The sequence below is a fragment of the Rhodococcus sp. 14C212 genome (assembly GCF_011058195.1).
In the GTDB taxonomy this organism is placed as follows: domain Bacteria; phylum Actinomycetota; class Actinomycetes; order Mycobacteriales; family Mycobacteriaceae; genus Rhodococcus; species Rhodococcus aetherivorans.
In genome coordinates this window covers 57,672-98,675 of the sequence record NZ_JAALEH010000014.1, presented here as the reverse complement: position 1 = coordinate 98,675, position 41,004 = coordinate 57,672, and the positions used below count along the sequence as shown (strand labels likewise).

Annotated in this window: 35 protein-coding genes, 2 pseudogenes and 1 other annotated feature (1 of these 38 cut by a window edge); of the genes and pseudogenes, 7 read left to right on the top strand and 30 right to left on the bottom strand. The window is 65.9% G+C overall.

Annotated elements, in window-relative coordinates:
* Nucleotides 1-373 precede the first annotated feature (373 nt).
* The 4 genes from G6038_RS09590 to G6038_RS09575 all read right to left on the bottom strand — a co-directional run bounded on the left by G6038_RS09590 (nt 374) and on the right by G6038_RS09575 (nt 4,545).
* Nucleotides 374-715 (bottom strand): hypothetical protein, encoded by a 342-nt coding sequence (locus G6038_RS09590; RefSeq protein ID WP_165037443.1) that lies wholly within the window; start codon nt 713-715, stop codon nt 374-376.
* 2,059 nt (nt 716-2,774) lie between these two features.
* Nucleotides 2,775-3,110: a hypothetical protein gene (locus tag G6038_RS09585; RefSeq protein ID WP_165037442.1), complete on the bottom strand. Its 336-nt coding sequence runs from the start codon at nt 3,108-3,110 to the stop codon at nt 2,775-2,777.
* 392 nt (nt 3,111-3,502) lie between these two features.
* A complete protein-coding gene (locus G6038_RS09580; protein WP_165037441.1) occupies nt 3,503-4,078 on the bottom strand; it encodes a hemerythrin domain-containing protein in 576 nt (191 codons plus the stop codon).
* A gap of 209 nt (nt 4,079-4,287) precedes the next feature.
* Nucleotides 4,288-4,545, bottom strand: a complete 258-nt coding sequence (locus G6038_RS09575) for a Rho termination factor N-terminal domain-containing protein (RefSeq protein WP_165037440.1) — start codon at nt 4,543-4,545, stop codon at nt 4,288-4,290.
* Between the two features lie 205 nt (nt 4,546-4,750).
* Here G6038_RS09575 and G6038_RS09570 point away from each other — a divergent pair, with 205 nt between their 5' ends.
* Entirely contained in the window at nt 4,751-5,050 is a 300-nt protein-coding gene (locus G6038_RS09570) for a hypothetical protein (protein WP_240918375.1), read from the top strand.
* A gap of 227 nt (nt 5,051-5,277) precedes the next feature.
* Here the strand turns inward: G6038_RS09570 and G6038_RS09565 are convergent, their stop codons facing one another.
* Nucleotides 5,278-5,802, bottom strand: a complete 525-nt coding sequence (locus G6038_RS09565) for a GAF and ANTAR domain-containing protein (protein WP_165037439.1) — start codon at nt 5,800-5,802, stop codon at nt 5,278-5,280.
* Nucleotides 5,803-5,955: 153 nt separating this feature from the next.
* Here G6038_RS09565 and G6038_RS09560 point away from each other — a divergent pair, with 153 nt between their 5' ends.
* The gene (locus tag G6038_RS09560; protein WP_165037450.1) at nt 5,956-6,624 is read left to right on the top strand and encodes a GAF and ANTAR domain-containing protein; all 669 of its coding nucleotides are present in this window, start codon (nt 5,956-5,958) and stop codon (nt 6,622-6,624) included.
* A 190-nt stretch (nt 6,625-6,814) separates the two neighbouring features.
* On the opposite strand, the gene G6038_RS09555 is transcribed toward G6038_RS09560, so the two are convergent.
* The 7 genes from G6038_RS09555 to G6038_RS09525 form a co-directional block, all read right to left on the bottom strand.
* On the bottom strand, nt 6,815-7,051 hold the full coding sequence (locus G6038_RS09555) for a hypothetical protein (RefSeq protein ID WP_165037438.1): 237 nt from the start codon (nt 7,049-7,051) through the stop codon (nt 6,815-6,817).
* Nucleotides 7,052-7,632: 581 nt separating this feature from the next.
* Entirely contained in the window at nt 7,633-7,899 is a 267-nt protein-coding gene (gene tatA, locus G6038_RS09550; protein WP_165037437.1) for a Sec-independent protein translocase subunit TatA, read from the bottom strand.
* Nucleotides 7,900-7,943: 44 nt separating this feature from the next.
* On the bottom strand, nt 7,944-9,017 hold the full coding sequence (gene galE, locus G6038_RS09545) for a UDP-glucose 4-epimerase GalE (protein ID WP_165037436.1): 1,074 nt from the start codon (nt 9,015-9,017) through the stop codon (nt 7,944-7,946).
* 194 nt (nt 9,018-9,211) lie between these two features.
* Complete coding sequence (locus tag G6038_RS09540) at nt 9,212-11,488, bottom strand: alpha-galactosidase (protein WP_165037435.1); 2,277 nt, start codon at nt 11,486-11,488, stop codon at nt 9,212-9,214.
* Nucleotides 11,489-11,575: 87 nt separating this feature from the next.
* Nucleotides 11,576-12,511 carry a carbohydrate ABC transporter permease gene (locus G6038_RS09535; RefSeq protein WP_165037434.1) on the bottom strand — a complete coding sequence of 312 codons (936 nt, stop codon included), beginning with the start codon at nt 12,509-12,511 and terminating at the stop codon, nt 11,576-11,578.
* The gene (locus G6038_RS09530; protein WP_165037433.1) at nt 12,511-13,431 is read right to left on the bottom strand and encodes a sugar ABC transporter permease; all 921 of its coding nucleotides are present in this window, start codon (nt 13,429-13,431) and stop codon (nt 12,511-12,513) included. The genes G6038_RS09535 and G6038_RS09530 overlap by 1 nt, the downstream gene beginning before the upstream one ends.
* A gap of 79 nt (nt 13,432-13,510) precedes the next feature.
* Nucleotides 13,511-14,476 carry an extracellular solute-binding protein gene (locus G6038_RS09525; RefSeq protein WP_346772782.1) on the bottom strand — a complete coding sequence of 322 codons (966 nt, stop codon included), beginning with the start codon at nt 14,474-14,476 and terminating at the stop codon, nt 13,511-13,513.
* Between G6038_RS09525 and G6038_RS09520 the strand changes: the two are divergent.
* A pseudogene (locus G6038_RS09520) lies at nt 14,467-14,835 on the top strand (aldo/keto reductase); the annotation flags it as partial. The gene G6038_RS09525 and the pseudogene G6038_RS09520 sit on opposite strands and share 10 nt — an antisense overlap.
* 205 nt (nt 14,836-15,040) lie before the next feature.
* A protein-coding gene (locus G6038_RS09515; RefSeq protein ID WP_165037432.1) for an IS3 family transposase occupies nt 15,041-16,266 on the top strand; the annotation gives its coding sequence in 2 pieces (ribosomal slippage) (nt 15,041-15,323 and nt 15,323-16,266; 1,227 coding nt in all).
* Nucleotides 15,310-15,444: a sequence feature (AL1L pseudoknot), on the top strand. Its footprint overlaps the gene before it by 135 nt.
* Here the strand turns inward: G6038_RS09515 and G6038_RS09510 are convergent.
* The 5 genes from G6038_RS09510 to G6038_RS09490 all read right to left on the bottom strand — a co-directional run bounded on the left by G6038_RS09510 (nt 16,239) and on the right by G6038_RS09490 (nt 20,813).
* Nucleotides 16,239-16,607: a hypothetical protein gene (locus G6038_RS09510; protein ID WP_165037449.1), complete on the bottom strand. Its 369-nt coding sequence runs from the start codon at nt 16,605-16,607 to the stop codon at nt 16,239-16,241. The genes G6038_RS09515 and G6038_RS09510 overlap by 28 nt on opposite strands.
* Nucleotides 16,608-17,378: 771 nt before the next feature.
* Nucleotides 17,379-18,533, bottom strand: a complete 1,155-nt coding sequence (locus G6038_RS09505; protein WP_165037431.1) for a metallophosphoesterase — start codon at nt 18,531-18,533, stop codon at nt 17,379-17,381.
* 393 nt (nt 18,534-18,926) lie between these two features.
* Nucleotides 18,927-19,244, bottom strand: coding sequence for a hypothetical protein (locus G6038_RS09500; RefSeq protein WP_165037430.1), 318 nt, complete (start codon nt 19,242-19,244; stop codon nt 18,927-18,929).
* A 199-nt stretch (nt 19,245-19,443) separates the two neighbouring features.
* Complete coding sequence (locus G6038_RS09495) at nt 19,444-20,484, bottom strand: NAD(P)-dependent alcohol dehydrogenase (protein WP_165037429.1); 1,041 nt, start codon at nt 20,482-20,484, stop codon at nt 19,444-19,446.
* Nucleotides 20,485-20,537: 53 nt separating this feature from the next.
* Nucleotides 20,538-20,813, bottom strand: coding sequence for a hypothetical protein (locus G6038_RS09490; RefSeq protein ID WP_240918374.1), 276 nt, complete (start codon nt 20,811-20,813; stop codon nt 20,538-20,540).
* Between the two features lie 436 nt (nt 20,814-21,249).
* Between G6038_RS09490 and G6038_RS09485 the strand changes: the two genes are divergently transcribed.
* Nucleotides 21,250-22,161 (top strand): helix-turn-helix domain-containing protein, encoded by a 912-nt coding sequence (locus G6038_RS09485; protein ID WP_165037428.1) that lies wholly within the window; start codon nt 21,250-21,252, stop codon nt 22,159-22,161.
* On the opposite strand, the gene G6038_RS09480 is transcribed toward G6038_RS09485, so the two are convergent.
* The gene (locus G6038_RS09480) at nt 22,158-23,222 is read right to left on the bottom strand and encodes an IS630 family transposase (protein WP_165037427.1); all 1,065 of its coding nucleotides are present in this window, start codon (nt 23,220-23,222) and stop codon (nt 22,158-22,160) included. The genes G6038_RS09485 and G6038_RS09480 overlap by 4 nt on opposite strands.
* Nucleotides 23,223-23,323: 101 nt before the next feature.
* Here G6038_RS09480 and G6038_RS30930 point away from each other — a divergent pair.
* Nucleotides 23,324-23,731, top strand: a pseudogene (locus G6038_RS30930) (helix-turn-helix domain-containing protein); the annotation flags it as partial.
* A 489-nt stretch (nt 23,732-24,220) separates the two neighbouring features.
* Here the strand turns inward: G6038_RS30930 and G6038_RS09470 are convergent.
* The 6 genes from G6038_RS09470 to G6038_RS09445 form a co-directional block, all read right to left on the bottom strand.
* Nucleotides 24,221-25,210, bottom strand: a complete 990-nt coding sequence (locus tag G6038_RS09470) for a PDR/VanB family oxidoreductase (RefSeq protein ID WP_346772781.1) — start codon at nt 25,208-25,210, stop codon at nt 24,221-24,223.
* A gap of 69 nt (nt 25,211-25,279) precedes the next feature.
* A complete protein-coding gene (locus G6038_RS09465; RefSeq protein ID WP_165037426.1) occupies nt 25,280-26,404 on the bottom strand; it encodes an aromatic ring-hydroxylating dioxygenase subunit alpha in 1,125 nt (374 codons plus the stop codon).
* A gap of 136 nt (nt 26,405-26,540) precedes the next feature.
* On the bottom strand, nt 26,541-27,680 hold the full coding sequence (locus G6038_RS09460; RefSeq protein ID WP_165037425.1) for an ABC transporter ATP-binding protein: 1,140 nt from the start codon (nt 27,678-27,680) through the stop codon (nt 26,541-26,543).
* Nucleotides 27,670-28,473, bottom strand: coding sequence for an ABC transporter permease (locus tag G6038_RS09455; protein WP_165037424.1), 804 nt, complete (start codon nt 28,471-28,473; stop codon nt 27,670-27,672). The genes G6038_RS09460 and G6038_RS09455 overlap by 11 nt, the downstream gene beginning before the upstream one ends.
* A gap of 4 nt (nt 28,474-28,477) precedes the next feature.
* Entirely contained in the window at nt 28,478-29,419 is a 942-nt protein-coding gene (locus G6038_RS09450) for an ABC transporter permease (RefSeq protein ID WP_165037423.1), read from the bottom strand.
* Nucleotides 29,420-29,423: 4 nt separating this feature from the next.
* The gene (locus G6038_RS09445) at nt 29,424-30,458 is read right to left on the bottom strand and encodes an ABC transporter substrate-binding protein (RefSeq protein ID WP_165037422.1); all 1,035 of its coding nucleotides are present in this window, start codon (nt 30,456-30,458) and stop codon (nt 29,424-29,426) included.
* Nucleotides 30,459-31,053: 595 nt separating this feature from the next.
* On the opposite strand from G6038_RS09445, the gene G6038_RS09440 reads away from it, so the two are divergent.
* Complete coding sequence (locus G6038_RS09440) at nt 31,054-32,154, top strand: alcohol dehydrogenase catalytic domain-containing protein (RefSeq protein WP_165037421.1); 1,101 nt, start codon at nt 31,054-31,056, stop codon at nt 32,152-32,154.
* 86 nt (nt 32,155-32,240) lie between these two features.
* On the opposite strand, the gene G6038_RS09435 is transcribed toward G6038_RS09440, so the two are convergent.
* From G6038_RS09435 to G6038_RS09410, 6 genes are all read right to left on the bottom strand, one after another.
* On the bottom strand, nt 32,241-35,087 hold the full coding sequence (locus G6038_RS09435; RefSeq protein WP_346772780.1) for an FAD-binding and (Fe-S)-binding domain-containing protein: 2,847 nt from the start codon (nt 35,085-35,087) through the stop codon (nt 32,241-32,243).
* A gap of 34 nt (nt 35,088-35,121) precedes the next feature.
* The gene (locus G6038_RS09430) at nt 35,122-36,570 is read right to left on the bottom strand and encodes an aldehyde dehydrogenase family protein (RefSeq protein WP_165037419.1); all 1,449 of its coding nucleotides are present in this window, start codon (nt 36,568-36,570) and stop codon (nt 35,122-35,124) included.
* Between the two features lie 44 nt (nt 36,571-36,614).
* The gene (locus G6038_RS09425) at nt 36,615-38,051 is read right to left on the bottom strand and encodes an aminobutyraldehyde dehydrogenase (protein WP_165037418.1); all 1,437 of its coding nucleotides are present in this window, start codon (nt 38,049-38,051) and stop codon (nt 36,615-36,617) included.
* Nucleotides 38,052-38,211: 160 nt separating this feature from the next.
* Nucleotides 38,212-39,099 carry an MBL fold metallo-hydrolase gene (locus G6038_RS09420; protein ID WP_165037417.1) on the bottom strand — a complete coding sequence of 296 codons (888 nt, stop codon included), beginning with the start codon at nt 39,097-39,099 and terminating at the stop codon, nt 38,212-38,214.
* 32 nt (nt 39,100-39,131) lie between these two features.
* A complete protein-coding gene (locus G6038_RS09415; protein ID WP_165037416.1) occupies nt 39,132-40,349 on the bottom strand; it encodes an acetyl-CoA C-acetyltransferase in 1,218 nt (405 codons plus the stop codon).
* Between the two features lie 88 nt (nt 40,350-40,437).
* Nucleotides 40,438-41,004, bottom strand: the 3' end of a protein-coding gene (locus G6038_RS09410) for an MFS transporter (protein ID WP_165037415.1). The gene runs 807 nt beyond the window's last position; only the last 567 of its 1,374 coding nucleotides appear in the window; the start codon falls outside the window, past its right edge — the gene reads right to left on this strand; the stop codon is at nt 40,438-40,440.

Sequence of the window (41,004 nt, the reverse complement as noted above, 5' to 3'; positions counted from 1 at the left end):
GTCCAACACAGACGAAATCCCCGGTGCTCCCACCCCGGCTGGCGCGTCAGACCGACCCGACACCCCTGAGAAGCACGGAGCCACCCCGCCAGAGTGCGCCCTGACCTACGAACTCCGCCGGGCTCGCCTCCTGCCGCCCCCAGCCTTCGACCCAGCCGGTCCGCGCCGGCACCACCTCCCCCAACTGAAGCGCCGGCAGCTGTCCCGCGGCGCCGGCAGCGGCCTCGCGGCACCGACGGCCGCACCACCGGCGGCCGCCGGTCTCGGTGACGCCCGTGCCCGGCGTCAGCGCCTGCACGGTGTCGGCCGCGGTGGGAAGGTGTCGTGGTGGGATTTGTTCCCGGTGCCCCGCCACGACCGTCACCGCACCGGGTCACTGCGTCAACCGGCGGTCGAAGTCGGCCGCCCGCTGTGTCTGCTGCGCCCTCCGCTCGCCTGCGTCGACGACCGCCGTTCCGGCCGGCAGGCTCGCGGACAGCGCGCCGAGCCTGACGACCGACGAGCTGCGCAGCGCCTCGTCGACGGCCGGCCGGCCGGTCAGCGACTGCCAGCGCACCGCGATCATTCCCGAATCGTGGCCGTTCGGATCGAGCCAGTTGTACACGCCGGGGTCGTGGCCCGAGATCACGAACGTGTACGTGCCGTCCGCGTTCGGCTTCGCCTGGGTGGCGTTGAGACTGCTGGTCCGGTCCCGGTACGGATACGCGACCCCCACGGATCGGAGAGCTGGACGCCGCCAACCCGGCACATGCTGCTCCGGCACCGACCGGTGACTCCTGGGTGATACGGGCACGCGAGTGGTCTCGACGAAGCCCCGCCGCACCGGGGACCGGTGTGCCCGGCCCGCCGGCGCGGGAAGATTCATCGATGCGCGTCGCTCTCCCCCGCGTACCGACCATCGGTGCCGCGGTACTGGCCCGCTCGGCTCGGTCCGCATCCCGCCACGCGTCGGCGCGGGATCCCCGGTGTGCTCGGAGTTGCTCCACACCCCGCCGCTGCCCAGGGATGGGTGAGCGCTGCGTCCAGGTGGTGCGGGTTCAGAAACGGCAGCCCGCGCCACCGCCGCGCGCCCCCTCCGCGGGTACTACCCGAATTCTGTTGGTGGCGTTGATTTTCGACGGCAATAGACGGGGTTCGGGTCGGGGTCGTCGAGAGGGAAGGGGAGTCCGATGTCTGCCGGATTCGATCTGGGCGTCGCGGTCGACGCGTTCCTCGAGCGGCTGAGCGTCACGTTCGGTCTCGGTGTCGGGTTGAGCTGAGCGCGCTCGCCCCCTCCGGGGCCCGGTGCCCCGGTCGCGGTGTCGGCTGCGCCGGGTCCGGGTCCGTCGAGTGTTCCGCACGCCGGCGGGGGCGGCGGGGCGGGACACCTCAGGTGCCGGTCCGGGCGGTCCCCGGGCCGCGACGACACCTCGGGTGCGCGAGAGCGCCGTGGGAAGGCAGGTGACCGGCCCCCGTACTCACCTGGCCGGTACCGGGTGAGGAGAAGCCAGGCTTCTCCGAAGGTCGGTCACACCCCGAATTCCACCCGTCCCACGCCGCCCCGTGCCGCCCCCATCGGCCCGATCACTTGCGCACACCGGCCCCGTCGGGACGCGGTCGACGACCGCTCCCCCATCCCGAAACGCCCAGTCCCGGGTGCGCACCGAGATGCCCCGGGCACGGCAGCCGACGCGTGGCCCTTGTTGCGCACCGCCTCGGCCTCGAACAGCGCGGTGAACGCCTCGGCGAGGGTGTTGTCGTGCAGTGGCCGCGGCTGCCGACCGAGGCAACAGCTCCGGCATCGGCGAGGCGCTGGGTGTAGGGCTCGATACTGCGCACCGCGGTACCACCGGCGGTGCGCCCGGGACAGGTCGTGGGGGATGGCCCGATTCGCACCTCTGCGCGCCTCGGCCGGTTTTATCCTGGTGGGCGAGGCCGTCGCCTATCCTCCTGGACGGCGACCGAGACCCCGCCGGCGTGCGTACCTGACCCCGCGAACTCCGGTGGGGTCGTCTACGTTCGGAGGCCGGACCGGCACGGCCGCCGGCCCCTGTCCATCTCCTACTCCTCCGAGACGGACACCCCCTCCAAGACGGACACCCCTGGTGCGGCGGGGGCACCCACCCTCGAGGGCCGCTCTCGCCCCTTCTGATGTCCCGCCCAGGGAAGGTCGGCGTCGTTCTACAGGCCGGCGGAGCAGACCGTCGGACACGCCGTGCTGCACGGCCCGGTCGATCGCGGCGAGGTCGTGGTCGCGGAGCCGGTGGTAGGTGGCGTCGTGGTGGATCGTCCAGTCGGGTCGGCCGGGTGCGTGCCGGAGGTCTTCACGCAGCAGGGCGGTGGTGTCCGACACCTCGCGCAGTGCCTGCGTCAGCTCCCGGGGGGAGAGTGAGCAGTTCGAGTCCCTCGTCGAAGTCGAGCGGGTCGTCGGGCATGGCGTCCTCGATTCCGACCGGCGACGGTCGGGGTGCGCGGTCATCAGGGCGCCCCCGTCTTCGGACATCTCCCGGATCGACTCGGTGTGCACCGCCTGCGTCGGCGGGATCCGCACCTCGCACCCTACGTCGAGAAGGTCGCTGCGCCGGTCCCCTCCGGCCGGGCGCGCCCCCGGTCGCGGTCGACGACGGGTTCGGTCCGCACGGCCGGGCCGGCGCCGGGCGGCTACCGCCTGGGGCGCATCGGGATCCCGCGGAAGGCGGGCAGGGCATCCGCCTCGGCGGCGGTGTTTCGGAGCCCGGCAGAGACCACCGCCGGGAGCAGCGGCCCTGCGGGGCGGCCCGTGGGGGCGCCTTCGGTCAGCCGGCGAACAGGATTTGGGTGATCTCCGCGTCGCGGCCGTAGAGGTGTGCGGCCTGTACTGTGGCCGCCGCCCGCACCTGGATCTCGGACACCCGGGCCGCGGTGGTCACCGACACCCAGCCCAACGTCGTGGTCGGATCCCGGAGGGAGCACACCCGCACCGACCAGTCCACCGTGCCCGCCTCGCGCCGGCGCGCCGACCCGGTCGACGCCGCCTCGCGCTCGGTGCACGGCAAGGCCGGATCCGCGTGGCCGGCCAGGGCCTGGACCAGATTTTCCAGCGCGGCGGTGGTCCACCGGTGTGCGTGTGTCAGACGCTGGTGCGCGGTCATGACCCGGCCTGTCCTTCCCGGCCGCCACGCTTGCGCGAGAATGTGCCCAGCGCGACGAGAACATAGTCTTTCCCGCTGCCTCGGACCGTCGAGCCCGACTCGCCGGTACCTGCAGCACCTTCACTATAGGCCGGGAGGTCATGACTTTCGCCCCCGAAAGATACTTTGTCTCACCCTGTTTCGCCGCCGGTGCCGGGAGCCCACCGATGGTCGGTCTTCATGGCCGCAGTCGCGTGGCGACGCGCACTCCGACAGGGGGCAGCGCGGTCGGTGAACAGCGCCTCGATACCGGCGTTGAACTCGGTAGTGATACGGGGGTCGGTCGCAGCAGCACCAGGGCCGCCGCGACCCGGTGGTGGATCCGGTCGCGGGACCGGGTGACGGCGCCGAGGTCAGCGTTCGGTACCCCGCCGGGACACCGCATCCCGCAGCCGGTCCAGCAGTCCGGTGACCGGGCCGAGGATCTTGTCACCGGGAGGCTCGTCCGGCGCCGACGGATGAGGCCGGGTGGGGGCGATCTTCTTCACCGCCTCCACCTTGCGGCCGAGGTCGATCAGTTCTTCCGGGCTGAAGACGGTGCGCAGGTGCGGGAAGATCTCGCCCTCCTCCTCCGCGACATGAGCGCGGACCTCGCGCATCAACAACGCCAACTCGGTGTCGAACTCCGGATCCCCCGGGACCAGACGTTCGAGACGTTTCATCGTCTCCTCCGCCTCGGCGTGCTCGTGCTTGGCGCGCTCCGCCTCCGGCTCGCTGACCTTCTTCTTCACCGCCGGATACACCTCGGCCTCCTCGGCCACCGAATGCCGGATCAGCTCGATCGTCACCTGATCGACCAAGTCCTTCCTGCGGGCGCGGGCGGTCTCGCCGCCGGAATCGTCGAGGCCCTCCAGTTCGGCGAACATCCGCTCGACCTCACGGTGATCGTGGGTGAGTACCTCGATCACGTCACGTTGCTGCTCGGCCATGATCGTTCTCCCTTCTCGTCACGGGCAGGCACAGGCGTGCCCGTGGGGGGAGTACCCGCCGGCTCGGCGCACGCACCGCCGTGCCGGCAATGGATGTCGCCGTTGCCGAGCGCCCTACCCACCCGGGGTGCTCCGGTGAGGGCAGCCGGACGCGACCGCTCCGGTGAGGGCGTGCGCGCGTCTCCGGCGGTGGCGGCTCGACCGGAGCGTCAATGGTTGCGCAGGGCGTCGATCAGCTCCCCCTTGCGCTTCGACGAGTAGCCGGACAAACCGACTTCTTTGGCCTTCTTCTTCAGCTCGTCGACGGTCCAGTCCTCGTACGCCGGCGACTTTCCGCCCTTACGGCCGGTCCCGGACCGACCCCGCTCGGCGGCCGCGTTCGCGATCCGCGCCGCCTTCTGCTTCGACGCGCCGCCCTCGCGTACCTCCTCGTACACCTTCTCGTCCTTGATCGACGACCGCGGCATGACCTGCCTCCTCGACTCGGATGATCCGTACATCCGCGAATACCCGGACCGCTGCGCTCCACACCCCGACGGGACTTCGCGCCGCGCCGCCGCCGGTCACCGTCCGAACGGTCGCCGCCCGATACCGTCGGATCCGGAATCTCCCCGAGGGAAGGGGAGTCGTGGTGCGGCACCTGTGTGACGGTGGGGTGCGGTGTAGGGGCCGGTGCTGCTGCTTCCGGGGTCCCGGCTCGCCCGGTTCGTCACCCGGATGCTCGGCTTCCGCAACGAGCAGCACTCGCACGGGACCGACTATCGGCCCGAATTCTTCGCGGGGAGCTTCGAGAACCGGCAGAGTGAATGGTGGCAACGGGTGTTTCAGGCCATCCTGTTGATGGGTGCTCGGCACTGGATCTTCAAGGTCGAGGCCGAGGACATGGAACGCATCGAACGCAAGATCGACCGCATCCAGGACCGCCTCGGGTTACCCACCGCACCACCGGGCAGCGACGACGGTTCCCCGTGACGGACCCGCCCGCACCCGGCCCTTGAGGCGCCGGGGTCTGTTCGAGGATTCCCGGGCTTGCCGGGGCGGTCTTCGGTCCGGTGATTTCGTTTTTCGTTTTCTCCCGTTCTTGTCGCTGAAGGGTTCGACGGCACGGGGTGGACGCCCCTTCGGTCGGGGGCGGGTCGTCCTCGTCCGGTTCGCGGGGGGCCGGGTTCCGCCCTTCCGGACGCCGGCACGGAGCCGAGTCAGCGGCGGGGGTGGTCGAGTTCGGTGACGATCCGCCGGGCGATGACGGCGAGTTTGACGTTGTCGCGTTGGGAGATCTCGACCAGGGCCTCGAAGGCGGAGTCCCCGGAAAGCCCGCGCCGGGCCCTCAGGACACCCTTGGCCTGTTCGATGACCCCGCGGGTGGTCAGGGCCGTGGTCAAAGTGTCGACCTCGTGGCGGGCCCGGTCGAGGTCGCGGGACAGGCCGACGAGGGTTTCGCCGAAGCCGGTGTGAATCTTCAGCAGCACCGCGTCGAGGTCGCTGAACCCGTGGTCGTGGTAGCTGTAGAGATGGAGGGCACCGACGTGCTCGCCGCCGAGACGGAGCGGCGCGGACAGATAGCTGCGCACCCCGATCCCGCGGACGGCGGCGGAGAAGGCGGGCCGGCGCTCGGGCAGGTCGTCGACCCGCACCCGCACGACCCGGCCGGTGCCGGCGGCCGCGAGGCACGGGCCTTGCCCGGTCCGGTACTGGTCGGCATCGATCTCCACGACCCCGGGCATCGGCGGGAGCGTAGGGTTCGCGGTGAGGCGCAGGGCGCCTCCGGTGGTTTCTTCGCGTGACCCGAATGCGACACAGCGTGGCGAGGTACCGACCCAGGGGCGCGAAGAACGGTGGGATCGGTGACCGATTTCGACCACGACACCCTCGGCACGATGATGGCCGAGCTGGCCCGGTCCTGGACCGCCCCGACGGATCTGGACGGCACCCTCGAGCGGGTGACCCGGGCGGCGGTCGAGCTGATTCCGGGCGCGGACAGCGCCGACATCCTGACCCTCGCCGGGCACGGGAGGTACGAGTCGCACGCATCGACCTCGGCGTTACCGGCGGAACTGGACGCGCTGCAGGTCCGGTTCGGGCAGGGGCCGTGTGTCGAGGCGGCCGTGGACGGGTTCGTCACCCGCAGCGACGACCTCACCGGCGAGAAGCGGTGGCCGCGGTTCACCCGGGCGGCGGTGCAGGCCGGGGTGCACAGCATCGTCTCGTTCCGGCTCTACACCCGCACCGACACCGCCGGCGCGCTGAACGTGCTGGCCAGAACCGCCCATGCGTTCGGGGACGAGGCCGTCACCATCGGGGAGGTCCTGGCCGCGCACGCGGCGATCGCGATCACCGCCGGCCGCCGCGAGAGGCAGCTGCGGTCGGCACTGGCCAGTCGCGATCTGATCGGGCAGGCCAAGGGCATGCTGATGGAACGCTTCTCGGTCGGGGCGGACCGGGCCTTCGAGATGCTGGTGACGCTGTCGCAGCACACGAACACGCCGGTGGCCACGCTCGCGGAGCAGATCGTCGCCCGCGGCTCCGACCCCAGGACAGGACGGTGACCGCCGCGTCCGGTCCGGTGCAGCCCTCCCCGCTCGACCCATCCGGGGGCGACGGCACCTGCTGCAGCCGGTGACCGGTGCCTGCCTGACGAACCGGCCGGCCGTACCCCGCGGGGGCACCGATCGCGCCGCCTGCCCCGGCGGTCTCTCGGGGGCAGGCGGCGTTCGGTCCACCGGCGGCCGAACTCCGCTAGGAGGCCGTGCCCAGACGGGTGGCGAGCAGCGCCTTGCCCTGCTCGGCGCCCTTACGGCTCTCGGCCTGAGCCTTGCGGAACAGCTCGACCAGTTCCTGGTCGTCCTCCCGCTCGGCGTCGTCGATGTAGGTGTCCAGCCGCAGGGCATTGCTCAGGCAGGCCTCGACGAACCAGAGCAGGTTGTAGTCCTTGTCCTTGGTGCCGGTCACCGTGCCGGTCTCGTCGCTGGTCATCGCACAACTCCTTTCCTCGGATGCCGACCGCGTACCCGAGGTCGACGGGGGAAAACCCGGAGCGGGAAGAATCGGGTACGGGTACGGGTACGGGCGCGGGAGTAGTACCTGCTACCCGGCCCGACCTTCGGGCAGGCGAGGGCTCCCGTTCGTCCTGGTCGGAGGAGGGACGAAACGGGGTCTGGTCGTCCCCCACGAAGAACGGAAAGCAACCGGTGATCGCGCACTCTCGCTGACGCCGACCTTCGGGGCGAGGAATCCTCACATCACCTCGTACGGCAGCACGCCGAAGCACGAAGGCCCCCGATAGTGCGGGACTTTTCTCTGAATGAGGTCGGGAGCTCGAGTGTTCGCGTGTCCCCAACTTCGCCGCGTCCGCCACCGACGCGTGTCATCGACACTCCGGTCCGCTGCTGGCACCTGCGGTATTGCATTCCCTGATCGGAGCTCCTGTAGGGGAGCATCCGCACATCACCGCCGCATTCCAGCTGAAAGTCCCCACGCGGTGAGCGCCCACCTGCCCAGCGCCACTGTCCGGGCGGTACTGGCGCATCACGGTGACCGATGATGTGACAGAGCCGTCAGACTCTTGCTTCTGCGGCGGTGGGCGACGGATCACCGATGCCTGAGAGTGGCCGATCGATTCCCGGGACAGTGCGCCGAGCCGATGGCGTCGTTTCCGAGGTAGGTGCGGTCGCGGGTTCGTTGGTCATTTCCTTGACTTCGCTCTGGAAGATCCGCATGGAGCGACCCAGTCCGCGGGCGGCGTCGGGGAGTTTCTTCGAACCGAACAGAACGACGACAACGAGGGCGACGATCGCCCAATGCCAGGGACTCATTGCTCCCATGGTGGTGAACTCCTCATGGTAGATGGGATGTATTTCGGGGGTGCTCAGGAGGTCCGAGCAGTTCGGCTTTCCCGCGCCGAGTGGTCGGTGTTGTGGAGCGGTGCCCCACCCGTCGTGCTGGAATTGTCGACAGTCGAGCGTCGTGTGCCATGGGCTCGTTCGCCCAGCGACTGTAGATATGTCCAGGCATCGGCAACGATCTCGTCGAGATCGGCATGTTCAGGGGTCCAGCCGAGTTCGGTTTGCGCCCGCTGACCGGAAGCAATGAGGACAGCAGGGTCGCCCGCACGGCGCGCGGCGTTTCGTGCCGGAATCGACTCGCCGGTCACGCGTTCACAGGCCGAGATCACCTCACGCACGCTGAATCCCGTCCCGGTGCCGAGGTTGTAGATCTGGTGTTGTCCGGGTTGCACTGATGTCAGGGCGAGCAGGTGCGCGTCGGCGAGGTCACGAATATGGATGTAGTCGCGTACGGCGGTACCGTCCGGGGTCGGCCAGTCGGTGCCGTACACCGCAATTTCGTCGCGGTGACCGGCAGCGACCTGCAGCACCAGCGGAATCAGATGTGTTTCCACGACTCGGTTTTCCCCGAGTCCGGCATAGGCACCGGCAACGTTGAAGTAGCGCAGGCTGCAGGCAGCCAGTCCATAGGCCGCTGCATACGAGGTTATCGCGTGATCTATGGCGAGTTTCGTTGCTCCGTATGGGTTGGTGGGACGGGTTCGTGCGTCTTCGGTGATGGGGGTGAGTTCCGGGGTCCCGTACGTGGCTGCGGTGGAGGAGAAGACCAGCTTGGTGGTGCCAGCGGATCGCATCGCTTCGAGGAGATCCAGGGTCTTGACGACGTTGGTTCGCCAGTACGTATGGGGGGACTCGACGGATTCGCCGACGAGTGAGCGGGCCGCGAAGTGCAGCACCCCATCGAATGTTCCGTCTGCGAGCACGCGACCCGCCGCGCGTGCGACGTCGTCTTCGATGAACTTTGCACCCGCGGGGACCGCGTCAGCGTTACCGGTCGACAGGTCGTCGACGATGACGACCTGATGGCCGCTTTCGAGCAGTCTCTTCGCGCAGACGCTGCCGACGTACCCGGCCCCGCCGGTGACGAGTAGTTTCATGTGCATTGCTCCTTCGCGTGCTGGGCGGGACGATCTGCCTTGGGGTTTGTCGCCGGTCATCCGGGATTTTGGCTACCGCGCGAAGGTAGATTCGTCGCGCAGTCAATGTGCCTGTCCGACAGCAGTTGATGGCTGTGCGGCGTCGGCCCACGTCCATGGAACGTGAGCACGATGCCAGTGGCGTTCTGCCCTTGCTAGTTTTCTTCCGTCACCCGGAGCACGACGACGTCGTCGGGGAACGAGGCGGGTGTCTGCAGACCGACGACGGCGAGGACCTGGCCCGTCATGGAGACGCCGGGAACTTCGCTCCCTGCGGACAGTCCGTCGGCTCGTTCGCCGCCGGGCGGTGTGGTGACGGTCGGCAGATTCCGCGTCGGCAGGTTGAACCACGCGGGCGGTTTCAGGCCCTCGTCCGGTGCATCGGCGAAGACGGGACGCACCCGATAGCGCCGGTCAGGGTCGAGCCCGGGCAGCGTGAACCTGCCCCGCGGTGACACCCCGGAGCGCCCCACGTACGCGAGGAAGAACAGCGCCTCCGCCCGGTCCGCCGCGACCGCACCGTAGACGAGCAGGGTCGGGTCGATCTCGTCGGCCCTCACCATCGTTCCCGTGTGCAGGAGTTCACGGTGCCGCTTGTACAGGTCGATCCACACCGCGAGCTGTGCGTTCTCGTCGTCGGTGGCGGTCGCGAGATCCCACTCGATCCCGAGGTGCCCGTACAGCGCCGTCCCCGCCCGGAACGACAGGCGGTGGTACCGGCCCGTCGTATGGGAGATTCCGGACGCGATGTGCGAGCCCAGCAGTTCGGGGGGAAGCAGCTGCATCGTCCACCGGTTCATCTGCTGACGCTCGAGCGGATCGATGCAGTCCGAGACCCAGACGCGGTCGGTGCGCTCGAGGATGCCGAGGTCCACCCGCGCTCCGCCCGACGAGCAGGACTCGATCTCCAGTCCGGGGAAGCGGCGCTTCAGTTCGTCCATCAGCCGGTAGGTCGCGAGGGTCTGGTCGTGGACGCCGGCGCGGCCGTGCGGTGCGGTGCCGGCATCGATCAGGTCGCGGTTGTGGTCCCACTTGATGTAGGCGATGTCGTACTCGGCGAGGATCGCGGACATCCGCTCGAGGATGTGGTCGTACGCCTCGGGGATCCCCAGATTGAGCACCTGCTGGTTCCGTGACGGCACGGGCGTGCGCCCGCCGGTCGCCATGACCCACTCGGGATGCTCCCGCGCGAGGTCGGAATCGAGGTTGATCATCTCCGGTTCGAACCACAGGCCGAACTCCATGCCGAGGGAACGCACGTGATCGACGAGCGGATGCAGACCGTCCGGCCACACCGTCTCGTCGACGTACCAGTCCCCCAGGCCCGCCAGATCGTTGCGCCGGTACCTGAACCAGCCGTCGTCGAGCACATAACGCTCGACGCCGAGCTTCGCCGCGCGATCCGCCAGGTCCGTCAACCGGGCCAGGTCGTGGTCGAAGTAGACGGCCTCCCACACGTTGATCGTGACCGGGCGCGCGCGCCGTGGGTGCGTGGGACGGGACCGGAGGTAGTCGTGGAAGCGATGTGCCTGGTCGTCGAGGCCGACGCCGTAGGCGCCGTAGACCCAGGGCGTTTCGTAGCTCTCGTCGTCCGCGAGCCGTACCTCGCCCGGCAGAAGTAGTTCTCCGCCACCGACAACCTGGAAACCGGTGAAGAGACGTTCGGCGTAGTGCCGGTGGTTGCCGCTGAACGCGACGTGGGTGCCCCACACCTCGCCGCGCCCGAACCCGAATCCGGGCACGCCGACGGAGAGCACCGTCGCGGCGTCCGGGCCGGTGCGTCCCTTCCGCCCTTCGCGTTCGTGGATGCCGACGGTGAGTTCACGGCGCTGCGGGATCCGTTCCTTCCCCCACCGGCCCGCGAAGTCGAGGATCTCGCGGGCCTGCGGCGGGACCGGGAACGCGAGCTGGAGGTCGTCGAGGACGTAGAAGGAATCGCCCTCGTTCGTGACCTCGGCGCGCGCCCTCAGGAGGCCACGCGGCAGCAGTTCGATGTCGAGGACCAGACCGAGATCGGCGACCGTGTCGCGGGCCGTCACCCGCACGGCGCTCGCGCCGCGCGAGATCAGTTCTGGGGCCGCTCCCGGTTCGTACGTGGTGCCGTCGACCGCGAGTGCCGACGTGGTGAACTGCGGCGACCAGTCTGCGCCGTCCCGGTGCCCTGCGATCCCGGGTTTCCCCACCCACCCGGTGTGGTGTTCGGGGAGTATCGACAGCCGCACCGGGAGGTCGACCACATTGCCCGCCGGGGGCTCGATGTTCGCCTGCGCCAAGGCCTGTACGTCGGCGAGGGTGAGGTCGCCGAGCGCCGCACCCCAGTGCACGATCGCCGGCAACCGTCCCCCGGTGAGGTCGAGCACGACGGACACGCCGCCGGCGGTGAGATGGACGTACCCGTGCGAGGCACCGTCGGGGGACGTGGACTGCACCATGGGAAAATCTCCGATTCGTAAAGTGTGAGAAGACGACGTACTACACCGCAGGGATGGATTGGTGTGCGCGTGACTCGAGCGGGGCGGTCACTTGTTTGCTCCCATCGTCAGGCCGGACACGAAATGCCGCTGCAGCGCAACGAAGACGAGCACCGTCGGCAATGCGACGAGCACCGATCCGGCGGCGAGCAGGTTGGTGTCGGTGAAGAAGCTGCCCTGCAGATTCTGCAGTGCGGTGGTGACCGGCAGCTTGTCGCCGCTCACCATCAGCGCCAGCGCCCAGAAAAAGTCGTTGTAGATCCAGGTGATCATGAGCGTCGCGAGCGCGGCCAATGCCGGGCGGCACAGCGGCAGCACCACCTGCCAGTACTGGCGGAACAGCCCGGCGCCGTCCACCGTCGCCGCCTCGAGCAGTTCGGGGGGAACCGTCTTCATGTAGTTGCTCAGCACGAACACGCAGAACCCGGTCTGGAACGCGACGTGCACCAGGATCAGTCCCCAGTAGCTGTCGTAGAGCGAGCCCGACGAACTCATCCAGTACGGCAACGGAACCGCGTTGTACAGACGGAACAACGGGGTCAGCAGCGTCTGCTGCGGCAGCAGATTGCCCGCGATGAACACCGCCAGCATGATCACGTTGAACTTCCACGGGAACCGGGCCAGGATGAACGCCGCCATCGACCCGATGAACAGGATCAGCAGCACCGCCGGGATGGTGATGAGCATCGAGTTGAGGAAGTAGTGCGGGATCCCGCCGACCTCCCACGACTCGGAGTAATTGCTGAGCGTGAAACCGCCGACCGACAGGTAGCCGTGGGTGAGGACGTAGTCGTAGTCGCGGAACGAGTTGTAGAGCGCCCACAGCAGCGGGAATACCCACAACATGGCGAGCGCGGTGAGAAAGAGGTACATCGCCGCGTGCGCGGTACTGAGCCGGCGCCGGTCGGCCACCGCGGCTTTGTTGCGGGGCCCGGTCGGTTGGACGGGCACACTGTGGTCGGTGGGGTGTGTGGTCATGGTCATCAGTCGTCGCTCCGCAACACGATCCAGAGATAGAAGGCTATGAACACCAGCGAGATCACGAGCATGATCGTCGCCAGGGCCGAACCGAAACCCACCCGGCCCGCTTCGCCCACCACATTCGCGGTGACGAGGGCGGAAATGAGTTCGAGTCCGTTGCGGCCCTTGTTGATCACCCACACGAGGTCGAAGGCACGCAGGGCCTCGATGACGGTGATGACGATGATCAGCAGGTTGGTGGGTTTCATCAGGGGGAACACGATGCGGAAGAACGTGCGGATCGGACCCGCGCCGTCCATGAGGGCCGCTTCGCGCACCGACGGGTCGATGGCCTTGAGACCGGCCAAGTACAGCAGCATGATGTAGCCGGTGTGCCGCCAGCTCGCGGCGACCATGACGGCCCAGATGTTGACGTCGGGGTTGCCGAGCCAGTCGACGTCGGTGCCGAGGATGGTGTTGAGCACGCCGCCGTCGGTGGAGTAGATCAGCTGCCACACGAACCCGACCAGCGCCATCGACAGCACCACGGGGATGTAGAAGATGCTCTGATACAGTCGGCTGCCCTTCAGGCCCCGGTCGAGCAAGACCGCGAGGAAGATGCCGAGGATCGTCGGGACGACGAAGAGGAACGCCAGCCAGAGGACGTTGTTGTGGAGGGCCTGCTGGAACGGTGGGTACGCCTGGACGGCGTCGATGTAGTTCTGCGGGCCGATCCACTCGATGGTGGACGTGCCGCCGATGCCGTCCCAGCGTGCGAACGACAGGATCACCGTGAACACGGTCGGGATCCAGACGAACCCGAGCACGATCGCGGCCGGGATGCCGAGCATCAGTGCGATGGTCCATCGGTCGCGGGTACTGCGGCGCACCTTCGGTGCATGGGGTCCGCGTTCGGTGCCGTTTCGGGGAAGAGTGCTGGTCATGTCGTCACCTGGCCTGGCGGGAGGTCGGTGCCATCCGGGCAGGGCGGGAAGGTCACCGGTGAAGATGTGGGTGCGAGTGTCATTGCCCGAACACCGCCGTCTTCTGTCGCTCGATGCTGCGGACCAGGCCGTCGACGTCGTTCGGGTTGCCCAGGAACTGCTGCATCGCCGGGATCATCACGACGGACGCGAAGTCGGGGCGGGTGTCCCGGTCGAGGAACTGGGTGATGGACCCCGCACCCCGAACGAGGGCCGCCGACTTCTGCACGAGCGGAGAGAAACCTGACAGATCGGCGTCACGATGCGCGGGGATCGCCTGCGGATCCTGTGCTGCATAGGCGACCGCGGGCGCGGCTTCGGTGAGGAAGGACAGGAACTGCTCGGCGCCGGCGCGGTTGCGGGGGTCCTTGCGCATCATGAACCCGTCCATCGGCGCCTCCACCGCCGAAGTTCCGACAGCGGAATCGAGTTCGGGGAACGCGAAGAAGTCCAGATCCTCCCGGTCGGGTCCCGCGGGGAAGCTCTGCGCGACGAACATGCCGGCCACCAGCATGCCGACCTCCTTGTTGAGGAGTGCCTGCTGCGCCTCGGACATCTTGCGGCCCAACGGTTGCGGCTGGTGGAACGGCAGGATCTCACGCCAGGTGTCGAACACCGACCGGACACGGTTGTCGGTCCAGCTCACCTCTCCCGCGAGGAGGGAACGGTGGAAGTCGACACCGTTGAGGCGCAGGTCGAGGTAGTCGAACGTGCCGAACGGCGGCCAGCCGTCGCGGACACCGGACCCGATCGGGGTGAGTCCGTCGGCCTGCATGCGCTTGGACAGGGTCACCCATTCGTCGAACGTCTTCGGTGGCGCGTAGCCGCGCTGCTGCCAGAGGCTGGGACGGTAGAACACGGCCCACGGGTAGTAGAAGAACGGGATCAGGTACTGCTTGCCGTCGGTTCCGGTGGACGCCTCGCGGAAACTGTCGCTGAAGCCGCTGCCGTGCGCTTGCCACACCGAACTGACGTCGTCGACGAGTCCGGGTCTGCACCGTTGCACCGCAGGTGAACCAGCTCCTCGTACACGCGGGCAACACCCCGACCGAACTCATCGGCTACTGCGAGAGCAAGGACATCCTCGTGGAGGCGTATTCACCCATCGCCCATGGAGAGATCTTGAAGAACCCAGACGTCAAGGCGATGGCCGACCGGTATTCGGTAACCGTGCCGCAGCTGTGTATCCGCTACACCGTGCAGCTGGGCACCGTGTCGCTGCCCAAGACGGCCAACCCTGAGCACATGCGCGGCAACGCCAAGGTGGACTTCGTGATCTCCGACGAGGACATGGACGTGCTGCGAAGCATGCACGCTCAGGACTACGGCGAGCACAGCGTATTCCCGGTCTACAGCGGCAGGTAGCAGAGTCCGACCTCATCCAAAGGAGTCTTCAGGCTGTCGCGGCAGACCTCGGCATGGGTTGCCAGTTGCTGTCGCGGCGGCCTGGTCGGCCAGCTCGTGCATCAGTGCCGTGGAGGGGTGCCCGGTTCGGCGCTGTAGGCTGAATCGTCCCTGGTTTCATTGAGGGTGAGCCAGATATCCCCGGAAGGATCACCCCAGACTCATCATGGCGAACTACAAATATCCCCAGGAACTCCGTGAGCGAGCGACCCGACTCGCCGTCGAAGCCCGCCGCGACCCCGACACCCGCACCGGCGCCATCAACCGGATCGCCGAGCAGACCGGCGTCCACAAGGAAGCCCTGCGGACCTGGGTGCGCAAAGCCGAAGACGACGAGCTCCCGACCGAGCCGGTCGACGCCGAGGCGCGCATCCGACGCCTGGAGAAGGAGAACCGCGAACTACGACAGTCGATGGAGATACTTCGCTCTGCTACAGCGTTTTTCGCGAAGGCGGAGTTCGACCGCCGACTGAAGTGATCGTCGCCTTCCTCGACGAACACAAGCACCGCTGGGGGATCGAACCGATCTGTCGCGTTCTGTCCGAGAACACCGAGGTCAAGATCGCCCCGGGCACCTACTACGCCTTCATAGGCCGCGAACCCAGCGCCCGAGCGCGCCGCGATGCCCTCCTCAAAGAACACATCATGCGCATCCACTCCCACCCGAGGATGCGGGTCTACGGGATCCGTAAGATCCATGCCCAGCTGGTCCGGGAGGGCCACGAGGTGGCCCGCTGCACCATCGAGCGACTCTGCCGCGAACTCGGTGTCCGTGGCACCGTGCGCGGGAAGTGGCCGCGGACGACGAAGCCGGCACCGGAGACCGATCGGCCTCGTGACCTCGTCGAACGGGACTTCACGGCCACCGCGCCGAACCAATTGTGGGTGGCCGATCTGACGTATGTGCGCACACAATCCGGATGGGTCTACGTCGCGTTCGTCCTGGACGTGTTTTCCCGCACGATCGTCGGCTGGCAGACCTCGACGCGGATGTACACCGACCTGGCGCTCGATGCGTTGAAGATGGGCCTGTGGGCACGACGACGCGCAGGCCAGGACGTCACCGGACTGGTGCACCACAGCGACCGCGGCGTGCAATACCGAGCGCTCCGCTACGCCCAGACCCTGGACCAGGCCGCCGCGGTCGCCTCGGTCGGATCCAAGGGGGACTCCTACGACAATGCCATGGCGGAGGCGCTGAATTCGCTGTACAAGGCCGAGTTGATCTTCCTCGACGGCCCTTGGACCGGGCGCGAAGACGTCGAGGCCGCTACCGCGCAATGGGTGCATTGGTTCAATACCGAACGGGTCCACGGCATGCTCGACTATCGCACCCCGGCCGAGATCGAGACCGCCTACTACGCTCAACGGCCGGCCGCCTCTGCGGCCTGAGAACTGAACACACGCTCAGCCTCAACAAAACTCAGGACTTGACAGGCGGTCAACGTCAGCCCTTCCCTGTCGAAAGCTCCACGGCCGTCCATGCTCAGGTGCAGACCTCCCACGCGCGGATGACGGAAGTCCTCGTAGCCGCATCTCAGATGCGGCCGCACGTCGTGCTTGGCCCACAGTTTCTGCAACTCCAGCGATATGGTGCTCAGTTCACCGACCAGTTCGGTCAGCTTCTCATCGCAAGCATCGTGTCTGACTTCGGTGTGCAATAGTGCGACCGCAGTATTGGCAGCGACCGACCAGTCCGGTCGAGCCGGTCTGCTCCCTCGTCGAGGAAGCAGAGACCCGCCGGGGGGCGGCGAGCTGCGTTGTGCTGTAGCCGAGCCGGTTCACAGCGAGTTCGCCGCCGATGGAGAAGCTGCGAGCGGAATCAGGGGTGCGGGCGTGGGCAGGACAGGACCTGGGGCAGGCCGATCGTTTCGCGAGCCGATAACGCCGGCCGGTGTACGGGCCGTCGTTCCCACTCCGCCTCTGGGTGACGATCTCCAGCGCGTCCGCGAGCGGCTCGAAAAGTTGCCCCACCGGCGGGTTCGGAATACCGAGCCCGAGGTGCTCGCGCTTGTACCCTCGGCGCCGATGCCGAGGAGGCTGTACCTCGGCCTTTTCACGAACGTTGCAGCGTCGGAGCATGCCAGCGATATTGCGTTCAACCATGCCACTTCGGTGGCAGCGATATCCTTGGAATCGTCGCGACGGGTGACCAGTTGCGACTCCATGTGCGAGTGCGTCGGCGTCTTGCAAGGAGGCGCTGAATCCATTGCCCGTCCTGGGTACAGGTGGGTAGACGGCGTCTCCGAGGAGTCCGACGCGGCCGTTCACGATCCGATTTCCGCAGGTCCCTCGTGATGGATGTCTCGATCATGGCGTGGCGTTCGATGCGATTGAAGATGGCGTCATTCCGCTACGTCTCGCGATTGCGCTACGTTGGGGCGGCAAAGTTCCGACAGTTGGCATCCGAAATATCTTGCTTCCAGGGTGTGCGCCACGTTGTCGACGACTGTTCTTGGGCTGGAGGCATGCAAGCAGGACAAAGGTGTGACTACGCAATGATTTCAATCCGCGTGCGCCTGTAGTTCGAGTATCGCCACTTCGGGCGGGGTCGCGATGCGAACCGGCGGGCCCCAGGCGCCGGTACCGCGTGAGGTGTAGATCAGGGTGTCACCGAATCGGTCGACGCCGGTCACCGTAGGTTGCTGTAGGGGCACGAGATAGCCGAGCGGCCACATCTGGCCGCCGTGGGTGTGCCCGGACAGCTGCAGATCGACACCATGTTCGCGAGCATCGAACACGTGCCGGGGCTGGTGGGCGGCCAGCAGCACGAACCGCTCGGGGGCTCGTCCCTGCAACGCCGCGGCCAGATCTGCTTCGCTCGGGGCCGGAGCCGAGTAGTCGTGCACGCCGGCGAGATCGATGGCCTCGCCGTCCCGCTCGAGGGTGACCCGCTCGTTCCGGAGAGTGCGTACCCCGAGGGTCTCCCAGAAATCCAGCCAGGACATCGCGTCGTCGGCGTAGTACTCGTGGTTGCCGCTGACACCGAAGACTCCGAGCGGAGCCCGCAGGTCTGCGAGCGGAACGAGATCTCGCCCCACCAGGGATACGGTGCCGTCGGTGAGATCCCCACCGAGAACGATCAGATCGGGTCGTTCGGCATTGACGAGATCGACGGTGCGACGAGTGAACTCGATCCCGCGCGACGGTCCGACGTGCAGGTCGGTGACAAGGGCGACGCGCAGCCCGTCGAATCCGGCCGGAAGTCGGCGCAACGGTATCCGGGTGTGCACGACGCGGGGGCGGGCGGCCTCGACGGTGCCGTAGCCGACAGCGCCGAGCGTGGCGACGGTGAGTGCGCCCGTTGCGACCCGCAGGGCTCGTCGACGGGCGGGATCGGGGGGTGCAGCGTTGCTGCGGCGGAGGCGGCGCAGTATTCGCCCTGCGAGGGAGACGGCGCCGATCAGGAGTGTGCCCAGAACCAGGTACAGCACGCCGGCCAGCCAGGTCCAGCCGAGGAATCCGAAGGGGCGGGCCCAGTGCGGGTCGAGGGACGTGCCGCTCTGCGCGCCGATCAGCGCAACGACGAGGAGGACGACGAGCGCGCTGTTCGCTGCGACGGCCGAGCTGCCGCGCAGACCGGGGGCCCGGACGAGGCGGCGGTGGAGCCAGAAGGTGACGAGGGCGAGGAACGTCCCCGCGACGAGAAGTCGGATCACGGTGTCAGGACATCAGCTTTCGGATGGCGGCGGCGAGCTCTGGTCCGTCGGTCGTGGCGACGGGGATCAGGACACCGCCGGTCGACAGTGGCCGGGGCGACCTTACCGGCATCCCGGTCCGGTCGGGATGGGACGAGAGGTGCCAATACGATGTTGATCGGTGACTCTCCCCTGCTCCGGCAAGGCGCTCCGGCGTCGCGCCCCGGTGGTCGGGAAAGGCCGGACACAAGGTTCGAAATCAGCCGAGGGGTGGAACTTCAGGGCTACGGGTAGGGCGGGTCCAGATATGTCGTCACCACGAGAATTGTTCGGATAACTCCGACAACCGGTACGCCTCGGTACTGAATTCGAGAATCGGCTCCGCGCTTTCGGTCTTCGGTGCGGTTCGGCAACTCATGCACCGATCTCCTTGCAGAAGGCGAACACCCACACCACCGCCGCACCTGTGGCTCCGAACGCCCACATGGTCAACCATCGACCCACGAGGGCGGTAAGCAGTGCCACGCATCCGGCCACGAAGAACACCATCATGACGGTGTAGAACCCACGTCCGAACCCTCGGTCGTCGCCGCCGACCACAACTTCGATCCGGTCACCTGTCGCCGCTGCTGACTGCACACCGATCAGTAGCACGAACGCAGTGACCATATCCACGGTGCAAAGGCGCCGGTGCGGTCGAGGTGGTCGAGCGCGCTGCGCGGTCGTGGTCACCGGCGAGTTCCTCGACGCTGACCCGACTGGTGTGGAAGCGACGATGCCCACCACGGGGACTGCAGAAAAACCACGGTTCGTCGTGCCTTCCTCGGAGCGTTTGAGTAGCGGTGTGTGCGCCCTGGTGGTGCGGTTGGCCTGCACGGCCACGACTGTGCGTCGGGGACACGGCCGCACCGGACAGGGGCCGGTGCGCAGGTCAGCCGAGGGTGGCGGTGTCGATGACGAACCGGTAGCGGACGTCGGAGACCAGGACGCGTTCGTAGGCGTCGTTGATCAGGTCCGCGGGGATGACCTCGACGTCGGCGCCGATGTCGTGTGCGGCGCAGAAGTCGAGCATCTCCTGGGTCTGGCGGATGCCGCCGATCATCGAGCCGGCGTAGGAGCGGCGGCCGCCAATGAGGGAGAAGACGTTCAGGCTCAGGGGTTCGGCCGGAGCACCGACGTTGACCAGGGTGCCGTCCACCGCGAGCAGACCGAGGTAGGCATCGACATCGATGGCGGCGCTGACCGTGTTGACGATCAGATCGAAACGGCTCGAGAGCTGCTCGAATGTGGCCGGATCGCTGGTGGCGTGATAATGGTCGGCACCGAGCCGCAGACCGTCCTCCTGCTTCTTCAACGACTGGGACAGCACCGTCACCTCAGCACCGAGGGCGTGAGCGATCTTGACGGCCAAGTGCCCCAGACCGCCGAGACCGACAATGGCGACCTGCTTGCCCGGTCCGGCATTCCAGCGGCGCAACGGCGAGTAGGTGGTGATGCCGGCGCACAGCAGCGGCGCAGCGGCCGCGAAGTCGAGTGTCTCGGGCACGAAGAGAACAAAGTCGGCGTCGACGACGACGTGGGTGGCATAGCCGCCCTGAGTGGTGGTGCCGTCTCGGTCGACGCCTGCATAGGTGGGGACCATGCCGCCGAGACAGTACTGCTCGTCGCCGTTGCGGCAGTTCACGCACTCGCGGCAGGAGTTGACCATGCAGCCCACTCCGACGCGGTCACCAACCCGGTGGCGGGTGACGTCGGCACCGACCTCGGCGACGAGACCGACGATCTCGTGGCCGGGGACGAGCGGGTAGGGCTGGGGTCCCCAGTCGCCGCGGACGGTGTGGATGTCGGAGTGGCAGATGCCGGCGTACTTGATCTCGATGAGCACGTCGTTGGGTCCGACGTCCCGTCGTTCGATGACCGCCGGGGCCAGCGGCGCGGAGGCGGACGAGGCTGCGTAGGCATGGACACGCATGCGAGTTTCTCCTGTGAGTCGATTGCGTTCGAAGTTCGGGTGTTGCGCGAACATCACATGGCTGCCGGGCATTGCGGCGCGGCAACTGCCACGCCGGGCCGACGGAGCACGGCGTAGCCGACGAGGCCGAGCAGCGCTGCGGCGAGGGTGACCACACCCAGCGGCACCGCCGCCTGCGGGCCGGCCGGCCCGACGAGGGGCGCGGTGACGCCACCGAATGCGAACCGGGTGACCGTCACCCCGCTGACCATCGTGAGCAGTGAGACGAGCATCGTGACCAGCGGTAGCTCTGCCGCGGCGGTGAGCAGCACGCCTCCGCCACCGGCCACGATCATGACCAGGCCGCGACGCGAGCAGGCTGACGGCGCCGTCGCCGACGACCGCGATTGTCTTGTCCAGACCGGCCTGGGCGGCGACGGCACCGAACCACCCGGTGCCGAGTACGTCGGAGGCGGCCAGCAGGGACGGGAGCAGGTCGGGGTCGGGCATGCCCGGAGTGGCCACGAGCGTGCCGTCCGCGAGCGGGACGCGCAGGAATTCGGACTGGGAGCCGAGGGTGCCCATGATCACCCGGTCTCGACTTCCCCGCCGAGCTCCTCGACGATGCCGACGTACTCGCACGGGTGCTCCTTACCTGATGTTCGAGCTCGGGGTCCGGCTTCTCTCCGGGCCGGGTTCCATGGAACCCCGCGCACCGCCCGCGCGGGAGGTCGCGTTCATGGGGGGTACAAGCAGAACCTCCCACAAGCCAGTACCGGACGTACCGTGGACGGCGTGGACAACCGCGCCGATATCCGCAGCTTCCTCGCCACCCGGCGGGCCCGGCTCACCCCGCAGCAGGTCGGGCTGCCTGCCGGCGGCGGCCGTCGGCGGGTCCCCGGGCTGCGGCGCGAGGAGGTCGCAGTGCTGGCCGGGGTGAGCACCGAGTGGTACACCCGCCTCGAGAAGGGCCACATCGGCGGCGTCTCCGACGACGTCCTCGAGGCGGTCGCCCGGGCACTGCGGCTCGACGAGGCCGAACGCACCTACCTGTTCGACCTCGCCCGCGCCGCCCGGCCCACCCACCGCGCACCCCGCGCCCGCAAGCAGGCCCAGGTGCGGCCGAGGGTGCAGTGGATGCTCGATTCGATGACCGCCTCCGCCGCGTTCGTCCGCAACGGACGCATGGACATCCTCGCCACCAACGCGCTCGGCCGCGCGTTGTACTCGCCGCAGTTCACCGACGACCGCAGACCCGCCAACATCGCCCGATTCCAGTTCCTCGACCCCGGCGCCCAGGACTACTTCCCGGACTGGGACGGGGCCGCCAACGTGACCGTGGCGCTGTTGCGTGCCGAGGCCGGCCGCGACCCCCACAACAAGGACCTGCGCCAGCTCGTCGGCGAACTGTCCACGCTCAGCGACGAATTCCGCGCCCGGTGGGCAGCACACAACGTCCGCATCCACCACGCCGGGAACAAGCAGTTCAACCACCCGGTGGTCGGGCCCCTCGACCTCGTCTACCACTCCCTCGATCTGGCCGCGGACGACGACTGGGTCCTGGATCTGACCCTCTACACCGCCGAACCCGCAACCGACTCCGAAGACCGGCTCAAGCTTCTCGCCAGCTGGGCCGCGACCCTGGTTACCGACGCGATCGAAACCCCCCAGCCCGGCGACCGACCACCCACGAGCTAGTGGTCCGTGGTTGAAGTGTCTTGTCGATTAGCCTTGGCCAGGATCTGGTCGGCTGTCTTGGTCCACACGAACGGAGCGCATCGGGTGTTCCAGCCAGTGATGAACGCACGGATCTTGGCGTTCAGTTCCTTGACACTGCCGAAGGTGCCGCGATGAATAGCTTGCCGTTCGATGATGCCGAACCAGACCTCGACCAGGTTCATCCACGACGCGGAGGTCGGGGTGAAATGCACATGGAATCGGGGATGTTCGGCCAGCCATGCTCGGATCTCGGCCTTCTTGTGGGTGGCGTAGTTGTCTATCACCAAATGCAGATCCCGCTCCGGATATGCCCGGTCGAGATGCCGAAGAAAGGTGAGAAACTCTTGATGACGATGCCGTGGTCGACACAGCCCGGTGACCTTGCCGGTAGCGATGTCGAGAGCTGCGAACAACGTCGACGTGCCGTGCCGAACGTAGTCGTGGGTGCGTTTCTCGACCGAACCGATCCGCATCGGCAGCATCGGCGCGGTCCGGTCCAGCGCCTGGATCTGCGACTTCTCATCCACACACAACACGATCGCGTTCTCGGGCGGGGCGAGATACAAGCCGACGACGTCGGTGACCTTGGCAACCAGTTCCGGGTCGGTAGAGAACTTGAACGTTTCACTACGCCAGGGCTTGACACCGTACTCACGCCACGCCGCGGCCACCGTGGTGTTGTCGATCCCGAGATGGTTCCCGAGCAACCGACTGCTCCAATGCGTGACCCCGTACTTCTTCGGCGGCGGCGCGAGCGTCGCGGCGACGACCTTCGGGTGATCAACGCTGCGGGGCCGACCCGAGCGGTGCTCGTCCACCAGGCCGGCGATCCCGGCCTGCTCGTACCGACTGCGCCACAGGGTCACCGTCGGCCGCGACACCCCGACCGTGTGCGCGATCTGCGTGTTGGACTCACCGTCGGCCGCAAGCAACATCATCCGCGCTCGCCGTGCCACGTCCGCGCGGACCGTCTTGGACCGGACCAACGCAGCCAGCTCGTCTCGATCCCCGTCACGCAACACCAAAGGAGCAACTCGCATGCCGCAGTATCTCAAACCTGACCGCCAAACTACTTTTCCCACGCCGCACTAGTACCGCATCAATGAACCTTTGCCTCGTCATGGTGTGACACGCTGGTCGGGTGGCTGAACGAGTACAGGTCCGGGAGATCGACGACGAGGGCAGACGCCTGGTGCGGAACCTCCGCCGCGGCACCGGGTCGGTGGTGACCTGGCGACGAGCCCAGATGATCCTGCTCTCCGCCCAGGGCATGGCGGTGCCGAAGATCGCCGAGGTCAGCTTCACCAGCGCCAACCGGGTCCGCGACGTGATCCACAACTTTGGGCACCGACGGCTTCGACTCGCTCTACCCGAAGTACGCCGGTGGCCGGCCGAAGAAGTTCACCCTGCCCGAACGCCGCGAGATCAAGAAGATCGCCAAGTCCACCCCGTCGAGCACGGTCTGCCGTTCTCGACCTGGAGCCTGACCAAACTCGCCGAGTTCCTGGTCGCCGAGGGGGTGATCGACGACATCAGCCACGAGGGTCTGCCACATCCACCTGCCGCCGCCCTGCAGGGAACATCTGTGCAGCCCGCATCCACCGGCCACGCAACGCATTGAGATCACGGCGACCGCCGCGCTGCTGGACTTTCCGGGTGCCAGATCTCTCGCCAGAGCCGGTTTCCTTCCCTGCTATCCGTCAATGATCAAGCAGCACGGTGCGAATCCCGTGCAACGACACACCCTATTAGCGAAACATCTTTAGCTGCGGCGTATTCGGGCGAGCTGCAACAGTCGGCAAAGATTTCGGGCCCGGTAGTGCCGTGCATGTAGCCAAGGCGGGGCGCACTCGTTGCGTGCAACGACCGTGCCATACCGCGACAGTCTGCTTCACGACGAAGGCGCCTGGGGCGCCATATCAGTCACCGGACTGAAAACAGCGTTCGCTGGACAGGCGTGGCTGGTCGCCGCAACTGACCTGCAGGGCCGGAGCTCAAACGTTGAGCTTGACCAAGCATTGTGGAGACGTCGACAGGCTCAGAGGTCCAACACCAGCTTCGGGTCGAAGCAACGCGACACGCAGATCATCATGGTGTCGTTAACTGCCCTCTCCTCCTCCGACAAGATCGAGTCACGGTGATCTACTCGTCCTGCCAGGACTGTGGTTTCGCAGGTCCCGCACGTGCCTTCGCGGCAGGTGAACGGAGGCGCCATTCCTTCCGACTCGATCGCCTCCAGCACGGAGCAGCCAGCGGGCACGACTACTGTGCGATTGCTGCGCTCGAGTCGAACCTCGAACTGGGAGTCCTCTGCGTGCTCGATGAGCTTGGGACTGAACCGCTCCAAGTGGGGTCCCGGTCTCCCCTGCTTCTTGCACGAGACCTCGAGCGCCGCTAATAACGGCTCGGGGCCGCAGGCATACACCTCGGTATCGAGGGCTGTGTCCGCGAGTGCTCCGTCGAGATCGAGGAGGCCGAACTGGTCCTGTGGTCGGACAATCACCCGTTCGCCGTACTCCGCCAGTTCATCCAAGAACGCCATCGATGAGCGGGTTCGACCGCCGTACAGCAACTTCCAGTTTGCGTTCGACTTCTCTGCGCAGTCGATCATCGTCAAGATGGGAGTGATACCTATCCCACCTGCGACAAAGAGATAACTGTCGGCGGGAGCCAGTTCAAAGTTGTTCCGGGGAGGGCCAATCGTCAGCTTGTGACCCGGAGCTGCGATGTCGTGAAGCAGCTGCGACCCACCGCGACCATCGGCTATCCGAAGGACCGCGATGCGATAGCTTGCTTGATCGTCGGGGTCTCCACACAACGAATACTGCCTGGTTATAGAGTTTTCGACAACGACGTCGATGTGTGCGCCGGGCGCCCACGACGGCAGTGGGCCGGCTCCAGGCACTGGTGTCAGTGACAGCGCCATGATGTCGTCTGCGACATCACGGCGCTCGTTCACCAGCACCGCGATGTCGGAGGAACCTCCAACGCCGGCCGGCCTCACTGGGATGCCGTCGCGGACATTCACCCTTTCACCATCCCTCTCATAATGTAGAAGTTCGAGGTAGGACGTATTTCGTGCAGCCCGAATAGCGGACTAACGTCCTATTGCCTCGAGGTACAGGCGCTTGAAGTTCCGGTTGATGGTCTCGTACACATCATTGAAGGGGCCCGGCTCGTACGCCGGAGACTTGAGTCCTCGCTGAATCAGCTCACACAGGTCGTCATCCTGGTCCCTGGTGGCGATGCTGACTTCGCGCAGATGTGCGAGGTCGTAGTCGACGCCCTCGACGGCGTCGGCGTTCACGATTCCGATGACGCGGGACTCCGTGGTGGTTGCAGTGAGCGGCTTGTACGTCGTGATCTTCACGTAGTCGGGCAGCACGACGACTTCGAGTGAGCCGGTGTGCCAGGAGACGTACGATGCGCGGGCTGGCGGATTGTCCGGGTCACCGAGCATTTTCTTCACGCCGAACTTGCCATCGATTGTCAGTGATTCGTCGAGCAGTGGGTAGTTGTCGGTCCAGTCGAAATCTCCATCCGGGATGGTGTCTCCGAGTGGGCCGTCGCGTTCGACACGCACGACCTTGCTGACCTCGGGATGGTTCACCGCGCAGTGGTAGCACTCCAAACCGTTTTCCCAAAGTACTTTCCAGTTGCAGTTCAGGACCTTCTTCACGTCCCACGCGACTCTGGTGTGCTCGAGGCGGTACTGGCTCAGGTCTGCCGCCGCGAGGTGCTTCGCCACGGTGGAATCCGGGTTCTCACTCAGGTTGACGAACACGAGCCCTGCCCAGACGTCCACTGCAGCGCGCTTCAACGGATAGGCCGACTTGTCGAAATCGGCGTGCATCCGGGGCGCAGACATGAGCTTGCCGTCGTGGTCGAATGACCATGCATGGTACTGACACACGAAGGCGCGCTTGCAGTTCCCTTCTTCCGCGTCTACCAGACGTGATCCCCGGTGACGGCAGACATTGTGAAGGGCGTTCAGCTCACCGGAGCGATTTCTGGTGACGATCACCGAGTAGTCCGCGAAGTCGAACTTGATGAAGTCGCCGGCCTTGGCGAGCTGGGAGATGTGCCCAACATAGTGCCACCGCTGGAGGAAGAACGTATCCAGTTCCAGCTGGAACCAGTCCTCGCTGACGTAGGCGTCGCGCGGCAGGCCGACGTTCGGCAGGTCCTTGACAGCAATAGCTGACGATGAGGTGATCGTCATCTGGACAAACCTTTCTATTGGGAATCTGTGAGATAGGAGGTGACTGAGTCGATCGGACTCACCGAGGGATAGATCGCCGGCGCGGTCGCGGTCCGTGGCACCTCCAAGAGCGCCTGTCGCGCAGTTGTGTGGCAGGTCAGATGAGTGCAGGGGCGGAGGCTTTCTCCTGAGAGGCGCTCTGCTCCTCGGGAAGAAAGGTTGCTGCTCCGAAGCTCCAGGTGACGGCGACGTTGTCCCCTCGGCGGAGTCGTTCGCCATTTTCCGCAGGCTCCCGAACGGTAATTCGGCCGTGTCCAGGGACGTCGATTTCCAGCCGGCGAGTAGAACCCAAGTAGACGAGGTCCGCGACGACGCCGGGCAGTCCGCATCCATCGGATGCGATCTGACCGTCTGCGGCGCGGACGTTGCAGGACTCTGGTCTCAAAAGGACCGATGCTGACTGGCCAACCGGCGAATCCACTTCCACTCGCAAGCGCGAGTCACCGATCGTGACGACGGCCTCGTTACCGACCACGTCGACGGGGCCGGTAAAGATGTTCGACTCACCGAGGAAGTTCGCCACGAAGCGAGTGGCCGGGCGTTGGTACAGAGTTTCGCCTGTGGCGCATTGCTCGATCCGGCCCTCGTTGAAGACCGCGATCCGGTCGGACAGCGTCAGCGCCTCCTCCTGGTCGTGCGTGACGAGCATGATGGTGACCCCTAGCTCACGGTGAATCCGACGGATCTCGCCTTGGAGAGAATCACGCAGCTTCTTGTCGAGCGCGCCCAGCGGTTCGTCCATGAGCAGGATGGGCGGATCGAACACCACGGCCCGCGCGAGAGCGACGCGCTGTTGTTGACCGCCGGACAGCTGCTTCGGGTAGCGATCACCGAACTCGTGGAGATGCACGAGATCAAGCGCCTGCTTGACTCTGTCTCTGATCTGGGTCCGAGTCATCTTGCGCCGTTTGAGGGGGAACGCGATGTTCTCGGCTGCCGTCATGTGCGGAAAGAGTGCGTAGTTCTGGAACACCACACCGATGTTGCGTCGATGGGGAGGATGGGAACTGATCGACTCTCCGCCCAGGAGGATCTCACCCGAAGTCGCTGGTGTGAATCCCGCGATCATGCTGAGTGTGGTCGTCTTTCCGGATCCACTCGGTCCGAGCAGGGTGACGAACTCGCCAGGCTTGACGGACAGGTCGACCGATTTGACCACGCCGTTCTTGCCGTAGTTCTTGCTCAGACCGACCAGATCGAGGGCAACGCCTGCCCCGCTACGAGTTTCAGACCGCATTCTTCTTGCTCCTTGTGATACGTACGGCGACGACAGCCAGGAAGAGCGCCACGGTCACGCCGCTGGCGAGTGCTGATGCTGCAGCGATTGTCGGATCCGAATCTCTTGCGACGCTCGAGTACATCTGGACCGGAAGGGTGGTCTGGAACGGCGAGGCAAGGAAGATCGAGACGAGGGTTTCGTTGAACGACCCGAGGAAAGCGAGCAACGCGCCGGTCGCCACGCCGGGCAGGATGATTCTGAGGGTGACCAACATGAAGGTGGTCACCGGCGGTGCGCCGCACGAGGCCGCTGCTTGCTCGAGGCTACGATCCAAACTCTGCAGCGAGGATGTCACGCTGATCACGACGAACGGCAGTACGAGAACGACGTGGGCGAGGACGAAACCAAGAACGGTGCCCGAGATTCGCCACTGTAGAAACATCGAGTACATCCCGATGCCGGCGACTACGGCCGGAACGACCGTCGGAAGCAGAATCACCGATTGGATTCCTGCGGCGAGCCGACGTGATTTCGATCGGTGCAGTCCCAGCGCGGCTACGGTGCCCAGCACGGTCGCGACGACCATCACGATGCAGGCGGTCTGGAGTGAGTTCAGGAACGCGTTGTACCACTTGGCGTTCTCAAAGAAGTTCTCATACCACTGGAATGACCATCCGGGAGGAGGGAATACGAAGCTTCCCGCGCTGGTGAAGCTGACAATCGTCACAACGATGATTGGCGCAACGATCCAGACGAACACGATGATCGCCCAAATGGATAGCAGAATCCTGCTCGGAGCGATACGCGACATCGAATCAACTCTCCTTCGGGCCATTGCCCATGGAAGTGATGGCTGGCCCGACGAACCGTCTGCCGGCGAGCAAAAGAACAGCTGTCGCCACGATCATGACTGCCGCGATGGCTCCGCCGCGTCCCCACGACAGCAGCGTGCTGATCTGCGTGTAGAGGAACTGCGACAGCAGCACTTGGTTGGGAGAACCCAGCAAGTCCGGTGTGACGTAGAACCCCAGTGAGATGACGAAGACCAGAAGGCTGCCGGCGAGGACACCCGGAATCGACAGCGGCACATATACCGTGAAGAACGCGACGGCGGGTCGAGCGCCCAGCGTGTGTGCAGCACGCACGAGACTCATGTCGATTCTGCTCATCGTCGCGTACAAGGGCAGAACCATGTATGGGAGCATCGCCTGGATCATCGCAATGGTTGCCCCAGGTACCGATCCTGCCAGCTGAAGCTGGTCCAGTCCGAGCCGCTGGCCGACCTGATCCACTGGTCCGTTGTCTTGCAGAAGGATCACCCACGCGAATGTCAAGGCCACGGGCGATGAACAGAACTGCACGAGAACTACGCCGAGCAGGATCGTTCGCCACGTCGGCTTCGCGACCGCGATGAGGTAGGCGTACGGGTACGCGATCATCAGGCATCCGAGGGTGATTGCCACGCCGGTGACCAACGTTCGGACCAGAATGGTGATGTTCACGGATTCGCCGAGGAACCAGGCGAAGTTGTCCAGTCCTGCGGCCTGGGGTGCCTGGAAGTCCGTGACACTGCGCCTCAACGCCTCGAATGTTGGCCATGCGAAGAGCACCGCGATCATCAACAGTGCCGGAAACGTCAACCAGAGCCAGTTCGACGGCAACCACCGGCGGTGGACCAATCCGGAAGAAGTGTTGCGCTCCTCGTCAGGTTGAGTGGCGCCGGAGTGGCGCCCGCCGACTTCCGCAGTAATCGTCATGACGTCAGCCCGCCTGCCAGGTGAGCCACGCCTGGTCCATAAGATCGTTGTTCTCGCTCCACCACTTCATGTCAACAATATGCGTCTCGTCCAGTTGCCCTGATTCCGTGGCGGAGAACTTCTTTCCGAGGGCGTCGAGTTCTGCACTCGCTCCTTCCACCGTGGGCGCATAGGGAATTGCCTCCGACAGCTTCTCCTGCGGCGCGGGTGTCGCGATGTAGGAGAGGAACTTCTGCGCAGCCTCCTTGTTGGGGGCTCCCTTCGGGATGGTGAGCTGGTCCGTTGCGCGCATCGCGGTATTCCACACGGGGGCATACGGCGCGCCGTCCTTCGCGGCGGTGTGCGCGCGGCCGCTGTAGACCAACGCCATCGCAACGCCACCGGAGTTCAACTGCTCGGTCGACTGTGCAGTTGTGCCGTACCAGGAAATGTCGTTTCGCAATGTGGCGATCTTGGCCATCGCGCGCTGGTAGTCGAGCGGGTAGAGGTTCTCGGGTGCGACGCCGTCTGCCATGAGAGCGAGCTCGAGCTGTCCCGGGACTGCGTAGTCCCACATGCCGCGTTTGCCCGGGTACTTGGTGGTGTCGAAGAAGTCCGCGATCGATGTCGGTGGGTTGTCGCCGAAGAGGTCCTCGTTGTAGACCATCACGTAGGACTGCTGCAGCACCGGTAACCCGCATTCACTGAAGACCAGGTCCGGATCGATTCCGGACATGTCCACTGCGGTCCGGTCGATCGGCTCAAGCAAGTCTCCGCACTTGGAAACCGCGACGTCCGTCGCCACCTGTACGACGTCCCAGGACACGTTCCCTGACCGGACCATCGCTTGCAGTTTGGCGTAGTCGGTCGGCGAGTCCTGGATGACGGTGATGCCGTTTTCCTCTCCGAACGGGTCCGTCCAGAACTGCTCTTGCAGAGCTTGGCCCTCGCCTCCCCACGATACGAAGGTCATCGCATTTTCGTCCCCGGTGGACGCCCCGCACGCGGTGAGTAGAGCGGCGCTACCTGCGAGCGCTACTGCAGAGAGGGGTTTCTTCATGTTGTTCTCCTGTCGACGCTTCGGGTACCCGCCAGGGGCCGCCCGTCGCGTCCGCGGTTGCAGGGCTGTGAAGGCGGATTGCGCAGATACGTTCGCTCGGTACGAGTCGGTCCAGATGCCATTGCCCACCTGCTGTCACCTGGGTTGAGTGCCAAACGTTTGTGCCAAACGATTGGTGTCGACCATAGCTGTGATGCAGGTCGCATACAAGCCGTCAGCGAGATTTTTACAAGAACGACTTCGGAGTCGAGTTGCCGAAACAAGGGGGCAACACAAAGAGCTCCGCCGATCCGCGTCCTGCGCCGGCCCGCGGCGCACACGTCGTGTCGGCGGCGGTCATCGATGACGCGTTCGCCGCCGAGGCGAACCCTACTGCCCGGGCGGACGCTCTCCGGTCCCTTCAACTGTCGAATGAAGGGAGGTTGCATGACCGATGCGTCGTGTATCGTTGCCGCGCTGGATAATCGGAGATTCGTCGTCGACCCGCGAAGCTTCTTGGGATATTGTTCCAAACGATTGGCATTGGGCGGGCCATCGTCAGGGCCCGTCACGACTGCCCTGTCATTCCTCACTGCCCTCTGGACGAAGGACAACCATGAACTCGATTACGGCGAATGCGCTCGTGTTCACCGCCGAAGGAAACCTCGAACTGGACGCCGTGGACGTACTGGCGCCAGGCCCGGGTGAGATCCGAGTACGGCTCAGGGCCAGCGGAGTGTGTCACTCCGACCTGCACGTTGCCAACGGGGACTGGGGTTCGAAGGTGCCGACGGTTCTCGGTCACGAGGGCGCCGGAATCATCGAGTCCGTCGGTCCCGGGGTTCCCCCGGAACGTATCGGCGAGCACGTCGCGCTGTCCTGGTTCGCGCCCTGCCTCAAGTGCAAGTACTGCGTGAGCGGGCGACAGTGGGCATGCCGAGACACCACCGCTAACGATGCGGTGATGGCGGACGGAACCACCCGCATCCGGCGTGGTGGTTCCAGCGTTCACGCTTTCCTGAACGTCGGAAGCTTCGCGGAGTACGCCGTGGTACCGGAGTCCGGCGCCATCACCATCCCTGAAGAGCTTCCGTTCGAGATTGCTGCACTCATCGGGTGTGCCGCTACCACCGGCATCGGGGCCGTGCTCAACACCGGGAAAGTTCCTGCAGGAAGTTCCGCTGCAGTCGTCGGGTGCGGCGGTGTTGGACTCTCCGTCGTGATGGGCCTCGCTCTCGTCGGCGCCAACCCGATCATTGCCGTCGACATGTCCGAGGAGAAGTTGGCAGCAGCAAAGGACGCAGGGGCCACGCACGTGGTCAGTGCCGCGGCCGGCGACGCAGTGGAGCAGGTCCAGGCTCTGTCGGACGGCGGCGTCGAGTACGCCTTCGAGGCAGCTGGTCGAGTGGACACCGCCGAGCAGTGTGTGTCGATGACTTGTGCGGCAGGAACTGCCGTGTTGGTCGGCATGCCCTCAGGTGGTACTGCGATGCCGCTGAATCTGCTTGATGTGACCCTCAACGGCAAGTCGGTCCTGGGATGCAGTTATGGCGGTTCGACCGCCTCGCTCGCCTTTCCGATGCTGGCGGAGCTGTACCTTTCTGGCCGACTTCCCTTGGACAAACTGGTGGGTAGCCGGATCGAGCTCGGCGACGTGCCGCATGCGTTCGATGAGATGAAGGTCGGACGCGGCCTCCGCTCGGTGGTCTGCTACTGATCTGCAGGTGCTCAAGGGAAATACCTGGCTCTGCCCGCCCACCGTCTCGGTGGGCGGGCAGTGTTGTCTCGGACCTTGGGTAGAGGTCAGCGGCCGGCGAGGAGCTCGGCAAGGTGCAGCACCTCGGTGGCGGGGTGGAAATTGTCGATCTGGGTGCGGCAGGAGAATCCGTCAGCAAGGACAACGGTCTGAGCGGGGAGGGTGCGCAGCGCCGGGAGAAGCTGCGTCTCGGCTACCGCGACGGACACCTCGTAGTGGCCACGTTCCGCACCGAAGTTTCCGGCCAGGCCACAGCAACCACCGACCGTTGTCACCTTGGCGCCGGCTCGCTCCAGAAGTGCACGGTCGGCGTCCCAGCCCATCACGGCATGGTGGTGACAATGGGGCTGCGCAGTGATCACCAGGCCTGAGAGGTCGGGCGGGGTGTATTCGGCGTCCGCAGAGAGCAGTTCGGCCAAGGTACGCACTGCCGAGGACACCTGTGCCGCGTCCGAGGTGTCGACGAGCTCGATCAGGTCCGATCTCAGCGCGGCGGTACAGGACGGTTCGATTCCCAGCACGGTGGCGCCACGCTGTACATAGGGATACAACACGGCAACCGTGCGCCGCAGCCGCCGCCGCGCTCCGTCGAGTTGGCCGGTCGAAGTCCACGTCAGTCCGCAGCACACCTCGCTTGGGGGTAGATGGACCGCGTATCCCGCGGAGTTCAGAAGGTCGATAGTGGCTGTTACCACCCGCGGATTGAAGGCCGAGCTGAAGGTGTCGACAAAGAGAACGATCTCTCTACCTGGCGCGGACTTTCCGACACCCTGTGGTCCAGTCTTCACCGCAGCCTTGAACGCGGCCCTGTCGGACGAAGCGGCCAACTGAGGGATGGAGCGTCGTGCGTCGATGCCCGCGAACCACATCAGCGGCCGGTGCAGACGCTCCACACTGCTGAGGCTGTTGAACAGTGCTGGGAGGCGACGCGCGAGACGCAACCACAACGGCAGCCAGCCGAGCGAGTAGTGAGAACGCGGGCGCAACCGCCCGGCATACCGAGCGTTGAGCACCTCCGCCTTGTACTTGGCCATGTCGACACCGGTCGGGCAGTCCGACTTGCACCCCTTACACCCCAAACACAGGTCCAGCACATCTCCTACTTCCGGAGACTGCAAACCGTTCGGACCGAGCTTTCCCGACACCGCGTCTTGGAGCACCCGTGCCCGACCGCGAGTGGAGTCCTTCTCATTCCTCGTGGCCTGGAAGGATGGGCAGATAACGCTGTTCTGCGCCGGGTTCGCTGCGACACATCGCCCGACGCCCGTACAGCGGTGCACGGCATCGAAGAGACCGGCCGAGTCGTCCGGATAGCTGAACGCCGTGGAGCGCGCCAGGGGCAGCGGCGTCGTATAGCGGATATCGGCTTCCGCCGGAACCGGATCGACAACGATTCCGGGATTGAGCAGATTCTCGGGATCAAAGTGCGCCTTGACCTGTCGGAAGACGTCGATGGCTGCAGGCGAGTACATGTGCGCGAGCAACTCGCCGCGCGCTCGACCGTCACCATGTTCACCCGACATCGAACCCCCGTATTTGGCGACGAGTGTCGCTGCATCGTCGAGGAAGTCCCGATAGCGCTGGCGACCCCCCCTGTCGTCGAGGTCGAAGTCGATGCGTACGTGTACACACCCGTCCCCGAAGTGACCGTATGGAACACCTGTAAGCCCGTGGCCGGTGAGCAACTCTTCGAAACGAGTCAGATAATCCGCGAGGTGCTGCGGGGGCACAGCCGCGTCTTCCCATCCAGCGTGGGCAGGTCGGCCTGTGGACGTACGTGCGACCAGACCAGACCCGTCTTCCCGGATCTTCCACAGGGCAGCCATCTGCGCCGACGAGGTCACGACTCGATGGTCCAAGGCACCGCTTACGTCGGCCACTGCGCCGGCCACGGCGGCAAGGGCAGACTTCTCGTCGCCGACCACTTCGACGAACAGCCATCCGGCGCCCTCTGGAAGGTCGCGTACCGCAGCCGACCTGTCCGCGACTGCGTTCGTGATGCGCCGGTCGAGGCCTTCGCAGGCAACGGGAGAAAATGGAAGGATCGCCGGGACCGCGGCGGCAGCGGCGATCATGTCGGGGAATCCGAGCACGACCATGACTTTGTGCGCAGCGTCGGCAACGAGACGGACATCGGCTTCCACTACCGTCGCCAGCGTTCCTTCGGTGCCCACCAACATCTTCGTGACGTCGAAGCCGTTCTCAGGAAGCAGGTTTTCGAGCGCGTAGCCCGAGACTTGCCGCCCGAATCGGCCAAACTCGGTGCGGATGGTGGCTAGCGAGTTCCTCGTGGTGGTCTGCAATCCCTGCAGAACAGATGACCCGTCACTGGATCCGTCCGCGAGGCTTCCGAGGCGCAGATGCTCGCCTGTACCGGTCACCACATGCAAGCCGTGCACGTTGTCGCTTGTGCGTCCGTACCCCAGAGCCCGCGAACCGCATGCGTTGTTTCCGATCATTCCGCCGATCGTGCATCGAGAGTGCGAGGACGGATCTGGACCGAAACGCAGACCGTACGGCGCTGCGGCTCGCTGCAGCGCCGCGTGTGCGGCGCCCGCCTGCACTCGAGCCCGGTTTCTCTCGGGGTCCACGGCAAGCACGCCGTTGAGGTGCCTCCGGTGATCGATCACGAGTCCGGTGCCGATGGCGTTGCCTGCGATCGATGTGCCGGCGCCGCGGCTGGTAATCGGGATGCCGTGTGCGGTGGAGACCGACATGATGGCGTCGATTTCGTCGATGGCCCGCGGGAACACCACGGCGCTCGGTGGTACCCGGTAGACCGAGGCATCTGACGAGTACAGCGACTTGGTCAGTGCGCTGTCGTCGACCTCGACTCCCTGACGCCGTAGCGCCACCACCACCTCGACAACCGCGTCGGGCGCGGGGTGCGTCACTGAGGAGCTCATCTAGTCCGGTCCCCGTCCGCAGTCATCGAGAGAAGACACAGAGTCGCTCCACGGTGAGCGCGGCCGCGGTCGACTCGGGCCCCTCCTTGGTGTTTCCGGAGTTCCGCAGCCCTCCGTAGGGCATGTTGTCGGCACGGAACGACGGTGCCTCGTTCACCAGAACCGCGCCGAAATCGAGCCTTTCGGTTGCCGTCAGGGCCTTGTCGAGGTTCTGCGTGAAGACCGCGGCCTGCAAACCGTACTGCGAGTCGTTCGCCATGTCGATCGCTCGGTCGAAACTCTCTACTCCGATGACACTGACCACCGGGGCGAACGCTTCCTTCTGAATGAGGTCGCTGGACTGCGCAACGTTGTTCACCACGGTCGGGGGTACAACCCCGTCGGATCGCCGTTCCCCGCCGGAAACGACTTCTGCTCCCTGCTCGGTTGCGGAACGTATTGCTGCCAGCGTGCGTTCGGCCACACGGTTGTCGATCAGTGGGCCGCACACGACCTGCTCGTCCCGCGGGTCGCCGGAGGCAAGCTCACCGGTTCGTGTGACGAGCAGGTCGAGGAACTCGTCGTGTACGGCGCGATCGACGTAGATCCGCTGGACCGAAACGCAGGTCTGCCCGGCGAAGACGAACGCGTTCGGAGCGAGAAGATTCGCTGCTCGTTCGAGGTCGGCGTCGGGCTCGATGATGGCCGGACTCGCGTTTCCCAACTCGAGGAGGACCTTCTTGCGGGGGGCGCTTGCCGCGATGTGCCAGCCGACCTCGGTCGACCCGGTGAAGCTGATCGCCGCGACTCGCGGATCCTGCACGATCGCGGCGCTGATCTCGGCCGGCTCCCCTGGAACCACCGACAGGTACCCGGCCGGGAGTCCCGCGGCCGAACAGATGTCGGCGAGCACGAACGCGGTGAGCGGGGACTGCGGCGCAGGCTTCAATACGACCGGGCATCCTGCAGCCAACGCCGGAGCCAGCTTGTGCGCGACCAGATTGAGTGGGAAGTTGAACGGCGTAATTGCGGTGACGACCCCGATCGGGCGGTTCACGGTGTAGGCCAACTTGTTCGCCCCCGCGGCCGTGGCGTCCATTGCGACCACATTTCCAGTGCGTGTGCGCGCAACAGCGGCCGATACCCGGTACGTGCTTGCTGCCCGGTCAACTTCGGATCGTGCCAGGGCGATCGGCTTACCCACTTCGGACGAGATCAGCAGTGCCAGCTCCTCACGCCGGCGCAGCAACTCATCGGCCACCCGGTCGAGAACTGTCGCCCGCTCGTGTGCGGGTATCGGAGCGTCGAGCGCCGCGTGGGCTAAGCCGACCGCTGCGGTGGCCTGCTCGGCGGTCGCTTGGCCGACACTCCCGACCACTTCGCCGTCGTAGGGGTTTGTGACGTGCGAGCGACTCGAGGTGGAGATCTCCTCGCCACCCAGGAGGACGCCGCGCTCGAGCACTTCGCGGGAAATGGCCGTGGTGAGGAACATCGGTACAGATCTCCTTGAGAGGGTTCGGTGGTCGGGACCGCGTCTTACTCGGGCAGCGACCCGAACATCACGTGCCGCGCCTCCGTGTACTCGTGGACGATCGACGTCGACAGGTCTTTGCCGCCGCCGGAGGCTTTCCCTCCACCGTGCGGGAACTCGGGAGTCACGCTGAGGTGATGATTGACCCAGACACAGCCGAATTCCAGCTCGCGAGTGAAGCGGAGCGCTCGGTCGATGTTGCGGGTCCACACCGATGAGGCCAGGGCATATGGGGTGCCGTTCGCGAGCTGCAACGCCTCCTCCGCGGTCTTGAAGGACTGCGCCGTGACGACTGGTCCGAAGATCTCGTTCTGCACGACCTCGTCGTCCTGTTGGACTCCGACCAAGATGGTCGGATCCACGTAGTAACCGGGCAGCGCCCTCGCGGCGTCACCCTGCAGCACGTCGACGTGGTCCGGGCAACGGTCGAGAAAGCCGAGCACTCGTTCGTGCTGTCGAACATTGTTGACGGGGCCCAACCGGGTTGCGGTGTCACTGGTGAGACCCATCGTCATGCTTGACGCGGCGGCACGGAGTTCGTGGAGGAAGCTATCGAAAATCGACTCGTGAACGATCATTCGAGCAGCCGCGGTGCAGTCTTGCCCCGCATTCCAGAAGGAGGCGAGACCGATGAACTGGGCGGCCGCCGCGGGATCGACGTCATCGAACACGACGACAGGTGCTTTTCCGCCAAGCTCCAGATGAGAGTGCTTGAGGCCCCGCGCGCTGAGCTCGGCAACACGACGACCTGCCGTCGTCGACCCCGTGATCGACACCATCTTCACCAGCGGGTGCTCGACGATCGCCTCACCGCAGTCGGCTGCACCGGTGACGACGTTCAGAACTCCGGCTGGGAGGAACTCCGCGGCCACCTCGGCCAGAAGCAGGGTGGTCAGGGGGGTGGACTCCGCCGGCTTGAGTACGACAGTGTTACCCGCGGCCAGCGCGGGGCCGCACTTCCACACCGCCATCATGAGCGGGTAGTTCCACGGCGTGACCTGGCCGACGACGCCCAGCGGATCACGACGTAGGTAGGACGTCGTGCCAGCGAGGTACTCCCCCGCGGTCGCACCACTGAGGGTCCGCGCCGCCCCCGCGAAGAAGCGGAGATGATCAACGACGGTCTCGATCTCTCCGCGTGCTGCGGTGATCGGCTTACCTGCATTACGGGACTCGAGCTGCGCGAACTCCTCGGCCCTGGTCTCCACCGTGTGGGCGATCCTCAGCAGCGCGGTAGAACGCTGACTCGGCGGCACACGTCGCCATGTCCCGAACGCGCGATCGGCGCTTCGCACGGCATGATCCACATCCGAGGGCGAGCAGCGCGGGACGACTGCGATCTCCTCGGTTGTCGAGGGATCGACGATGCGGTCGACCTCCACTGAGGTCGGGACGTAAGTCTTGCCGTCAATGAACGGGTAGGCCGTGCCGGTACGCACCATGGGGTTTGATCACCACTCTGTCGTCGGAAGTTTCGTTGCAGGCGATTGACGAGGGCGCTGACCAGCGCGAACGGAAGCAGATCAATTGCTAGCGCCAATCGTTTGGTATTCTTGCCTAACGTATGCGATCGATACGGGGTGCGCAAGGCTCGCGCCAGACTCAGATCCTGCCGGCTGACGACTCCCGCACACCGAGCTGGGCGTAGCCTGCCTGCAGCGCTCCCGAGAATCTCCAGTCCAACGGCCACGGCCACGATGCTGCTTCGCGGGCGCGCGCCATCGGCACACCCTCGTCGACCAGCCGGCGGATCGAGTCAGCAGCGCTCGCGATTTCCAGTTGCTGACCTCGCGCCCAGGTCAGATCGGCGGGTTGCCCGTGTCCCGCAAGCACAACCGACCGCGAATCCAACAGTGCGAGTGCAGTATCGAGGGCGCTTGCCCACTCCAGCGGATAGCAGTCATCGATGTAGACCGGTGGGCCTGACGCTTCCAGCAAATCACCGAACTGCATGACGTTGGCATCAGGCACCCACACCACGAGGTCCCCGGCCGTGTGGCCGCGCCCTGGATGAACAAGCTCCACCCGACGACCACCGATGTCGACGGTCATCCGATCGTCGAAGGGGTGATCGGCGGGAAGAACGGGCGTTCCGAGGATCTCGGGCGTCCGCGGATCCTTGGTCGGGTCCGCCGCATGCTCCTGCCGATATCGGTCCTTGAACAACTCCGCGGACACGGCAGTGCGCTCGGCCGCACGACGAGTTGCGTAGATCGGGATGTTGTCGCCGCACACGGCTTTCGCGCTTGCATTTCCAAAAACGTGGTCGAAGTGCTCGTGGGTGTTCACGATTGCGACGACGTCACCGAGGCCGAGTCGTCGAATGTGCGCCAGCACCGCGTGTGCCGCCTCGGCCGAGGAATGCGTGTCGACGAGGAGAACACCGTCGCCGCCCTCCACCAGTGTGACGTTGACGTCGTGCCACCCGTAACAAGCCATCCAGACACCGTCGGCTACCTCGTGGAAGCCCGTGTCGTATTCAATCTTCACAGCGAATCCTATTGTTCTGCGGTCGCCTATGTTCAGCTGAGGCGCTCGAGCACCATCGCCATGCCCTGGCCGCCGCCGACGCACATGGTCTCGACGCCGAAGGTCTTGTCCTGCTCGCGCAGGTTGTTCAGGAGCGTGTTGGTGATGCGAGCACCGGTCATGCCGAAGGGGTGGCCGATCGCGATGGCGCCACCGGAGATGTTGATCTTGTCCTCGTCGAGGTCCAGGGCGCGGGCCGAGCCGAGCACTTGCACCGCGAACGCCTCGTTGATCTCGAACAGATCGATCTCGGAGGTCGACATCTTCGCGTAGCCGAGGGCCTTCTTGACCGCCTCGATCGGGCCGAGGCCCATGATCTCGGGGGACAGACCGGTCGCGGCGGTGGACACGACGCGGGCGAGTGGGGTCAGCCCGAGGGCCTTGGCCTTGGTGTCGGACATGATCACCAGGGCCGCCGCGCCGTCGTTGAGCGGACAGGCGTTGCCGGCGGTGACGGTGCCGTCGGGGCGGAACACCGGCTTGAGCTGGCTGACCGCCTCGTAGGTGGTGCCGGGCCGCGGGCCGTCGTCGGTGGACACCACGGTGCCGTCGGCGAGGGCGACGGGGGTGATCTCCTTCTCGAAGAAGCCGCGCTTGATGGCGTCCTCTGCGCGGTTCTGCGAGCGCACACCCCAGCGGTCCTGGTCCTCGCGGGAGATGCCGGTCATCGAGGCGACGTTCTCGGCGGTCTGGCCCATCGCGATGTAGATGTCGGGCAGTTGGCCCTGCTCGCGCGGATCGGACCACGGCACACCGCCCTGCGCGAGGGTTGCGGTGCGGGCCTCGGCGTCCGCGTAGAGCTCGTTGTGGGTGTTCGGCCAGCCGTCGGCATTGCCGGACGGGAAGCTCGACACCGACTCGACGCCGGCGGAGATGTAGACGTCACCCTCGCCGGCACGGATGGCGTGCATCGCCATCCGGGTGGTCTGCAGCGACGACGAGCAGTAGCGGTTGACGGTCACGCCCGGCATGAAGTCGTAGCCGAGGGTGGTGGCGACGACCTTGGCGATGTTGAAGCCAGCCTTGCCGCCGGGCTGGCCGCAGCCGAGGAGCAGGTCGTCGACCTCGGCCGGGCCGAGCTCGGGCACCTTGGCGAGGGCCGCGGCGACCATCTGGGCAGCCAGGTCGTCGGGGCGGACGTCCTTGAGCGACCCCTTGCCTGCGCGGCCGATGGGCGAACGTACGGCGGAGACGATGACTGCCTCGGGCATGAGAACTCCTGTTACCGGCAGTGATCCTGACAGGTCAGACTGCACGGATTGGGTTGGACAAGAGAAGCGCGGATCGGGGCTCTGTCTTTCAGCGGCGGAGACTGGACGACTCGCTGAGCTTCATTCCCTTGGTCTCGGGGGCCCACACGATGGATACGAGCAGGCCGACCAGCGTGATGGCGCAGGCAGCGTACATGGTGGCCGAGATGCCGTACTGCTCGAGTGCCACCGGTACGAGGAAGGTCCCTGCGGCTGCGCCGAATCGCGTGAATGCCGTCACCAGTCCCATGGCGGAACTGCGAAGATCGGTGGGGAACAGCTCGTTGGGGTACACGAAGTTCATCACCTCCAGGCCACCGCTGAAGAGGGCGAACGCGATGAAGAACACGGCGATCCAGATGGCCGGCGCATCGGAGAACATGGCCAGCAGCAGCAACGGAACGGACTTGAGGGCGAAGCTCTGGATAGTCAGGCGCCTGCGGCCGACTTTGTTGACGATCCCGAGCGCGAGCAGGCAACCGACCGCGAAGAACAGCTCGATGACGGCGGAGCCGTACGTCGCAGCGTTGCCCTCGAGATGCATTGCGCCGATGAGCTGGGGGCCGAAGGAGAAGATCGCGTACACGGGGATGATGGCGCTGGTCCAGCTGGCGAT

Excerpts from the sequence above, each read along its gene's own strand:
- G6038_RS09415 (WP_165037416.1), bottom strand. The coding sequence starts at position 40,349 with ATGCCCGAGGCAGTCATCGTCTCCGCCGTACGTTCGCCCATCGGCCGC.
- G6038_RS09430 (WP_165037419.1), bottom strand. The coding sequence starts at position 36,570 with ATGTTCCTCACCACGGCCATTTCCCGCGAAGTGCTCGAGCGCGGCGTC.
- G6038_RS09455 (WP_165037424.1), bottom strand. The coding sequence starts at position 28,473 with ATGTCGCGTATCGCTCCGAGCAGGATTCTGCTATCCATTTGGGCGATC.
- G6038_RS09575 (WP_165037440.1), bottom strand. The coding sequence starts at position 4,545 with ATGCCGCGGTCGTCGATCAAGGACGAGAAGGTGTACGAGGAGGTACGC.
- G6038_RS09585 (WP_165037442.1), bottom strand. The coding sequence starts at position 3,110 with ATGACCGCGCACCAGCGTCTGACACACGCACACCGGTGGACCACCGCC.
- G6038_RS09540 (WP_165037435.1), bottom strand. The coding sequence starts at position 11,488 with ATGGTGCAGTCCACGTCCCCCGACGGTGCCTCGCACGGGTACGTCCAT.
- G6038_RS09480 (WP_165037427.1), bottom strand. The coding sequence starts at position 23,222 with ATGCGAGTTGCTCCTTTGGTGTTGCGTGACGGGGATCGAGACGAGCTG.
- G6038_RS09460 (WP_165037425.1), bottom strand. The coding sequence starts at position 27,680 with ATGCGGTCTGAAACTCGTAGCGGGGCAGGCGTTGCCCTCGATCTGGTC.
- G6038_RS09580 (WP_165037441.1), bottom strand. The coding sequence starts at position 4,078 with ATGGCCGAGCAGCAACGTGACGTGATCGAGGTACTCACCCACGATCAC.
- G6038_RS09425 (WP_165037418.1), bottom strand. The coding sequence starts at position 38,051 with ATGGTGCGTACCGGCACGGCCTACCCGTTCATTGACGGCAAGACTTAC.
- G6038_RS09555 (WP_165037438.1), bottom strand. The coding sequence starts at position 7,051 with ATGACCAGCGACGAGACCGGCACGGTGACCGGCACCAAGGACAAGGAC.
- G6038_RS09530 (WP_165037433.1), bottom strand. The coding sequence starts at position 13,431 with ATGACCAGCACTCTTCCCCGAAACGGCACCGAACGCGGACCCCATGCA.
- G6038_RS09465 (WP_165037426.1), bottom strand. The coding sequence starts at position 26,404 with ATGACGATCACCTCATCGTCAGCTATTGCTGTCAAGGACCTGCCGAAC.
- G6038_RS09445 (WP_165037422.1), bottom strand. The coding sequence starts at position 30,458 with ATGAAGAAACCCCTCTCTGCAGTAGCGCTCGCAGGTAGCGCCGCTCTA.
- G6038_RS09560 (WP_165037450.1), top strand. The coding sequence starts at position 5,956 with ATGATGGCCGAGCTGGCCCGGTCCTGGACCGCCCCGACGGATCTGGAC.
- galE (WP_165037436.1), bottom strand. The coding sequence starts at position 9,017 with ATGAAACTACTCGTCACCGGCGGGGCCGGGTACGTCGGCAGCGTCTGC.
- G6038_RS09450 (WP_165037423.1), bottom strand. The coding sequence starts at position 29,419 with ATGACGATTACTGCGGAAGTCGGCGGGCGCCACTCCGGCGCCACTCAA.
- tatA (WP_165037437.1), bottom strand. The coding sequence starts at position 7,899 with ATGGGAGCAATGAGTCCCTGGCATTGGGCGATCGTCGCCCTCGTTGTC.
- G6038_RS09535 (WP_165037434.1), bottom strand. The coding sequence starts at position 12,511 with ATGACCATGACCACACACCCCACCGACCACAGTGTGCCCGTCCAACCG.
- G6038_RS09440 (WP_165037421.1), top strand. The coding sequence starts at position 31,054 with ATGAACTCGATTACGGCGAATGCGCTCGTGTTCACCGCCGAAGGAAAC.
- G6038_RS09495 (WP_165037429.1), bottom strand. The coding sequence starts at position 20,484 with ATGCGTGTCCATGCCTACGCAGCCTCGTCCGCCTCCGCGCCGCTGGCC.
- G6038_RS09565 (WP_165037439.1), bottom strand. The coding sequence starts at position 5,802 with ATGCCCGGGGTCGTGGAGATCGATGCCGACCAGTACCGGACCGGGCAA.